This is a genomic window from Enterococcus cecorum (assembly GCF_052119425.1).
GTDB lineage: Bacteria > Bacillota > Bacilli > Lactobacillales > Enterococcaceae > Enterococcus_E > Enterococcus_E cecorum_C.
Window position 1 is genome coordinate 1 of the sequence record NZ_JBQKFH010000010.1, and the last position, 57,671, is coordinate 57,671.

Here is a 57,671-nt window from a genome sequence, read left to right on the forward strand (position 1 = left end):
GAATATTGCCAATCATAAATACAATCGTGGAGAATATATGACGCATGTATATATGTATGGTAACAATGGAAAAGTAAAAGCTAAATCATTAGGTTATACAAACTTACCAGACGTCAATACGAAATTAGAAGCTGAAATTAAAAATATAAATGAGCAAAAGGGAACATACGATGTAGTCATTAATGGTCATATTGATTCAGGAATCAAAGAAATCTATGTGCCAATTTGGTCAGATAAGAAACAAAAAGACATTAAGTGGTATAAAGCAAGTAAACAAGCCGATGGTAGCTATATTGTTCATATGAATATTGCCAATCATAAATACAATCGTGGAGAATATATGACACACGTATATATGTATGGCAATAATGGAAAGGTAAAAGCAAAATCACTTGGTTATACAAATCTGCCTGACAAATATACTAAATTAACAGCCGAAATAGTGCATGTAAATGGTTTACATGGAACCTATGATGTTGTAGTAAAGGGTCAAATTGATTCAGGAATCAAAGAAATCTATGTACCAATTTGGTCAGATAAAAATCAAAAAGATATTAAGTGGTATAAAGCAAGTAAACAATCTGATGGTAGCTACGTTGTACACATGAATATAGCTAACCATAAGTTTAATACAGGAAATTATACTACTCATGTATACATGTATGCGAATAATGGAAAGGTTAAAGCAAAGGCATTACCAACGGTTAATGTAACTGCAACGAATTTAACAGAAGCTGTTAGTGCTGAAATAACAAATATTAATCAGTCCAAAGGTACTTTTGATGTGATTGTCTATACCAAGTCAACAAGTGGTGTGAAATCAGTTTCTGTCCCTGTTTGGCATCAACAAAATCAAAGTGATATTAAATGGTATACTGCTTCGAAAGTTGCGGCAAATACTTATAGAGCTTCAATTAATGTGAAAAATCATCATTTCAGCAATGGGCGATACACAGCTCATGTTTATATGACTAATAATAAAAATCAAAAAATAGGTTATGTTGCTGGAAATGTTCAATTGAATGGTGTATATAATCGAATTGAGATGACAAATGTTCCTTGGATTAGTCAATATAAACCAGTATTTGCTCCTTGGGGTTGTGCTTCTGCTGCAATGGCGATGTTAATTGAGTCTCGTGGTATCCATGTTGACTTAAAATATGCTCAAGACACACTTCCAATGTATCCAGCTAATAAAGATGGACAATTAGGTAATGTTTATACTGGTGAAGGATTCGGTTTTGTAATTAAACCTTCTGGACTAGTTCGTCATGCACATAAATGGACAAATGCTGTATATAATATTTCTGGTTCTTCTACCCAACAAATTATTGATACGGTATTAAACGGACAACCAGTCTTATATTATGGATTCTCAGGATATCAAGTTGATAACGTTCGTAATCACTGTAAAGTAATTGTAGGTTATAAAGATGGTAAATTTAAAGTACATGATCCACTTTATATGAGAGCTTCTGATGGACCTGGTTCACGCGGAACAAATAAAACTTATTCTCGTGGGGCAATTCATTGGATTACAATCGCACAATTCAATCAAGAATATCAAGGAAATGCAATTACAATCAAATAGGGATTTGCTCAAAAAGTTAAAGGGTATAAAGAGAATTAGAATAAAAGTTCTCTTTATACTTTTTTTTCGATTTATTATGATATAATCTTAAAGAGAAAATATCGTGGAGGTTTATTTTGAAACTGATATCTATAGTTGTTCCTTGTTACAACGAAGAAGAAACCGTTGAAATATTTTATAATGAGACTGAAAAGATTAATCATAAACTACAAGATTATCAATTTGAGTATATCTTTGTTAATGATGGATCAAAAGACAGAACTCTTAACAGGTTAAGAGCGTTATCGCAAAATAAAGATGTACACTATATTTCATTTTCGCGAAATTTTGGGAAAGAAGCTGCTTTGTATGCGGGATTAAAAGAAGCAAAGGGAGATTATGTGACAGTCATGGATGCCGATTTACAAGATCCCCCTGAGCTATTGATTGAAATGGTTCGAATTTTAGATCAAGGCGTGTATGATTGTGTAGGTACAAGAAGAATTGATCGAAGAGGTGAACCATCAATCCGAAGCTGGTTTGCAAGAAAATTTTATCAACTTATTAATCATATCGGTGAAGTAGAAATGGTGGATGGAGCGCGTGACTTTAGATTAATGACTAGACAGATGGTAGATTCTGTACTAGAATTATCCGAGTACAATCGATTTTCTAAAGGATTATTTGCCTGGGTTGGCTATAACACTAAGTATCTTGAATATGAAAATCGTGAACGTGTTGCAGGTCAGACATCTTGGTCATTTTGGAGCCTGTTTAAGTATTCAATTGATGGTATTGTAAATTTTTCGGAAGTACCTTTAAATCTTGCCTCATTTGTTGGCGCGTTTTCATGTTTTGTTTCGATTATTGCGATGATTTTTATTGTAGTGAAAACATTAATTTTCAATGATCCAACATCTGGATGGCCTTCATTGGTTTGTATTATCCTTTTCATTGGAGGTATACAATTGTTATGCCTAGGTATTGTTGGAAAATATATTAGTAAAATTTTCTTAGAAACGAAAAAAAGACCTATTTATATTGTTAAAGAACGAGATAAAAAATAAATGGAGATGGTTTAATGATACTTTTTCCTATATTATTGATAGCAGTGCTATTTATCGTAAATGTTTCAAAACAAGAAAATGTGTTTTCTAGATTTTTCTTTTCGTTATATTGGGGAATGGGCAGTTTGGTTACTTCTGTCTACCTTATTTTGCTTAAAGTTGATGATTTTCAGTTAATTAATTTATTTCGCTTGAAAAACTTTTCTCAAAATATATATTGCTATTTTATATATATAATGGTTTCGGTAGCTATATTTCTAATCGTATATATTCTTAATAAAAAAGAGTTATATACACAACATCAAACATTAAAAACTATAGATAAAATCTTTGTAGGGATATTTACATTTTGTTCTTGGATTGCATTACTTTGCATATTGAGTGCAAATTGGGCGATGTATCATTTCCAAGGAATTTCTATTAATCAAATTATTTTCACGCTTACCCAGCCAGTTGAAGGTACTGATCAGTCACAAATTGATTCGTATATTTTTGGGCCCTTAATGCAAAGCTTATTCTTTATTTTTATCTTAATTTTCATTTTTTACGGTATTAATCGTTTAACAAAACTAAAAAAAGGGATTACTGTTTTTGAATTTATAAGGTTCAAAAAACTATTGATGAGTGTATTATCGGTAGTAATTTTGATTTTTGGCTTCTTTATAAGTATTAATGAAATTGGATATGCTGAAGTTAAATCTTACTTTTTCGAAAAAAGTGGGTTGTATGAAAAAGCATATATCAATCCGGAAAAGGTAAACTTAACATTTCCAGAGAAGAAACGTAATTTAATCTATATTTTCATGGAATCTATGGAAACTACCTATATTTCAAAAGATTTAGGTGGTGCACAGAAAGAAAATCTTTTACCTAATTTGACCAATCGTATTCAGAGTGGAGAAGCAATTAACTTTTCTAATACTGATACCATTGGTGGTGCGCTTCCTATTCGTTTAACGGGATTTACAGTTGGTGGAATGGTAGCCCAATCTGCAGGTGTTCCTGTTCGTACTTCTTTAGATAATAATACGTTGGACAACAATTCCAATTATCAAAATTTGAAGCAATTCTTGCCAGGTGCCTATTCCATTGGAGATATTTTAGAAAAGAATGGATACCAAAACTTATTGTTGTTAGGTTCAGATGCGAATTTTGGTGGACGAAAAACTTATTTCCAACAACATGGAAACTATCAAATTCTAGATTATAATTATGCGATAGAGAATAAATGGATTCCAAGTGATTATCATGTATGGTGGGGGTATGAGGATAAAAAGCTGTTTGAGAATGCTAAAAATGTAGTGACTCAAGCCGCTTCATCCGATAAACCATTTAATTTAACCATGCTTACGGCTGATACGCATTTTGAAGATGGGTATATGTCAGCTGAAACACCCAAACTATATGATACTCAATATTCGAATGTTATTCATTACTCTGATCAATTGGTAAATGAGTTTATCAATTGGGTACAGCAACAACCTTTCTATGAAAATACAACAATCGTGATTTCTGGAGACCATTTAAGTATGGACAAAGATTACTTCAATGATATTTCTGATAAGTATCAAAGAACAGTCTTTAATGAAATCATTAATTCACCTATTCAGGCTGAAAATGCTAAAAATCGTCAATTTACGACCTTTGATTTGTATCCGACTACTTTAGCTGCTTTAGGAGTTGAAATTGAGGGTAATCGCTTAGGTTTAGGTACAAACTTATTCTCTGGGACTAAGACGGTTCCAGAACGTTTGGGCTATCAAAACTTTGAAGATGAAGTTACCAAAAAGTCGGATTATTATGATCAGAAAATAGCCAAAGATAATTAATTATTGCTATTAATTGTAATAATATAGTTTCGAGAAGAGAATGTGTTGTCTCTTCTCTTTTTTTTCAATTAATTATTATTTCAGTTAATAGCGTGAAAATATAAACCATTTATTATACAGCGTTGAATTTATATTGTATTCATAATATAATACTTTTGTTTTAATTTATGTACATTAAAAAATATATTGAGGGAGTAGGGTAATGAACAATTTTCATATAGTTACGTTTGTTTGGAAATACTTATCAAGTAAAAAAAGTAGAGATAGTTTTCTTCTTAATCTAAAAAGTAACTGGCTTTTTTCGATATCTGCTGCAGGTTTTTTTTATCTAAATATGAAGTATAGTATTGGAGATTTTATAGGGTTTCTAATTGCTTTTGGTATGATTTTGCTTCTTTCGTCTTTGATTCCAAATATATTTCAGAAGATGATGAAAAAAAATATTTATATATTATTTTTTTCGATTTTAAGCTCGATAGGTGTGTGTATTGAAAATGGATCGATGTTTTACAAATACTGGAATAGGACTGAAGTGATTAATCTTATTAGTAATTTTCATTCGTTCCAACATAATCCTATAAAGATAGTTACAGTAATATTAATAGTTGTTTCAATATATTTTGTAGCTATTATAATAGATGTAATATTGAATTATATTATTGAGTCATTAGAAAAATCGAAAATATTATCTAATACTTCAATCATTGAACTGATATCATATATTTTGATATTTGCCATTTTTGTCATTACAATGTTTTATATTTTTAATTTAACTCAGGCATTTTATGGAACAGATAATATGTATAATGTGATTTATACAAGTGATTCCCCTGCATTGGTAAAAGAAAAAGTTTATGCATATTTAAAGCATACTGAAAATGATTTACGTCAGCCATTATTTGCAATATTTTCTGCACCATTTACAGGATTTGTTTATTTAATTAATCGTATTTTCCATACATCAGCTACAATTAATGCTTTTTTAATAAATGTTTGTCAGCTAGCACTAATGTTTTTGGCGAATATTTTACTTGCAAATTTATTACAGCTTAATAGAATAAAAAGAATTATTTTTGTGTTTTTTGTTTCATGCACATATACTAGTCTATTATTCTCAGTGATGATGGAACAATATATATTTGCATATTTCTGGTTAATATTTGTAATATTCGAAATTATGGTATATTCGCGTCCTTCTTTTATTTCTATGAATGCAGCAATAGGTACTTTAATTACTAGTGCTTCAATTTTTGTTTCAAGTAAGCAAAAGAAAGAAAGTGTATTTCATTTTATTAAAGAGCTAATTTTAACTGGAGTCGATTTTTTAATATTGCTTCTTTTATTTGATCGATTTGATATTATTTATAATATTAAAGAAAAAATTATTCAATTAAGTGGTTTTTCTGGAGAGCATATTACTTTTCAAAATAAACTTGCTCAATTCACATATTTTATCCATGATTTATTTATCGGACCGAATACGGCTACAAGAATTACTACAGAAAATAATTGGCATCTTGCACCAATAGGAGATTATAGTATTATTGGTATTGGAATTTTAGTAATTGTTTTAATAAGTGTGTTAATAAACTACAGAGATAAAATGAGCTTAATTGCAGGCTTCTGGGTATTCTTTTCTGTTGTTATGCTGTTAATATTAGGATGGGGAACACAAGAAAATGGTTTAATATTATATGCTCTTTACTTTGGATGGGCATATTTTATTCTAATATATCGATTTGTAGAAAAGTTCGCAAAAATATTTAGAATATCATTTATAGTTCCATTAGTTTTTTGTATAGCTATCCTTGTATTACTATATAAAAATGTACCTGCTATGATGGATATGATAAAATTTGCAGTACAAGCTTACTCTGTCTAAGGAGCTAATTATGAAGTATTACATAAAGTTAATGAGGGTTCATCATTATATTAAAAATTTTTTAGTATTCGCAGCAGTTGTTGGCAGTGGTGAACTTTTTACTAGTAAAAAATTTGGCCAAAATCTACTTGCATTTGTTGCCTTTTGCGCTGTATCATCGATTGTGTATATCATTAATGATATTCAAGATTGTGAAAAAGACCGTCAACATCCAACGAAACGTAATAGACCGATTGCTTCTGGCAAAGTTTCAATTCAAAATGCTTATTTGCTATTAGCGATGTTACTTGTCATTGTTGCGATAATTTCATGGCTTAATTTTAACTTGCTTGCAATTATTATTCTAGCAAGTTATATCTTACTAAATATAGCCTATAGTTATGGTCTAAAAAATATGCCGATTGTTGATATCTTTATCTTGGTTTCTGGTTTTTTATTGAGAGTTCTCTATGGTGCTGTTATTACGAATATTAGTGTTTCGGATTGGCTATATCTTACAGTAATTTCAATCTCTTTTTTCTTTGCATTAGGTAAGAGAAGAAATGAGTTAAAAAGAATTTCAAGTGGAAAAACAAGAGCGGTACTTAAGTATTATACTGAAGGATTTTTAGATAAAGTCATGTATATGTTTCTAGGCCTAGCGAATGTCTTTTATGCATTATGGACAATGGATAAGCAACAATCAATGTCTGGAAATCATTTATTGGTTTGGACAGTTCCGATTGTATTATTAATTTCTTTAACATATAGTATGAATGTTGAAGGGAATTCAGATGGTGATCCTGTTGAAGTATTATTGCATGATAAAATGTTAATTCTGCTATGCTTGATTTATTGTTTAGTTATGGTTATCTTTTTATACGTCTTATGATAAAACGAGGATTGAAAAAATGAATTCTAAATTAATAAATGTATTTGATTTCGATGGAACAATTTATGATGGAGATAGTACGTTGGATTTTTATAAATACTGTTTAAGAAAAAATCCAAAACTTATATTTTATTTACCTAGACAAATATTAGGAGCTGTAAAATATAAAATGAAGATAATTGATAAAACTACTTTCAAGGAGGAATTCTATTCATTTTTGCTTGGAATAGACGATATTGATTATTTGGTAAATCAATTTTGGAACGAGAATCAGCATAAAGTATTTTCTTGGTATAAAGATATTTCAAGTCCTGAAGATGTAATTATCTCTGCCTCACCTGAATTTTTATTAGCAACTATTTGTAAAAGGTTAGATGTAAAACTCATCTGTTCGCTAGTTGATAAGAACACTGGAAAGTATGATGGAGTCAATTGTTATGGAAAAGAAAAAGTGAAAAGATTTACACAAGCTTTTGGCGAAGGCGTCAAAATTAATCATTTTTATTCTGATTCTTATTCTGATCAACCAATGGCGAATATTGCTAGGAAGGCATTTTTCGTAAAAGATAAAAAGCCAAGTGAATGGAAAAAATAGGAGATTGTCAGTGAGCACTAGGTCTGTCCTGGTGTTCACTTTTTAATTATCCCTATATTTCGTGAAAAAGGTGGGTAATTGCGTGAGGTTTTGTGGTATAATAGCCTAGATAGATACATTTTGATAGGAGGCGAACTAGGTGTTTCGTTTTTTTCCTGAGAAGAAAAAATCAAGTCAAATAGAAGAATTTACATTTCAGCCTGAATTAGGTGTACCTCAGCATATCGCTATTATTATGGATGGTAATGGACGATGGGCAACAAATCGTCGCTTGCCACGTTTTGCAGGACATAAGGCAGGAATGGACAATGTTAAAAAAATTACGAAGCATGCGGCAAAATTAGGGGTAAAGGCCTTAACCTTATATACTTTTTCGACTGAGAATTGGAAACGTCCAGAAGATGAAGTCAATTATTTGATGAAATTGCCGATAGATTTTTTTGATACTTTTGTGCCAGAGTTAATTGAAGATAACATTCGTGTGCATGCGATGGGTTATTTAGATGCCTTGCCTAAACATACTTTTGATGCAATTCAGCGAGCAATGGCACAAACGGCTCATTGTACAGGAATGGTGCTTAACTTTGCCTTTAATTATGGTTCACGAGCAGAAATAATAACAGCGGTTCGTCATATCGCTAAAGAAGTTCAAGAGGAAAAAATAGCACCTGAAGAAATTGATGATGTGCTATTTGCCGATCACTTGATGACTAGTTTCTTACCAAGTGAATATCGTGATCCTGAACTAATGATTCGAACCAGTGGCGAAGAACGAATTAGTAATTTTCTATTATGGCAATTTGCTTATAGTGAATTTTATTTTACTGATACGTATTGGCCTGATTTTGATGAAAAAGCATTAGAGCAGGCTTTAGCGAGTTACCAAATGCGAGATCGTCGGTTTGGTGGCTTAAATAATAAGGAGGATAAGAAATAAATGCGTACACGTGTAATTACTGCCGTGGTAGCTTTAGCGATTTTCTTACCAATTTTATTTATTGGTGGTACGATTTTGCAATTAACGGCAGCATTATTAGCAGTGATTGGCGTTTATGAATTATTTAGAATGCGTCAAATCCAGTTATTAAGCTATGAAGGAGTATTGGCGGCCCTCGGTGCAATCGTGCTCGTCTTGCCAAAAAATCCATGGTTTAGCTTTTTACCAGTAAATACGGAAAAATGGATGCTTTATTATTTTGTGGTGATGCTGATTTTGGGATTAAGTGTGATTTCCAAAAATACTTATACTTTTGATGAAGCTTGTTTTCCGGTTTTAGTCAGTCTATATGTTGGGATTGGCTTTGGTAATTTTGTATCCGCACGTATGGATAAGGATGGGCTTATCGTTTTAATGTTTGCCTTTCTAGTTGTCTGGTCTACTGATATTGGTGCTTATATGTTTGGACGTAAATATGGTAAAAACAAATTATGGCCTGAGATTTCGCCAAACAAAACGGTTGAAGGGGCTTTAGGCGGGATTTTATCTGCGGTCGTTGTAGCAGTGATTTACTTAATCATTTTCCCTGCTAAACAGTATTTTGACCATTCTTTATTTACTGTAGCCTTGATGACAATTGTTTTATCAGTGGTTGGTCAATTTGGTGATTTAGTAGAGTCAGCCTTTAAGCGTCACTATGGTGTGAAAGATTCAGGTAAGATTTTGCCGGGACATGGTGGCATTTTAGACCGCTTCGATAGCATGTTGTTTGTATTTCCAATCATGCATTTATTAGGTTTAATTTAAATATTGAGATAGTTAATTTTCAGCGATGGGGATTAACTATCTTTTTTTGGACTATCAAATAAGTAGAACATAATTTAGTAGTTTACGATTTAGTAGTTTATGATATACTAAATATCCCTCAACTAACTAGCTTGATTTCCAGAGAGGTCAGTGAGCAAACCTATCGATATATTGAGTCACACCTTGATCAATATATGGGTTCTATTTTTGAAAAAATCTGTACCGAATATTTATGGGAAAGACTGCTTCAAAATGACTTGAGTTTTTCCTTTTTAGACTTAGCCAGTTGGTGGGGCAAGAATCCACAAACGAAAAAACAAGAAGAAATCGATATTATGGGAACTTCCGGGCACACGTCAGTATTTGGTGAATGTAAGTGGAAAAATGAACTGGTTGATACACCGGTGTTAGATCAATTAATCCACCGTAGTCAAATGTTTCCCTATGTGGATAATCATTATTTCTTGTTTAGCAAAACAGGTTTTACGCCAGCGTGTCAAAAACGGGCCAAGCAATTAAGTGATGTCGAGTTGGTGACTTTTGCGGATATTTATACGTATCTGTCTGAAATTTAACTTTGCAAAATCATGTCTACTCTGTTAAATCTTCGCAATATTTAGCTAAAAAACTTTAAAAATAAGATAAGAAACTGTAAAATAGTTCATAAGTGAGAAAAGGTGTTTATCAAAGAATTTGTTTAGATTAAAAATAATTTTTGAGAAAGCGAGTGATGAGATGAAATCGATTCTAGTATTTTTGATTATCTTTTCAGTTATCGTCATTGTTCATGAGTTTGGACATTTTTATTTTGCACGTAAATCTGGTATTTTAGTGCGTGAATTTTCTATCGGGATGGGTCCGAAAGTCTTTGCAAAACAAGGAAAAGACGGGGTCGCCTATACGATTCGCTTGCTTCCTTTAGGCGGCTATGTGCGAATGGCCGGTGCGGATGAAGGTGGCGATTTAACACCAGGGATGTTTATTTCATTAGTAGTAGATGAAAATAATGTCGTGCACAAGATGAATTGCTGCGAAAAAGTGGAATTGGAAAATAGTATTCCGTTTGAGGTTGCTGATAGTGATTTAGAAGATGAGCTCTACGTTGAAGGCTATGTCAATGGAGACGATAGCAAGCTTGTACGTTTTGCTGTCGATCATGATGCGACGGTGATTGAATCTGATGGTACGGAAATTCGCATCGCACCACGAGATGTACAATTCCAGTCAGCTAAATTATGGCAACGTATGCTTACCAATTTTGCTGGTCCGTTAAATAATTTCATCTTAACTTTTGTCTTGTGTGTGATTTTGGTCTTTATGCAAGGTGGGATGAGTGATCCTAATACTTCAAAATTAGGTGAGATTATGCCTGATTCACCTGCTAGTCAAGCTGGATTGAAACAAGGCGATGAAATCAAAACGATTGCTGACAAGAAAATCAGCAATTGGAATGATTTGGTAGATGAAATTCAAAAAAATCCAGGGAAATCGCTTGAAGTCAAATATACACGTGATGGTCAAACCAAAACAACAACCTTAACACCTAAAACTGTGACGGTCAATGATGAAAAAGTGGGTCAAATTGGGATCACCATGTATAAGAAAACTGGTGTGATGACAATGATTACAGGTGGTTTTGAAGTGTCGATAAATATGGCCACTCAGATTTTCCAAGCTTTGAAATCAATTATTGTCCAGCCTGATATTAATAAGTTAGGTGGTCCAGTAGCGATTTTCCAACAATCTGCGCAGGTAGCCAATGAAGGTCTCATTACGATTATTGCGTATATGGCGTTGATTTCAGTGAATATTGGGATTTTTAATTTACTTCCAATTCCAGCCCTAGATGGTGGGAAGCTCGTATTAAATATTTTAGAAGCGATTCGTCGGAAACCATTAAAGCCAGAACACGAAGGTATTATTACCATGATTGGTGTAGGGATGATTTTATTGCTCTTTGTTTTAGTCACTTGGAATGATATTCAAAGGATGTTTTTTAGATAATTTTTAGGGGTTAATAATGAAACAGTCAAATTTATTTATTCCAACTATGAAAGATTCGTCTACAGAAGGGGCAGAGTATATTCAGTTACTTTTAAAAGGTGGCTATATTCGTCAAGTAGGTAGTCATGATTTTGCTTACCTGCCCTTAGCCAATCGAATTATTCAAAAGCTAGAATTATTATTGCGTGCTGAATTACGTGCTTTAGATGCTAATGAGTTACGTTTTAGTGTGACCAATCAAGTGGCACAACAGGAAAGTGTCTTAACCGATAATCAGTTGCAGCTGGTGACTGATTTAGCTTTAACTGATTTTTCGGTGATTCAGTTATTAAGTCGCGAAATTCAGTCTTATCGTCAACTACCACTTACTTTTTATCAAGTACAAACCATTGCGGTAGATGAAGTGAAGCGAATGCACTCTTTATTAAAAGAAACGCATGAACTTTTTGTCGATGGCTTCTTTCTTCATCCAACAAAAGAAGGGCGTGAAGCAATTTATCAGCAGCTACTAAAGGCAATCAGCCAGTTTTTAAGTAAATGTGAGATTGACTTTGCGATGTTAACTGGCGATGGGATTCATGCCTTACAATCAAAAGTCTTTACCGGAGATACCGAAAATGGCTATGAGACAGTGTTGAAGGCTTCTTTAGGTTCGTATGCAGCTTTACAGACTTTAGCAATTAGTCAAGGTAGTAACAAGGTGAGTGCGAAAAATTATCTACCATTGGAACATCTTCAAACTATTGAAAAGGATGCGCCAAGGTTACAAATTCAGCTATTCAAACAAGCAGAGAAAATGATTGCCGTCTTTATGCGTCAAGCGGATGAATTAAGTATAGTAAAATTGCATAAAGTTTTAGCAACCGAAGAGATAGTAGACTTTGAAGGTGAGAAGGTTTTTGCCAGTTTGGATGATTTGTTGGCTGAATGTGAGATTTATGCGGATGAGACCATCTTAACGCAAGCAAATTATCTTTTAGCAGATTGTGTATTTCTTGCTGAGAACTATCAAAATGTCAATCTAGCAAATTTTGAACAAGTTCAATTTGTTGATTTGCGTTTGGTGCACTCTGGTGAAACAGCGATTGAAAGTCAAGGGATACTAGAGGCAAGTTCGGCTGTTAGAATTGCTCGTGTGGAAAATATGCGTGCGATTGATTCTTCTGTTTTTCACGTGACCAATGATGAAAATGAGCGTGTTCAGATCGAATTAGGCCATTTTGCGATGAATTTATCAGAAATCTTTGCTTTAATTGTCGATCAAAAGCGTGTGGGTCAAAAAATGAGTTGGCCTCGTGCTATTGCGCCCTTTGATGTGCATCTGATTGCTGTGGAAATTCAAGATTATTATCAAAATCAATTGATGCAATTTGTTGAGGAAAAATTAATCCAGGCCAATTATGAAGTACTTGTCGATGATCGTGAGGAACGTATTGGCGTGAAATTTGCTGAGGCGGATTTGATTGGTTGTCCGATTCGCATCGTTGTCGGTAAAAAAGCAGCCGATCAAGTCGTGGAATTAGAAATTATGTCTAGTCAATCTAAGGTAGAAGTGCGTTTAGATGACTTACTCGGGACATTAGAAATTCTATTAGCTCAAAATGCAGAATAAGAAGTGGTAGCCGTGAATTTTCTTTCGCGGACTATCGCTTTTTTTGCTATAATAGATTGTACGTTTATTTATTGTTAAAAAAAAGAGGTGTCTGTTTTGTCTATCCAACAAGAAAAATATCATATCTTACTTGAACAAATGAAATTATCACCTGAAATTTTGCAACATCCTTTAATCAAGCAAGGTCAGATGAAACAAGTCAAAGTCTTAAAAGCTGAACGTAAATGGCTGTTTTATCTACAGTTTGCGGAGATTTTACCTTTTGAACTTTATCATTCATTTGTGAGTCATTTAGAAGCGGCTTTTAAGAATATTGCAGAAGTTCAGTTATTTATTGAAGCTGAGAATACGCAATTTAATCAACAGTTATTGCAAGATTATTATTCCTTGGCACTTGTGAAGGCGCAATGTGATACCCCAATGTTACAACAAGCTTTAAAGGGACAAAAACCAATTCTAAATGGGAATAAGATTTATTTATCGGTTAGTTCTGAATCCATTATGCCGTTATTAAATCAGCAATATTTGCCAAGAATTGAGAAAAACTATCAGCAGTTTGGTTTCCCTAGAATCCGTTTAAATTTACAATTGGATGCTGAATTAGCAAGTTTAGAACAACAAGCTTACGAAGAACATCAACAAGCTCAAGCGCAAATCATGATGGAAAATGCAGCTAAAGCCATCGCCAATCAAGAAAAACGCAAACAAGAAAAGGCTGAAGAGGGAGCAAGTTTTTCGGGACCTATTCAATTGGGACGTGAAATTAATCCGAGTGATGAAATTACGCCAATGGTTGAGATTGTTGAAGAAGAAAACCGTGTGCTCTTTGAAGGCTATATTTTTGATATTGAGATTCGCGAGTTGCGGTCAAAACGTTCCTTATTACAAATAAAAATTACTGACTATACTTCTTCTTTCATTGTTAAACGTTTTTCAAATAATGATAAAGATGTAGAAATGTTTAATGCCCTGAAAAAAGGTATGTGGGTGAAAGCGCGCGGAAGTATTCAAGAAGATAGTTTTTCTCATGAGTTAACGATGATGGCTCAAGATATATCTGAAGTGTCGCATGAAAGTAGAAAAGATTATGCGCCAGATGACCAAAAACGAGTAGAATTACATCTACATTCGAATATGTCAACCATGGATGCGACCAATTCGATTACCGATTTAGTTACCCAAGCTGGAAAATGGGGACATAAAGCGATTGCCATTACCGATCATGGAGGTGCCCAGGCTTTTCCTGAAGCCCACCAAGCAGGTAAAAAAGCTGGCGTAAAGATTATTTACGGAGTTGAAGCTAATATAGTTGATGACCGCGTCGAAGTGGCTTATAATCCTGCACCAATCGAGTTAGAAGATGCTACTTATGTCGTGTTTGACGTGGAAACAACCGGACTTTCGGCTGTATATGATACGATTATTGAATTAGCGGCTGTTAAAATGCATAAGGGGAATATTATTGATACCTTTGATGAATTTATTGATCCAGGTCATCCGTTATCCAATACGACAATTCAATTAACCGGGATTACTGACGATATGGTTCGCGGCTCTAAATCAGAAGCAGAAGTCCTACAGATGTTTAAAGAGTTTACCGGTGATGCGATTTTAGTAGCCCACAATGCTTCTTTTGATATTGGCTTTTTAAATACGAGCTATGATAAAAAAGGTATGCCGATTTCAACGAATCCAGTTATTGATACATTGGAACTTGCGCGTTACTTGTATCCAGATTTCAAACGTTTTGGCTTAGGGGTTTTGACTAAGAAATTTAATGTTGGCTTAGAACATCATCACCGTGCTATCTATGACTCTGAAGCAACGGCCCATCTTGCTTGGATTTTTATTAAAGAAGCGATGGAAAAGCATGATATGAAGTTACACCAAGATTTAAATCGTGGTGTTGGTGGCGAAAATGCTTATAAACTGGCGCGTCCTTTTCATGCGACAATCTTAGTGACGACCCAGGCTGGTTTGAAAAATTTATTCAAACTGATTTCTTTATCTAATGTGAAATATTTCCATGATAAGGTGCCGCGAATTCCTCGTACGGAACTCACGCGATTAAGAGAAGGGTTGATTGTAGGGACTGGCTGTGATAAAGGGGAAGTCTTTGTCGCGATGATGCAAAAAGGTCGGGCTGCGGCAAAAGAACTGGCGCAATTCTATGATTTTATCGAAGTTATGCCTAAAGCTGTGTACGCCCCTTTGATTGAGCAAGAATTAGTCAAAAACGAAAAAGACCTTGAAGAAATTATCAAAAATCTGGTCGCTATTGGTGAAGAATTAGGTAAGCCTGTCGTAGCAACTGGGAATGTCCATTATTTAAATAAAGAAGATGCCATTTACCGCAAGATTTTGATTAACTCAATGGGACCAGGTAATCCATTAAATCGTCATACTTTACCAGATGTTCATTTTAGAACGACTGATGAAATGTTAACTGAGTTTCAATTTTTAGGAGCGGAAAAAGCCCAAGAGATTGTTGTGACGAATCCTAATTTGATTAATGAGCAGTGTGAAGTCGTCATTCCGGTCAAAGATGATTTATATACGCCAAAAATTCCTGGTTCAGAAGAAGAAATTACGGAGTTAAGTTATAAACGGGCCAAAGAATTATACGGGGATCCACTACCTGAAATTGTTGAAAAGCGTTTAGAAAAAGAATTAAATTCGATTATCGGGAATGGATTTTCAGTGATTTATTTGATTGCTCAAAAATTAGTGCATAAGAGTAATGAGGATGGCTATTTGGTTGGTTCCCGTGGTTCGGTGGGTTCGAGCTTTGTTGCGACGATGACGGGAATTACTGAGGTGAATCCCTTAGCACCTCATTATCATTGTCCAAATTGTCAGTATTCGGAGTTCTATGTTAATGGTGAATTTGGTTCTGGTTTTGATATGCCGGAAAAAGCCTGCCCAAAATGTGGTACTCGTTTGAAAAAAGATGGGCATGATATTCCGTTTGAGACTTTCTTAGGTTTCCACGGAGATAAGGTTCCCGATATTGATTTGAACTTCTCGGGTGAATATCAACCCCAAGCGCATAACTATACTAAAGTCTTGTTTGGTGAAGACTATGTGTATCGCGCAGGAACGATTGGTACGGTAGCCGATAAGACAGCGTACGGATTTGTGAAAGGCTATGAGCGTGATAATGATCTTCACTATCGTAGTGCGGAAGTGGATCGTTTGGCTAAAGGAGCTACTGGTGTAAAACGTACGACTGGTCAGCACCCTGGTGGGATTATCGTTATTCCAGATTATATGGATGTGTATGATTTTACCCCTATTCAATATCCAGCTGACGATATCAATGCGGAATGGCGTACCACACACTTTGATTTCCACTCGATTCATGATAATATTTTAAAACTTGATATTCTAGGTCACGATGATCCTACCGTGATTCGGATGTTACAAGATTTATCCGGTATTGAGCCGAAAACCATTCCGACAGATGACCCTGAAGTGATGAAGATTTTCCAAGGTCCGGAAGTATTAGGCGTTACCGAAGAGCAGATTGGTTCAAAAACAGGGACATTAGGGATTCCAGAATTTGGGACGCGTTTTGTTCGAGGCATGTTAGAACAAACCAAACCAAGTACATTTGCTGAGTTGCTGCAAATTTCGGGGCTATCACATGGTACCGATGTATGGTTAGGAAATGCTGAAGAACTGATTCGAAATGGTACCACAACGCTAGCCGATGTTATCGGTTGTCGTGATGATATCATGGTTTATTTGATGCATGCGGGTCTAGATAATGGTCTGGCCTTTAAGATTATGGAAAGTGTGCGTAAAGGTAAGGGGATTCCAGATGATTGGCAAGAGGAAATGCGTAAACAAGAAGTGCCAGAGTGGTATATTGAGTCTTGTTTGAAGATTAAATATATGTTCCCGAAAGCCCATGCTGCAGCTTATGTCTTAATGGCGTTACGGGTGGCTTACTTTAAGGTTTACTTCCCGATTCTTTATTATTGTGCTTATTTTTCTGTACGGGCCGATGATTTTGATTTGGTGGCGATGTCGCGAGGAAAAGCAGCAGTAAAAGCACGTATGGATGAAATTAATGAAAAAGGAATGGAAGCTTCAACCAAAGAAAAGAACTTGTTAACGGTCTTAGAATTGGCCAATGAAATGCTAGAACGCGGTTTTGAATTTGGGATGATTGATCTTTATAAATCAGATGCCGTGAACTTTGTCATTGACGGGAATAAGTTAATTGCGCCATTTCGAGCAGTGCCAAGTTTGGGAATTAACGTGGCCAAACAAATCGTCCAAGCACGTGAAGAAGGCGCGTTTTTATCCAAAGAAGACTTAGCCACTCGTGGTAAGGTTTCAAAAACTTTGATTGAATATATGTCTGAACATGGGGTACTTGATGGCCTACCTGAAGAAAATCAACTTTCTTTATTTGATAATCTCTTTTAGGAGGAATCTTTATGTTGCAAAAAATTGACTTAGCTACTTGGCCTCGACGCGAAGTTTTTACCTTTTTTTCTCAAATGTCCAATCCTTTTTACATGGTGAGCTTTAAGCAAGAGGTGACAAACTTAGTAAAATATTGTAAAGAGTCGCAACTATCTTTTTACTATGCTTTGATTTATCTTACTTGCCAAGCGATGAATGAGATAGAAAATTTTCGCTATTTCTTAAAAGAGGAAGAGGTCTATCTATTTTCTGAACGGATTCCTAGTTTTGCCGATTTGAAAAAAGGTAGTGAGCAATTTCATATTGTAACGATGGACTTAAAAGCAGATTTACGCGATTTTTGTCAGCAAGCTAAGGTCCAATCAAGTCAGCAAGCAACTTTTATTGAACCTTATGCTGAAGAAAACTTGATTTACTATTCATGTTTGCCATGGCTTGATTTGACAGCCTTAACCAATGAGCGTGATTTAGCGAATCCTAAGGCAAAAGATGACAATATCCCACGAATTAGCTGGGGAAAATATACCAAAAATCAGGACAAAATTGAATTAGTGATCTCATTGGAAGTCAACCATCGCTTTGTAGACGGCTTACATGTTGGTCGTTTTGCTGAAAAATTGACACAAATGATTGAAAACTTATAATATAAAAGGATGAGAGCTGCACAATGGCGGTTCTCATCCTTTTCTTCTTATTTTAAGGTTAATTTGCAGACGACTTCACATCTTGCCGTATGGGGAAACATGTCCACGGATTGCAGATATTCGACGCGGTATTTCTGACTGAGTGTGACTAAATTTTTCGCTAAGGTCGATACATTACAAGAGACATAAACGAGCTGTTGACTAGGATATTTTAAAAGTGCAGCTAATAATTGATCATCTAATCCTGTTCTTGGCGGATCGACAATAATGACATCTGCACGAAATCCTTCAGCTAACCATTTAGGGAGTAAATCTTCAGCTGTTCCGACTTCATAATGGGTATTTGCTACTCCGAGGCGTTGGGCGTTTTTCTTAGCATCTTCAATTGCGCTTGGGATAATATCCATGCCACGAACTTCTTTGGCTTGTTTGGCTATACTTAGACCAATTGTACCTACCCCACAGTAAGCATCTACTACGCTTTCGTTTCCTGTAAGCGTGCAGGCTTTGATTGCTTCATCATACAAAATTTTTGTTTGTGTAGGATTTAATTGGAAAAAGGCTCTAGCAGATAAATCAAAGACCACTTCATTGATTTGCTCGGTAATCGCTTCTTTTCCTGCTAAATGAATCGTTTCATCGCCCATGACAAGTGATGTTTGCTTGGCTTGGATATTTTGCATGATAGACACCACTTCAGGACATTGACTTTGAATCAGACGCAAAAGACTATTTAAGTTAGGAATTTGGCGTTTGACTGAAATTAAGACTAATTGGACTTCACCAGTTTCAATCCCCACGCGTACCATCAAGGTTTTCAATATACCTGTCTTTTTCTTTTCGTTATAGATAGGAATTTGATAACGATTCAACAGACGTACAACGGTATTTAATACTTTTTGCGTTGTTTCTTCTTGTACTAGGCAATTTTCGATAGCAACTAACTGATGTGAATTTTCTTTATAGAGACCGGCTTCGATTTTTTTCAATTTTGGATTAAAACCTAACTGAAACTGGGCTTTATTGCGGTAGTGCCAAGGATTTTGCATGCCAATCGTTGGACGTAATTCATAATTTTGATAGCCCGTGGGTTTGAATTTTTCTAGTGCTTGTTTGAGTAAATCGCGTTTGAAATCAAGTTGGGCCTGATAATTTAAATGCATCAACTGACAGCCACCGCATGCATCATAATAGGCACAGGCTGGCTGTACGCGGTCTTTGCTAGGCTTTAATATTTTGATGATTTTCGCATAGGCATACTTAGGTGTTGCTTTTGTCACTTGTACGAGTACTTCTTCGTCAGGTAGCGCGTTGGCAACAAATATAATCATTTTTTGGTGATAGCCGATTCCTTCTCCGTTAATGCCGAGACGTTTGATTTTGATTTGAAATTTTTGCTTTTCTCTAAGTTGAACCATGTCCTTTTCCTTTCACATTTGCTAGTAACATCATAACGCATATGCTAAGTTTTTTTCAACAGTTCAGATAGATTATTATTTTAGTGAGATATGTTACAATAATAAAAGTACGCGAAAGGACTGATAGGAATGATTATTCAAAAAATGACGCAAAAAAAGGCGAAAAGTTATGAAATTACGCTTGATGATCAACGGACTTTTATCGTATCTGAAGACGTCTTGGTGAAATTTCGCTTATTAAAGGGAAAAGAAGTCGATGAGTCATTGTTAGCCGAAATCAAAAAGGCAAGTGCATATGATATCGGTTTGCATCAGGCTTTAAATTATTTAAGTTATCAATTACGTACTGAAAATGAAATCGCAACCTATCTGAAAGAGAAAGAAATTGGCGCTGAAGATATCCAAAAAATTTGTCAGTATCTAAAAAATCAGCGTTTGATTGATGATGTGCAATATGCGAAAAGTTATTTGCAAACGGCTTTACGCTTAAATGATAAGGGACCTACAGTGATTGCGAATAAATTAAAGGCAAAAGGAATTGCGGATAATATTATTGAGGAAGTCTTGCCTCTTTATACGAAAGAGCAGCAAATAGAGATTGCCAAAAAAGCGGCCGAAAAAATGTTAAAACGCCAAAGCAATCAAAGCCACTATCAAATCCTACAAAAGTGTAAATTATCTTTGGTGCAAAAAGGGTTTAGCTATGCAGTGGTGGATGAGGCGATGCAACAAATTGAATTAGAAGTCGATGAAGAAGCAGAGTACGCCAAATTAGTGAAAGAGGCAGAAAAAATCATTCATCGTATCAAAGGGAAAAATGATTATGAGAAAAAGCAAAAATTTAAACAAAAACTTTATCAAAAAGGTTTTGACCTAAGTTTGATTCAACAATATATCGATGAGGAATGGCTAGATGAATAATACTTTTGAACAACTTTCGACAAATGAAGTCGCACAATTACAAAAAAATTTTTTAGACTGGTATTTTATGCATGCTCGAAATTTGCCTTGGCGTGAAAATACTGATCCGTATCGCATTTGGATTTCTGAAATTATGTTACAACAGACTCGGGTGGATACGGTCATTGATTATTTTCATCGTTTTATGCAAACTTTCCCAACAATAAAAGATTTAGCTCATGCAGATGATGAAAAACTTTTAAAAGTCTGGGAAGGATTAGGCTATTATTCCAGAGCTCGTAATTTAAAAGTAGCCGCCAATCAAATTATGGATGAATATGATGGAAAATTTCCCCAAACGCCTACTGAGATTAGTAAGTTAAAGGGGATAGGACCGTATACTACCGGGGCGATTAGTAGTATTGCCTTTCATCTACCTGAACCAGCCATTGATGGAAATGTGATGCGGGTGGTGAGTCGACTCTTTTTAATCAAGGAAGATATTGCTAAAGCGAGTAGTCGGAAAGTTTTTGATCAAGCAGTGAGAAAAATAATCCCAGAAAGATATCCCGGTGAATTTAACCAAGCCTTTATGGACCTGGGTTCTAGTATCTGTACACCGACAAGTCCGAAGTGTACTGAATGTCCTTTAAGCAGTTTTTGTCTTTCTAAGCAAGAAGGTCTTCAAGAACAGTTTCCAGTGAAAAGCAAAAAAGCCAAGCCTAAGGATCAATATTTTGTAGCCTTTGCCCTTGAAAACACGAAAGACGCCTATTTATTAGAGAAAAGAGCAGCAGGCAGACTTTTAAAAGATATGCTTCATTTTCCAATTGTCGAAATAGCGCAAGAAGAATACAAAAATCTTTTAAAAAACTTTTCAGAAGAACCGTTTGATTTCAAGCAACCTTTTGTACAACCTACGCTCTTTGATGAGGATACACTTGTTGCTGAGCATCAAACTAGCTTTAAGCTACTTCCACGTTCACAAACGATACAAACCCTGTTTTCTAAATCCAAATTACCCTTTAATCAAGCAAAAATTTTGTGGAATCCAGCTCATTTAGGAGAGATTACACACATATTTACGCATTTAAAGTGGCATATTCTATTATTTGAAGGTAAGCTCATGGAAACTACTGCAAATGATGATTTTTATACGATGCAGCAAATGAAAGAATTGCCACTGCCCAAAATGCAGCATAAATTATTAAATAAAATGTACAAACTTAAAAAAGATTTCTAGCCATTTACGCAAATTATTGCTATAATGATTTTGACGTAGGTGGATAACACCCGAACAAATGCACAAAAAGCTGCTGAGGGAAGGGTTAAGATGCGAATACCAAAAGAAGGTGAGTTTGTCAGCATTCAAAGCTACAAACATGACGGCAAATTGCATCGAACGTGGCGTGATACAATGGTATTGAAGACTAGTGAGCATTCAATTATCGGCGTAAATGACCATACCCTTGTGACTGAATCAGATGGCCGGCGTTGGGTAACCAGAGAGCCAGCCATTGTGTATTTTCATAAGAAGTATTGGTTCAATATAATAGCAATGATTAGAGAAAAGGGAGTGTCATATTATTGCAATTTGGCTTCACCATTCCTTTTAGATGAGGAAGCGTTGAAGTATATTGATTATGATTTGGATATTAAAGTTTTTCCTGATGGAGAGAAACGCTTGTTAGATGTGGATGAATATGAATTACATAGTAAGATTATGCATTATCCACAAGACATTGATTTTATCTTAAAGGAAAATGTCAAAATTTTAGTTGATTGGATTAATAATGGTAAAGGTCCCTTCTCAGATAGCTACGTCGATATTTGGTATAACCGCTACAAGCAATTGTCGCAAAAATGATGAAAAAAAGATGGGTAATTATTTTACTCATCTTTTTTTTGCCGACAAAATCAGTTATAATATTGAAAAAAAGGGAGGTAAACCATGTTTGAAAAATTAAGGCAATCTAAGCTATTTTTTTGGTCCGTCGAATTATTAGTATTAGCCACACTTGTTTTTGTATTGACCAAAGTTGATTTCCTATTAAAACCATTAGGCGTATTTTTTTCAACTTTATTTGCGCCAATCTTAATTTCGGGATTTCTGTATTATATGCTAAATCCTCTAGTGGAATTTTTAACTGAAAAATTAAAAATAAAACGGATTTTCGCGATTATTGTTGTTTTCTTATTGCTGATTGGTGTGCTTGCTTTGGTCGTGATGGCTGTCATTCCAAACTTAATTAAACAATTAACGCAATTAGCCGCAAATATTCCGGATCTGATTCAGCAAATCGAGTTGGCAATTAAAGGCCTAGCTAAAAATGAAACTTTAAAACATTTAGATATCAATCAAGAGCTCGCAAAACTCAACTTATCCTATGGCACAATTATTCAGAAGTTTATGAGTGGGGTGGCCATTAGTCTAGGTTCTGTCTTTTCAACGATTGCTTCTGCGGCCATGTTGATTATTACCGTTCCATTTATTTTGTTTTATATGCTTAAAGATGGTCATCGTGCGGTGCCTAATATTTTGCGCTTTGTGTCAGAAAAACGTAAAGAATCAGTGGCAAATTTGTTAAAAGAAATGAATCAGACCTTAGCCAATTATATTAGCGGACAGATGATAGAGTGTCTTTTTGTCGGAACTTTTACTTTTTTAGGTTATATGATTTTTGGCATTAAATATGCATTCTTATTAGGCGTGATTGCTGGTATCACGAATTTAGTGCCTTACTTGGGTCCTTATCTAGGCTTATTACCGGCTATAGTGGTCACTATTTTTAATAATCCACTTCAAGCCATTATTTGTTGTGGTGTCGTATTAGTTGTCCAACAAATTGATTCTAACGTCATTTATCCAAACGTTATCGGAAAATCTTTATCTATCCATCCATTAACGATTATTATCATTTTATTAGTCGCAGGCAATCTAGCTGGTTTATTAGGTATCTTTTTAGGCGTGCCTTTATATGCGATTGGGCGTACAGTTTTAGCTTTTGGATATCGTATGCTGAAAGAATAAGCTTGCATTAAAAGGAATGTTTAAAGTTTACTGAATGAAAATAATGCCACGAATCTTGCAATTTGTATAAATTATGTTTTTCTAGATTGCAAATTGAGCAAGTTTATGGTACGATTTTAGCGTGGTTTATTCCACGCTTTTTTTCTATATTATATTATTTTTAAGGAGAGCGATAATACTATGAATGCTGACCCCGAGAGTCAGTCGCTTTTAGCGCAAATTTTACTATTAGTTGTTTTAACATTAATAAATGCCTTCTTGGCAGCTTCAGAGATTGCTGTTGTTTCAGTGAACCGTAATCGTCTCGAGCAAAAAGCTGATGAAGGTGATGTCAAAGCAAAAAAATTATTAAAAATTATTGCTGAACCTACGAATTTTCTATCAACGATTCAAGTAGGTATCACTTTGGTTAACATCTTGTCAGGGGCTTCTTTGGCAGATAATTTAGCCAATCGTTTAGCACCTTTATTAGGTGGTGGTGCAGCAGCTAAAAATATTGCTAGTGTGATTGTTTTAGCGATATTAACTTTTGTCTCTATCGTTTTTGGTGAGTTATATCCAAAACGAATTGCGATGAATAAGTCAGAAGAAGTGGCCAACTTAACTTCTGGTACAATCCGTTTATTAGGAATTGTAGCGAAACCTTTTGTGTGGTTGCTTTCTGCTTCAACTTCACTTTTAGCTAAACTTACACCTATGGATTTTGATGATGAAGATTCTAAGATGACGCGTGATGAAATGCGTTATATGTTAGAAAATGAAGGTGTCTTAGAAGATGACGAGCTCGAAATGGTACAAGGGGTATTCTCGCTTGATACAAAAGTGGCTCGTGAAGTCATGGTTCCACGGACCGATGCCTTTATGGTGGATATTAACCGTCCAATCGATGAAATTGTAAGTGAAATATTATCTGAAAACTTTTCAAGAATTCCGGTTTATGATGATGATAAAGATAAAATTATCGGAATCTTACATACAAAAAACCTATTAAAAGGTGCCTTTAAGTCTGGATTTGAAAATTTAAATCTTAAAAAGCTATTGCAGGAGCCTTTATTTGTACCGGAAACCATTTTCATTGATGACTTGCTTTATGAATTGAAGAAGACCCAAAATCAAATGTCTATTTTACTTGATGAATATGGTGGTGTGGTTGGTATTGTCACATTAGAAGATTTATTAGAGGAAATCGTTGGTGAAATCGATGATGAATCGGATGAAGTCGAAACCCTATATGAAAAAGTAAATGATAATGAATATATTATCCAAGGACGTATGCTTATTGAAGAGTTTAATGAACTTTTTGAAACAGATTTGCACATGTCTGATGTGGATACAATGGCTGGCTATTTAATTACAGCGCTAGGTACGATTCCTGATCAAGGAGAGCAATTATCCTTTGATGTTGATAATGTGACTTTGATAGCTGAAGAGATGGAAGGTACACGTTTACTAAAATTACGGGCCATCTTCCATGAAGAAAAATCAGTCGAGCCAGAAGAAGAACGTCGCTTATTCCGCAAAGAATTTGAAGAAGATGAACCAAGACGTTAATCATTTCGAGAAATCATGCAATTTTGTGTGGTTTCTCTTTTTGTTTGTCTAAAGCTATGCTAAAATAGCAAGGTATGTATATTTATTTGAAAGGAACGAAGACAAAGATGCATAATCCAAAACAAAAGGAACAAATGAACAGCCGCCGTACTTTTGCGATTATTTCTCACCCGGATGCTGGTAAAACAACCATCACCGAGCAGCTTTTACTTTTTGGTGGCGCAATTCGTCAAGCAGGTACGGTTAAAGGGAAAAAGACTGGGAACTTTGCAAAATCTGACTGGATGGAAATTGAGAAACAACGTGGGATTTCAGTAACGAGTTCAGTCATGCAGTTTGATTATGATGGTAAACGTGTGAATATTTTGGATACACCTGGACACGAAGATTTTTCTGAAGATACTTATCGAACATTAATGGCTGTAGATAGTGCAGTCATGGTGATTGATAGTGCGAAGGGGATCGAAGCACAAACTAAAAAACTATTCCAAGTTGTTAAAAAACGTGGGATTCCAATTTTTACTTTTATTAATAAATTAGACCGTGATGGCCGTGAACCATTAGATTTATTAGAAGAACTGGAAGAATTGCTAAATATCGAATCTTATCCAATGAATTGGCCAATCGGGATGGGAAAAGGATTGGAAGGGTTATATGACCGTTTCAACCATCGTATTGAATTGTATCGTCCAGAAAGCTATGATAATGAACGTTTTATCCCGCTTGATGAAAATGGTGAAATCGACGCCAATCATCCATTAACGCAAAATAGCATTTACCAACAAGTGTTAGAAGAGGTTGAGTTACTAAAAGAAGCTGGAGATGCCTTTGATGAAGAAAAGATTGCTAGAGGTGATCAGACGCCGGTATTCTTCGGCTCTGCTTTAACAAACTTTGGTGTACAAACATTTTTAGAAACTTTCTTACAGTTTGCACCAGCTCCACATGCACATAAGACGGTTGATGGCGAATTATTAGATCCAATGACCGAAGAATTTTCAGGATTTGTCTTTAAGATTCAAGCCAATATGAATCCAGCCCATCGTGACCGAATTGCTTTTGTGCGAATTTGTTCCGGAACATTTGAACGTGGGATGGATGTCACTTTACAGCGTACTGGTAAAAAGATGAAATTAAGTAACGTTACCCAATTTATGGCAGATACTCGCGAAAACATTGAAGAAGCGGTGGCCGGTGATATTATTGGGGTTTATGATACTGGAAATTACCAAATTGGGGATACTTTAACTGAGGGTAAGTTAAAAGTGCAGTTTGAAGAGTTACCATCTTTTACGCCAGAAATCTTTATGCGTGTGACAGCTAAAAATGTCATGAAGCAAAAATCATTCCATAAAGGCATCTATCAGTTAGTTCAAGAAGGGGCCATTCAATTATATAAAACATATCTGACTGATGAATACATTATTGGAGCAGTGGGTCAATTACAATTTGAAGTATTCCAATATCGTATGAAAAATGAGTATAATGCTGAAGTCGTCATGACGCAAATGGGGAATAAAATTGCGCGTTGGATTAAGCCGGAAGATTTAGACGAAAAGATGAGTTCTAGTCGAAATATTTTGGCTAAGGATCGTTTTGATCAACCATTATTCTTGTTTGAAAATGAGTTTGCGATGCGTTGGTTTGCGGATAAATATCCAAATGTTGAACTAAAAAGTCTACTATAAAATAAAAAGAGTCGCCCGGGATTAAGGCGGCTCTTTTTGGTAAATGAGTCTAAATTAAGATGCTTTTTTAGGGATAGAAATTTCGATTAATCCTTCTGAATCCAATACTTTGATTTCATTTTCGTTAAAACTATTTTCAGGTAATTTTTGGATAAAATAATTGCGGATTTCTTCAATTTCACTATGTCTAATTTTACGTTTATTATTATAAAGTAAAATTTCAACATGGGTGGGTGCTAAGGTGTAAATTACAAGTGTATCGCCAGCTGTGTATACTTTCACTAATTCAGCATCAGTGCTTTCCAATTGACTCATTACCAATCGTGAATGACTATTTGTGACATTGATAAGTTTCATGGTACTCACCTCTGATCTACTTTTCCCTAAGTCCATTATAAATGAATTTTGAAGAAAATTAAACTATTTAAAACGTAAATTCAAAAATATTTTACAACTATGAAAAAACTATGAAATCATTCACAAAAGATTTATATCATAATTATGTAATGTTAGTTATAAAAATAAATTAATAAATGCAGCTATCAAATAGAATAACTAAAGATAGCTGCAATATTAATAATATTATTCAACCGTTTTTACAATAATCTCGTCATTATCATTTAAGATGGCTTGCATATGTTTTTTATTTGGATTATCAAGGTAACATTCAGCAACTTGATCTTCAATTTTATCTTGAATGACGCGGCGTAGTGGACGGGCTCCCATCGCTGGGTTATAGCCGAATTCCACTAATTTTTCCTTCACGGCATTATCTACGTCTACATGAATTTCTTGACGTGCTAATTGTTCATTGACTTCTGAAAGCATTAAATCAAGAATCAATAATAGATTTTCTTTTGATAATGCTTTAAATTCAACGATGCCATCAAAACGGTTGAGAAATTCCGGAGTAAAGAATTGGTTCAATTGGCCAAGAACTGATTTTGTACGGCCCTCGATAGCTGCACCAAAACCAACACTTGCCTCAATCTTACCAGCACCTGCATTACTTGTCATAATGATAATCGTATCTTTAAAGCTGACTGTGCGACCTTTAGCATCTGTAAGGCGACCATCATCTAGAATTTGTAGGAACATGTGTAATACATCTGGATGCGCCTTTTCGATTTCGTCTAATAAAATTAAGCTATAAGGATTTCGACGAACTTTTTCAGTTAATTGTCCAGCTTCTTCATAGCCAACATATCCTGGTGGGGAACCAATTAATTTAGAAACGCTGTGTTTTTCCATGTATTCAGACATATCAAAACGAATCATTGCATCAGTTGATCCAAATAATTCATAGGCCAATTGTTTGGCTAATTCGGTTTTACCCACACCAGTTGGACCAACAAATAGGAAAGAGCCGATTGGTCGATTCACTTTACCTAAGCCGATGCGATTACGACGGATGGCTTTACTTACTTTTTCGACGGCTTCTTCCTGACCAATAACCCGTTTATTCAAATCATCTGCCAGGTTTTTCAATTGCGTTTGTTCTTTTTCTTTCAAATCACCAACAGGAATACCTGTTTTTTCTTCCACGATTTTTTCCATGTCCTTTTCAGTCACAAAAGGCATTTCTTCATCTTCTACTTGAGTTTTCATCAATTTTTCAAGTTTTGTGATTTGATCGCGGTAATAAGCAGCTTTTTCAAAGTCTTCTTCTTGAGAGGCTTCCCGTTTTTGTTGTTGCGCATAGTCTAATTTCTTTTCAATCGACTTAGGATCGACAAAAGCAATGGTTAAATTCTTTTTAGATCCAGCTTCGTCGAGTAAATCAATTGCTTTATCTGGTAGGAAGCGATCTTGAATATAACGGTTAGAAAGAATAGCCGCTTGTTCGATTGCTTCATCTGTGTATTTTACATGATGATAATCTTCGTAGCGTTTTTGAATCCCTTTTAAGATGGTAATCGTTTCCTCAACACTTGGTTCGTCAACTTGGACTGGTTGCATCCGACGCTCAAGTGCAGGATCTTTTTCAATCATACGGTACTCATTTAATGTAGTTGCACCAATTAGCTGTAATTCACCACGCGCAAGGGAAGGTTTTAATATATTACCTGCGTCTAATGCACCTTCACCAGCTGAACCTGCACCGACAATTTCATGTACTTCATCAATGAAAAGAATAATATTATCGGCATTCGTAACTTCTTGAATCAATTGTTGCATGCGTTCTTCAAATTGACCGCGAATGCCTGTACCTTGAACTAAAGAGGCTACATCTAAGCGAATAACTTCTTTTCCTTGTAATTTTTGAGGTACTTCTTCAGCAACGATTTTTAAGGCTAATCCTTCAACAACAGCGGTTTTACCAACACCTGGTTCGCCAATAAGTACTGGATTATTTTTATTTCGACGATTTAAAATTTCAATGACACGATTAATTTCTTGATCACGACCAATGACTGGATCAATTTTTCCATCACGTGCTTGTTGGGTAATATTTACACCAAATTGATCAAGCAAGCCATTTCCTCCGTTTTGTCCTTGTCGTGGAGGTTGACCACCCATAAAACCACTTTGAGTAGGTGGGACTTGTTGATTTTGAGGATTTTGTTGCATTTGTCTTGAAAATTGACTTAATAAATCATCAAAATTACTAAAGCCAAATGGATCTTGATACATATTTTGATTCATGCTTCCTTGATTTGCTTTTAGCTTTTGATAGCAATTTTGACATAAATCAAATTGTCTTTTTTGACCATTGACACTTGTATATAGGTGGATGGTTGCTTCGTTTTTACCACAGTTTTGGCAATTCATGGACATCATCCTTTACTAAAATATGTATTCAGCCATTATTGTTTGACCAATATTGACCTTATGATTTTATTATACTTTTTTTTCTTAATTAAGCAAGAAACATGCTCTCAAAGATATTTTTTCGTTCTTTTCAATTTTTTTAAAGTCGATATAATAAAAGTGGTGATGAATCTATCGTAAACTAGATAAATATAACAACAAGATGTAAGAAAGGAGTGAAAGTTTCATGAAAACAACAGAAGAGTTTGAAGTGCTGTTGAAGCAATTATTAGATGGTACAATTCAAGACTTGGTAGTGGAACAAGCTGAATACTTCAACTTTAGAGAGGCTTGGTTAAAATTATCTAATAGAAATGATGTTGTGGGCGAAGCAGGTCTAAAGGGACGTATCATATATAGAATAAAAAAATAAATGAATCATCACACATTCTAAATAAATTGTTCAAAAACAGTTGTCTAAATGCAAAAAAAATGGTAATCTAGTCAAGGAAAGGGTGTTACGTAATGCAGTAAGTATTTGCTGATAAAAAAGAAAACCCTAACAATAATATTTCTTTCAATAAAGGAGATCGATTCATATGGAAAAAAAATCATTTAACGTAGTTGCTGACACAGGAATTCACGCTCGTCCTGCAACATTATTAGTACAAACTGCAAGCAAGTTTGCTTCAGATATCAACTTAGAATACAAAGGTAAATCTGTTAACCTTAAATCAATCATGGGCGTTATGTCTTTAGGTGTTGGTCAAGGTGCTGATGTTACTATTTCAGCTGAAGGTGCTGATGAAAAAGAAGCAATCGCAGCTATTACCGAAACAATGGTTAAAGAAGGTTTGTCTAACTAATGGTTGAAATGCTAAAAGGAATCGCCGCAAGTGATGGTGTTGCTGTAGCTAAGGCTTATTTATTGGTCGAGCCAAATTTATCATTTACCAAAGCCAATGTTGAGGATATTGATGCAGAATTTGTTCGCTTGGACGATGCTTTAGCACAATCAAGAGCTGAGTTAGAACAAATTCGCGCTAAAGCAGCAAGTACTTTAGGTGAAAAAGAAGCGGCTGTGTTTGACGCACATTTAATGGTTTTATCAGACCCAGAGATGATTTCTCAGATTAAAGAGTCAATAAAATCGAATAAAATTAATGCTGAGGCTGCCTTAAAAGAAGTAACAGATAATTTTATTGCTATTTTTGAAGGTATGGAAGATAACAAATATATGCAGGAACGTGCTGCTGATATTAAAGACGTGACTAAGCGTGTATTAGCTCATTTATTGAATGTAGTACTTCCAAGCCCTGCAATGATTAACGAAGAAGTTATTGTTGTAGCTCACGATTTGACACCAAGTGATACTGCACAATTAGACCGTAAATTCGTTAAAGCGTTCATCACTGATATTGGTGGACGCACATCTCACTCAGCTATTATGGCTCGTTCTTTAGAAATTCCTGCGATTGTAGGAACAAATTCAGTTACTTCGAAAGTAAACGCTGGTGACTTGATTGCCGTAAATGGTATTACTGGAGAAGCAATTGTACATCCAACTGAAGAACAACAAGCGGCCTTTATCAAAGCTGGTGAAGACTACGCTACCCAAAAAGCTGAATGGGAAAAATTAAAAAATGAGAGAACAGAGACGGCTGATGGCAAGCATTTTGAATTAGCTGCAAATATTGGTACACCAAAAGATTTAGCAGGTGTTCATAGTAATGGTGCTGAAGCTGTAGGTTTATACCGTACAGAATTCTTGTATATGGATTCACCTGACTTCCCATCAGAAGAAGATCAGTTTGAAGCATATAAAGCAGTATTAGAAGGTATGGATGGTAAACCTGTTGTTGTTCGTACAATGGATATCGGTGGAGATAAAGAATTACCATATCTTGATTTACCACATGAAATGAATCCATTCTTAGGTTACCGTGCATTACGTATTAGCTTATCTGAACTTGGCGATGCAATGTTTAGAACACAATTACGTGCTTTATTACGTGCAAGCGTGTATGGTACTTTACGTATTATGTTCCCAATGGTTGCAACGCTTAAAGAATTCAGAGCAGCTAAGAAGATGTTTGAAGAAGAAAAAGCAAAATTAGTTGCTGAAGGTGTAGCAGTTTCAGATGCTATCCAAGTAGGTATCATGATTGAAATTCCTGCTGCAGCTGTTTTAGCTGATAAATTTGCTAAAGAAGTTGATTTCTTCAGTATCGGTACAAACGATTTAATTCAATACTCTATGGCTGCTGACCGTATGAGTGAACGTGTATCTTATCTATATCAACCATATAACCCATCTATCTTACGTTTAATTAAGAACGTAATTGATGCAGCACATGCAGAAGGCAAATGGGCTGGTATGTGTGGAGAAATGGCCGGCGACCAAACTGCTGTGCCGTTACTTGTGGGTATGGGCTTAGATGAGTTCTCAATGAGTGCGACTTCAGTTCTTAAGACTCGTAGCTTAATGAAACGTTTAGATTCAGCTAAGATGAAAGAATTAGCTGACCGCGCGTTAAATGACTGCGATACAATGGAAGATGTAGTTGAATTAATCAACGAATATGTAAAATAATATCTGTATATTAAAAGACTAGGTTATTGGCCTAGTCTTTTTTTGTACTGGTTGAATTTTGCGGCAAATTAGCTTTCACCTGTTTAATCAGTTCTTCAAAACGGATGCCTTTACGGTAATTTGCGATAAATTCAAATATCGGTGTTAGAAAGTAGATGAAGATGCCATATTTTGGAATAATTAAGGCGATACCAAGCAAAATGATATCGAATAAAAAGACAAATACCGTTCTTTTCGCTAACCAATGATGGATAAATGTTGATTTTTGCCATTGCCGTGTGCTTAATTCATTTTTGACAATAATCAAAGCAAGCAAATGATAAAGGAGGGCAGCGATTAAATTGATGCTTCCAAAAAATAGAATGCTAATGGTTGGATTTGGATAATTGACTAACATTTTAACCGCAATTGGAAATAAGGATAAACTTAGGTGAAATAAGACATCCACCACAAAAGCTTGATGTGTGGTTTGTTTTGCTAAATTCATCAAATTGGTGCGTTGATACCAAAAGTCGATTAATATAATAAAACTAATGATAAATAAACTAATTTCTTCAAATAAACCAATCAATTCAGTCGTATTGTGTGGAACGGTAATTTCTAGTACTAAAACCGTCATGATGATAGCAATAATCGCATCGCTTAAAGTATCGAAACGTTCTTTTAACTTGCTCATTTCACTTCTCCTTTTGGTAAATAATGTAGTAAAAAGTTTTCGGCATTTTGATAGCTGATTTTCTCAATTTGTCGAGTTGAAAATCCTTTTTGCTTAAGTGCCTGGATAATTTTTGAAAAGCTGTTGACATCGCTTAAGTCTGGATGAACAGGAATACCATCGAAATCCGAGCCAAAACATAAGTGATTTTCGCCAACTAATCGATACATATACCATAAATGTTCGCTAATCGCCGTGGGTAGATCTGCTGGTTGTTTGAGTTTTAGAAATTGATCAAAGAAATTTACCCCAATCAGTCCATTTTTATCGGCAATTTTTCGAATCAGTTCATCGCTTAAATTTCTAGGATGAGGCGTTAATTTTCGCGCGTTTGAGTGGCTAGCGACTATTCCTTGAGCAGATGAAGCCAATACATCATTAGCGACTTGATCACTAGCATGAGATAAATCAATAATCATGTGTAAGACATTCATTTTTTCGATACAAGTAAAGCCAAATTTAGTTAAGCCTGTCTGGTTATCTGCTAAAATTTGCTTTTCTTTGTCCCAATATAGGATATTCGGCGTGCCAATTTCATTCGGATAGTTCCAAGTTAAAGTAATTAAGCGTACACCAAGTTGAAAAAATTCCTCTAAATTTTCGATGTTTCCTTCTAGAATCCCGCCTTCCTCAAGGGTTAATAATGCACTGATTCGCTTCTTTGCTTTATTTTTATAATAGTCAGTCTGAGATTTGATGAGACCAATTGTAGCTGGATATTTTTCTAGCTCTTTGATGAAACGCTGGTACATTTCTAAGGCCGTTTCTTTGCGGTTAGGATAATGCCTTTTATCTAGAAAAATCGCAAAAGTTTGCAACAAGAAATCATTTTGTTGGAGTCGTTTTAGGTCAATTTGAAAATGATTTTCTACAAGATGGCTATTTTTGTTTTCGTAAAGTTTCATGATTGTATCACAGTGCAAGTCAATAATCGGCATATTCATCATTCCTTTTAATTTTTGATTCTAGTATAGCACTTGAAAAATATTTTGAAAAATGGAAATTAAGACTAAAGGACGACAAAAAATTTCAGAAAAATATGGTATAATCGTTTTGAAAGATTTTGAAAAGAGGTGGAATGGTTGAAAATTGGGCTATTTACTGATTCGTATTTTCCACAAGTAAGTGGTGTAGCGACTTCTATTAAGACGTTAAAAGACCAATTAGAACGTTTAGGAAATGAAGTCTATATCTTTACAACTACTGATCCGAATGTCACGGTTGATGATCCACAAATTATTCGTATGCCAAGTGTCCCTTTTATTTCTTTTACAGATCGACGTATTGTGGTTAGGGGAATGATTGATGCTTATCAAATTGCCAAAGAAAAAGGATTAGATTTGATTCATACCCAGACAGAATTTGGGGTTGGTTTGCTTGGACAATTAGTTGCTAGAAAATTAAAAATTCCTGTTATCCATACCTATCACACAATGTATGAGGATTATTTGCATTATATCGCCAAAGGTAAAGTCATTCGCAAAAGTCATGTACGTTATCTAACCCGATTATACGCAAATCATACGGATGCTGTCGTGTGTCCGAGTGAAAGGGTAAGTCAGACTTTGATAGATTACGGTGTGACCCGACCGTTAAAAGTGATTCCGACGGGGATTGAATTAGAAAGATTTGTACGTCCGGATATTACCTCAGAGATGACTGCGCAATTAAGAAAAGACTTAGGTATTCAAGAAGATCAAATCATGTTATTATCTTTAAGTCGTATTTCATATGAAAAAAATATTCAAGCTATTATTCAAGGAATGCCGCAAGTCTTATTAATGATGCCCAATGTTCGTCTTGTTGTGGTTGGTAAGGGACCATATCTTGAAAATCTGCAAAAACAAGTACATGATTTAGGGTTGCAAGATTATGTGCAGTTTACTGGTGAAGTTGAAAATGATAAAGTAGCCTATTATTATCGTGCAGCCGATTATTTCGTGAGTGCCTCGACTTCTGAGACACAAGGATTAACTTATACCGAATCTATGGCAGCAGGTACACCGATTATTGTGGAAGGGAATGCTTATTTAAATGCGTTGATTAATCATCCTAGTTTAGGTGCAACCTTTAAAGAAGATGCTGATTTTGCTGAATGTTTAGTGGAATATATTCACTCAGGTATCCAGCCGGATGAGCAAATTTTGAAAGATAAATTATATAGTATTTCTGCTGATTGCTTTGGTGATACGATGTTTGCTTTTTATCAGCAAGTTTTGGCAGAATATGCACAAAAAGAAATTAAAACCAAATCCTCATCCATCGCAAAAATCAAGGTAAAACTATCCGCAATCAAACCTTCAATTACAAGAGAAAAATAGGAAAGTATCTGAGATGAAGTTTTTGTCTTTGTCTTAGATACTTTCTTTTTGTATAATAAATTTGTGAAAAATAAAATGCAAAGAAGGAATGGACATGAAATTAGGATTTATCGGTACGGGTGTGATGGGTAAAGCGATGGCCGGTCATTTACAAAAAGCAGGTCACGAGTTATTTGTATATAATCGTACCAAATCAAAAACAGATGAATTAGTCGCTAATGGTGCAATTTGGGCAGAAACACCACAAAAGGTAGCCGAATCAGCAGAAGTTATTTTTACTATGGTTGGTTATCCAAAAGATGTAGAAGAAATTTACTATGGTCCTCAAGGTATTTTTCAAGCAGATGTGAAGGGAAAAGTTTTGGTTGATTTTACGACGAGTACCCCTACGCTAGCTGAAAAAATTTATCAAACAGCCAAAGAAAAAGGTGCAGATAGCTTAGATGCTCCGGTTTCTGGTGGAGACTTAGGTGCGAAAAATGCGACCTTAACGATTATGGTTGGTGGGGATCGTGTGGTTTATGATAAGATTTTACCGTTATTTGAAATTGTTGGGAAAACCTTTAACTATCAAGGGACTGCCGGAAAAGGTCAACACACTAAGATGGCCAACCAAATTATGATTGCCGGAACAATGACTGGTATGACGGAAATGTTAGTCTATGCTAATAAAGCCGGCCTTAATTTAGAGCAAGTCTTAGATACTTTAGCTGGTGGCAGTGCATCTAACTGGTCAATGATTAATTACAGTCCACGTATCTTAAAAGAAGACTTTACACCTGGATTTTTCGTAAAGCATTTTATTAAGGATTTAAAAATTGCCTTAGATGAAGCGCAGAAGATGGATTTAAATTTACCTGCAACTCAAAAGGCTTACGAATTGTATGAACAACTGGCAGAGTTAGGCTTTGAAAATGATGGCACACAAAGTTTAATTAAATTATTCTGGCATGAAGGAAAAAAACCTTAAAAAAAGGTAAGGAATTTGCGGAAAATTAATGCAAGTTCCAATGGTTTTTGATACAATATAACAGAAATGATTAAAGGGAGGATTGCCGGATGAAAAGTTCGCAATTAGTCGCCATTATTAGACGTTTAGAAGCGATGATTGAAGCACAAGATAGTGAGGTGCAAGTTCGTCGTTTTGAAAAAGAAGGTGTTGAGAAATGTATCGTGACTTACGATAGCTCAACAGAAACTTTTGAATTAACTGAAGCAGAATCAAATCAACCATACCAATTTGATAACATCGATATCGTGGCGATGGAAATTTATGATTTAATTCAATAATTAAGCCTGAAAAAATTCATGTCTTAGTTTATCCAAAGATGCAAGATAGCTTGATTCGATAGTTATTTTGCATCTTTTCTTTGTTCTTTAAAAACTTTGAATATCAAAATTTTTTAAATAAATTTGCAAAAAAGGCTTGCAAAATGAAAGGAGATTAGATATAGTTTGATTATCAAATCTTTTGAGTATCAAACTATCTAGGTGAAAGCAATATGGAAAATAATTACGAACAAATTAATCAGTTATTAGTCGATGTGTTTAATGATATTTTGATTATTGAAGAATCAGAACTGAAGAAATCCCAGTTCAACGATTTATCAATTACCGAAATGCATACGATTGAAGCGATTAGTATGTATAAGAAAAAGACCACCTCAGAAGTTGCAAAAGAATTGTCCATTACTGTGGGTACCTTGACAATTGCCATTAATAAGTTGGTGAAAAAAGGCTATGTGGAAAGAATTCGCAGTGAAGATGATCGCCGGGTAGTGAAATTAGGTTTGACAAAAAAAGGCCGATTATTATATCGCGTACATCAACATTTTCATCGCGAAATGATTAAGGCTATATTAGTAGGAATGGATGAAGCGGAGTCACAAGCATTGCTCAAGGCTTTGAATAATTTGCATTCATTTTTACAAGATTATAAGTAAGAATAGGATGTATCATTGTGTTGCAAATATTTCAAACTGCACATTATGTTCCCAAAAAAGTTCTGACTAATGAAGATTTATCCAAAATGATGGATACTTCTGATGAATGGATCTATTCGCGAACAGGCATCAAGACTCGCCACATTGTTGAAACAGAAAATACATCTGATCTATGTATCAATGTTGCACGTCAACTATTGGATAAAGCTAACATATCTCCTGAACAAATTGGTTTTATTCTTGTGGCGACGATGACACCTGATTATCAAAGTCCATCGGTTGCTTGTCAAGTTCAAGGAGCCATTAATGCGCATCAGGCCTTCGCTTTTGATCTTACAGCTGCTTGTGCGGGGTTTGTCTATGCCTTGCACACAGCTAAAGGATTGCTTCATGATTTGCCAGCGGGTCAAGTCGGAATGATTATCGGTGGGGAGACCTTAAGCAAAGTAGTGAATTGGCAAGATCGCACAACAAGTGTCTTATTTGGTGATGCTGCCGCGGGAGTACTCGTACGTTCGAGTGAAAAATTTGGGCTTATCAAAAGTCGCTGTTATGCAGATGGCCATTATGCACAGTCATTAACGAGTGGGTTTATTGCCAATCAGAGTCCATTTAGTTTATCCCAAGAAATGATTTCGGATAAGTTAACCATGAACGGCCGTGATATTTTTGATTTTACGACACGAACGGTAGCAAATAGCCTAGATGAATTTTTGGGAGATGAGAAAGAAAACATTGATTATTTTCTTTTGCACCAAGCCAATGTCAGAATTCTTGATATTATGGCGAAAAAATTGAAGGTAGACCGTGATAAATTTTTGCAAAATATGGAATATTATGGCAATACTTCAGCAGCATCGATTCCATTGTTATTATCGGAGTCAGTGGAAAAAGGGACTATTAAGATAGGCTCAAAACAAAAGCTTGTGTTTTCCGGTTTTGGTGGGGGATTAAGTTACGGACATATCTTAACAACCATTTAAAAATCGTAAACAAATAAATTTAGAAAAAACATTTTTGGAGGAATATATAATGACTAAAGAAGAAATTTTTGGAAAAATTCAAGAAATCGTTGCAGAGGAATTAGATAAAGAAGCTGGAGAAATCCTATTAACAACGAATTTACAAGAAGATTTAGATGCAGATAGCTTAGATTTATTCCAAGTAATTAATGAAATTGAGGATGCATTTGATGTCAAAATTGAAACAGAAGAAGGTATTCAAACGGTAGAAGATTTAGTTAACTTTGTGGCAAATAACCAAAATTAATCAAATAAAGACAGGAGAAGCGCAATTTCCTGTCTTTTCACTATTAATAAGTTAACTCAAAATATCACCTTGTAAATGTAAGGAGCTAGAGATGAAAAAAACAGCTTTTCTATTCAGTGGACAAGGCGCACAATATTTTGGAATGGGGCGCGATTTGGCTGAAAAATATCCGATTGTCGATCAAACGTTTAATGAAGCAAGTGAAATCTTGGGTATAGATATGAAGAAGTTATGTTTTGAAAAAAATGAACAATTAAATTTAACGCAATATACCCAACCAGCAATTTTGACGGTTAGTGTGGCCATTTTACGTTTGTTATCTGAATATCAAATACAACCAGATGCAGTCATGGGATTGAGCCTAGGTGAATATAGCGCCTTAGTTGCTAGCGAGGTTTTAGATTTTCCAACTGCACTAAAGATTGTTGCAAAACGTGGTCTGTATATGACACAAGCCGCTCCGACTGGTACAGGTAAAATGGTGGCAATAATGAATGCCCCCATTGAAACCATAGAAGAATGTTGTCAAAAAGCGAGTCATTTAGGAGTGGTTGCCCCAGCTAATTATAATACGCCCAACCAGATTGTTATTGGTGGTGAAGTGGACGCGGTAGATGAAGCGGTGACTTTATTACATCGTGCGGGTGTCAAAAGAATGATCGAGTTAAATGTGAGTGGGCCTTTCCATACTGCTTTACTTCAATCTGCAGGTGATCAACTGCATGAATTATTTCAAACAGTGACTTTTCAAGCGCCTAAGATTCCGGTGATTAGCAATACAACTGCCAAAGTGATGTCTAAAGAAGAAATTGCCCATTTACTAGAATTACAGGTTCAATCACCGGTTAGATTTTATGAAAGTATCGCCACATTACAAAGTATGGGAATTACAGAAATGATTGAAGTTGGCCCTGGAAAGGTGTTATCTGGATTTATAAAGAAAATTGATAAATCAATCCATATGTTTCGAGTTGAAAGTGAAGAGACGTTGCAAGTGTTGTTAGCGGAAAAAGGAAAATAAAGAGGTAAAAATGGAATTAAAAGGACAAACTGCATTTATTACAGGTAGTACTAGAGGAATAGGCTTAGCAATTGCCAAGGCATTCGCTAAACAAGGTGTTCATATTATTTTAAATGGTCGTCGTCCGGTTAGTGAAATACTTATTGCTGAAATAAGAGCTTTTGGTGTTGAGTGTATTGGTATTTCTGGAGATATCTCTAATTCAGAGGAAGTCAAAGAAATGGTTAAACAAGCAAATGAATTTGCGCCTGTGACTATTTTGGTCAATAATGCGGGAATTACTAATGATAAATTATTGTTAAGAATGAATGAACAAGATTTTGAACAAGTTTTGAAAGTGAATTTAACGGGTAGTTTTAACATGACACAGCAATTACTAAAAGGTATGTTAAAGCAACGAAAAGGAACGATTATTAATATTTCAAGCGTTTCGGGATTAATGGGAAATGTCGGTCAAGCGAATTATGCAGCCAGTAAAGCGGGGTTAATCGGATTTACGAAGACAGTCGCTCGGGAAATTGCCCCACGCAAAATTACTTGTAATGCAATTGCTCCGGGGTTTATCGAAACGGATATGACTAGTGAGCTTAGTGACAAAATTCGTGAAGAGATGACAAAAAACATACCATTACAACATTTTGGTCAAGTAGAAGATATTGCAAATACTGCAGTTTTCTTAGCGAAGAGTCCTTATATTACAGGCCAAGTGATTAATGTTGATGGTGGATTAGTGATGAATGGATAGGAGTGTTTCAAGTGACTCGTGTCGTAATTACAGGCTATGGTATTGTTTCTCCAATTGGTAATGATGCGGATAGCTTTTTAGATAGTTTAAAAACTGGTAAAAATGGGATTGGCCCGATTACGAAATTCGATGCTAGCCAGACAGGAATACATGTAGCAGGTGAGGTCAAGGATTTCCCATTAGAAAAATATTTTGTCAAAAAAGATTTAAAACGGATGGATTTGTTTTCGATTTATGGTATCCATGCGGCTTTAGATGCGATGGAAATGGCAAAATTAGATTTAGAAAAAATTGATCAGGATCGTTTTGGGGTGATGGTTGGTTCAGGGATTGGCGGATTGCCTACGATTCAGGAGCAAGTAACACGTATGAATGAAAAAGGCCCTAAACGTGTTTCGCCTCTTTTTGTCCCAATGTCGATTACGAATATGGTTGCAGGAAATATTGCTTTGCGTGTGGGCGCAAAAGGAATTTGTACAACTACGGTAACCGCTTGTGCATCCGGAACGCATTCGATTGGTGAGGCTTTTCGTAATATTAAGCATGGTTATGCAGATGTTATGCTAGCGGGTGGCTCGGAATCAACTATTTGTGAAATCGGGATTGCCGGTTTTGCTTCCCTAACTGCACTATCAACAAGTGAGGATCCTAACCATGCATCGATTCCGTTTGATGTTGATCGCAATGGCTTTGTGATGGGAGAAGGTGCTGGCGTGTTACTTCTTGAATCTTTAGAACATGCTTTAGCTCGAAAGGCGACTATCTTGGGTGAAGTGGTCGGTTATGGGGCGAATTGTGATGCTTATCATATGACGGCGCCTAATCCAGATGGTTCTGGGGCAGGTAAAGCGATGAAGTTAGCCATGAAAGAAGCCAATGTCGCACCTGATGAGATTGGTTATATTAATGCACATGGGACTAGCACACCGGCGAATGATAAGTCTGAGGCAGTGGCGATTCATTATGGCTTGGGCGAAAATTATTTAAATACTTATGTAAGTTCTACAAAATCAATGACAGGTCATTTACTTGGTGCTGCTGGTGGTGTTGAAGCAGTGGCGACTTTATTGGCATTGCAACATCAATTTATTCCACCAACGATTAATGTTACTCATCAAGACCCAGAAATTACGCTTAACGTGGTTAAAAATCAAGCAGTGGATGCTTCTTTTGATTATGCGATGAGTAATTCACTTGGCTTTGGGGGCCATAATGCGGTAATTTTATTGAAACGATGGGAGGATGAAGCATGAATTTAGCAGAGATTAAAGAGTTATTTTTGCTATTTAATGATTCTGATGTTCGCGAATTTGATTTAAAGCAAGCAGATTTTTCGCTTTATCTAAGTAAAAATGAGCAAAATCGTGTTGTGCTTAACTCTAGTCCCATCCAACAAGAATCAGTGGGAGCGACAGAATTACCAAGTTCTCAAAACACTACTCCGTCAGTTCAAGCGTCAGAAAGTACGAACAAAGTGATAGAAGATGTCGTGACCATTCAATCGCCATTAGTAGGAGTGGCTTATTTAAAACCATCTCCAGACAAAGCCCCCTTTAAACAAGTTGGCGATAAGGTCAAAAAAGGGGAAGTTGTCTGCATTATTGAAGCGATGAAAGTCATGAATGAAATTACTAGTGACGTTGATGGTGAGATTGTTGAGATAAATGTTTCCAACGAAGAAATGGTTGAATATAACCAAGTATTATTTACAGTAAAAGAGGGATAAACATGGTATTAATGGATATTGTACAAATCAAAGAAATCATTCCACATCGTTATCCTATGTTGCTTATTGATCGTGTTGAGGAATTAACTGAAGGGCAAAGAATTGTGGCAAAGAAAAATGTGACAATCAATGAACCTTTCTTTCAAGGGCACTTTCCACATGAGCCTGTGATGCCTGGCGTTTTAATTGTAGAAGCTATGGCCCAAGCAGGCGCAGTTGCTTTATTATCATTACCACAATTTAAAGGAAAGACTGCCTATTTTGGTGGAATTGATAAAGCAAAATTTCGTAAAAAAGTAACACCTGGAGATACTTTGATTTTGAAAGTTGAGATTCTAAAAATTAAAGCAAATGCCGGCTTAGGTAAGGGAATTGCGCGTGTAGACGGCAAAAAAGTTGCTGAAGCCGAGCTCACATTTATGATTGGATAGAGGCAAATGTTTTCAAAAGTATTAATTGCAAATCGTGGAGAAATCGCAGTCAGAATCATTCGGGCTTGTCGTGAATTAGGGATAAGAACGGTGGCAGTGTATTCTGAAGCTGACAAAGAAGCCATGCATACTGAATTAGCCGATGAAGCTGTTTGTATTGGCCCAAGTAAAGCAAGCGAATCGTATTTAAATAAACAACAAATATTAAGTGCTGCGGTCTTGACGAAAGCGGAGGCCATCCATCCAGGCTTTGGCTTTTTATCAGAAAATAGTCAGTTTGCTGAAATGTGTGAGGCTTGCCATATCACCTTCATTGGTCCCAAAAGCCAAACCATTGATGAAATGGGGAATAAAATTCATGCGCGCCAATTGATGAAAAAAGCAGGTGTACCAGTCATTCCAGGAAGCGATGGGGCGATTGTCGATGTCAAACAAGCACTAGAAATTGCCAATCAGGTAGGCTATCCTGTCATGCTTAAGGCTGCGGCAGGTGGTGGTGGTAAGGGAATTCGCAAGGTATTGTCTGAAGCTGAGTTACCTAGTGCCTTTGCTTCTGCTCAACAAGAAGCTAAAGCCGCCTTTGGTAATGATGAAATGTATCTAGAAAAAATTATTTATCCAGCTAGACATATCGAAGTTCAAATATTAGGCGATAAATATGGGAATGTCCTTCATTTTGGTGAACGTGATTGTTCCTTACAACGCAATAATCAAAAAGTATTAGAAGAATCACCATCTGTTGTGATTTCTGAAACGAATCGTGAAAAACTAGGTAAAATTGCGGTCAAAGCAGCAAAAGCGGTGTCTTATGAAAATGCTGGGACTATTGAGTTTTTGATGGATTTGTCTGGTCAGTTTTATTTTATGGAAATGAATACCCGTATCCAAGTAGAGCATCCTATTACTGAGATGGTGACGGGGGTTGATTTGGTGAAAAAACAAATTGAAGTAGCTGCTGGTGAAAAATTAACCATTAAACAAGAAGATATTAAGTTGCGTGGTCATGCGATTGAATGTCGGATTAATGCTGAAAATCCTGCCTTTCATTTTGCTCCCTCACCTGGGAAAATTGAAAATCTACTATTACCAAGTGGAGGTATGGGGCTAAGAGTGGATAGCGCGATGTATTCGGGTTATGCCATTCCACCATTTTATGATTCGATGATTGCCAAGATTATTGTGCATGGTCAAACGCGTTTTGAAGCACTGATGAAGATGCAACGTGCGCTTGGTGAATTAGTAACAGACGGGGTTGCGACCAATGCTGAGTTTCAGATGGATTTAATCAGCCATCCCAATGTAATTGCTGGGGATTATGATACTTCATTTTTACAAGAAACATTTTTACCTGCTTGGCAAGAAAGTTTGAACTAGGAAGTGAGTAAATGGCTTTATTTAGGAAGAAAAAAGATTATATTCGTATTTCACCCAATCGTGAAGAACACCCACAAAATCAGCCTAGTGTACCAGATAATTTGTGGGCTAAATGTCCCAACTGTAAAAAGACCATTTATACTAAAGAGATTGGCCAAGAAAAAAGTTGTCCTAATTGTGGCTATCATTTTAGACTAAATGCCTGGCAAAGACTAGCGATTACTGTTGATAAAAAAAGTTTTACTGAATTTGATACTGAGTTAGTAACTAAAGATCCTTTACAGTTTCCCGGTTATCAAGAAAAAATTAGCCAAATGCAAAGCAAAACTCACTTAAATGAAGCAGTTTTAACGGGAATTGCTAGAATTGATGAACAAACCATTGCGATTGGTATCATGGATGCAAACTTTATTATGGGTAGTATGGGGACTGTTGTTGGTGAGAAGATTACACGTCTTTTTGAATATGCCACGCAAAAGTCCTTGCCGGTAGTCTTGTTTACCGCTTCTGGTGGGGCTAGGATGCAAGAAGGAATCTTTTCATTGATGCAAATGGCTAAAATTTCTGCTGCAGTAAAGGCACATAGCAATGCAGGTTTATGTTATATTACGGTTTTAACCGACCCTACGACTGGTGGTGTTACTGCTAGTTTTGCTATGCAAGGCGATGTCATTTTAGCTGAACCTCGGGTGTTGATAGGTTTTGCTGGGCGACGTGTGATTGAACAAACTTTAAAACAAGATTTACCTGATGATTTTCAAAAAGCTGAATTTTTATTAGCGCATGGTTTTATTGATCAAATTGTTCCAAGAAACGAGTTACGCACACGTTTAAGCAATATTATCAAACTTCATACGCAGAAAGGATGGTTGCCAAATGAGTAAATCAGCTGCTGAGATTGTCAAGTTAGCTCGTAAACAAGATCGTTTGACTGCTCTGGATTTTTTTGAACAAGTATTTACTGATTTTCAAGAGTTTCATGGGGATCGTCTATTTTCTGATGATGAAGCTGTCGTTGGTGGAATTGCTTTATTAGATCAAAAACCGGTGACTGTTATAGGTATCCAAAAAGGTAAAAATCTACCAGAAAATCTCCGACGCAACTTTGGACAGGCACATCCTGAAGGTTACCGAAAAGCGCTCAGATTAATGAAACAAGCTGAAAAATTTCATCGTCCAGTGATTACCTTTATTAATACCGCTGGAGCCTACTGTGGGATTGGTGCTGAAGAACGTGGTGAAGGAGAAGCCATTGCTAGGAATCTTCTTGAAATGTCTGACTTAAAAGTGCCGATTATTGCTATTATTATTGGCGAAGGTGGTAGTGGTGGTGCTTTGGCTTTAGCTTTAGGAGATGAGGTCTGGATGATGGAGCACGCCATATATGCGATACTTTCACCAGAAGGATTTGCTTCTATATTATGGAAAGATGCTTCAAGAGCAAATGAAGCTAGTGAATTAATGAAAATCACAGCAAAAGAATTAAATGAATTAGGCATTATTGATAAGGTGCTCCCTGAAGTCATGCAGGAAAGAGCGTTGACCCATCAAGAAATTATTGATCAAGTGCGTATCGAATTAGTCTATACTTTGAAGCAATTATGTCAGTTATCTGTGGAAGAATTACTTGAAAGACGCTACCAAAGATTTAGAAAATATTAAGCAAAAGTGAAGAAACCTTATATTAGGATTCTTCGCTTTTTTGCATATTGTTTTTGCATAAATATTAATTGCCGATTGAATAGTATAATTTCTTAGTATTATACGGATGATTTAGTTATTAATAGAAAACGTTACCAAAAAATGATGAAAAAATATTCAATTTTTTTGCATTTTTTAGTTTCTTTTTTCATGATTATGTGTTAATATGCATAATATAGTTGAAATATTAAATAAAAATGCATAAAAATAAGGAGTGTCTCATATGAAAAAAGTATTTGGTTTAGTAGGAGTAGCAGCTTTAACATTCGCTCTAGCTGCTTGTGGTTCTTCAGACAAAAAAGAAAGTAGTAATCAATTAAAACAAATTCAAGATGCAAAAGTATTGAAAGTAGCGACTTCTGCAGATTTTGCACCATTTGAATTCCATACGAAAGTGAATGGCAAAGATAAAATTGTTGGTGCTGATGTGGATTTAGCAAATGAAATCGGTAAAGAATTAGGCGTTAAGGTTGAATTTATGGATATGGAATTTAACGCTGTATTGACCGCTCTTGATCAAGGAAAAGCTGATGTGGCGATTTCAGGAATTTCTGCTACAGACAAACGTAAGAAAACTTTTGCCTTCTCTGAAAACTATTTTGTTCCAGAACAATTAGTTGTTGTGAAGAAAGAAAATGCTGAAAAATATGCCGATGTGAAAGCATTAGCAGATAAAAAAGTCGGGGCCCAAAAAGGTTCTGTTCAAGAATCTGTCGTAACTAGTCAATTACCAAAAGCACAATTAGTTTCATTAGCCAAAGTGCCAAACTTAATTGTTGAAGTAAAACAAGGTTCACTGGATGCTTTAGTTTTAGAAAGTGCTGTTGCCAAATCTTATGTAGAACAAAACCCTGAATTAGCAATCGCGGATGCAAAATTAACATCAAGTGATAACGAATCATATGCCATTGCTTTGAAAAAAGATAGCAAAGAATTAAAAGCAAAAATTGATAAAGTAATCAATAAGTTAAAAGATGAAGGCAAGATTAATGAATTCATCGAAAAGAATACAGAACTTGCTGATAAACAAGCAAGCAAATAGATTGGAGTTTTAACAATGGATTTTTCTTTCTTAAAGGAATTTTATCCGTATTTTATATCGGGTACAATCATCACTTTAATTATCTCAGTGATTACTGTCATTTTAGGGACCATCATTGGTGTGGTGATCGCTTTGATGAAATTATCAAAAATCAAGCCATTACGTTGGTTTGCGAATATTTACATTGAAGTGTTGCGTGGTACACCGATGCTTGTGCAAATTTTAATCGCGTTTGGCTTGCTTCAAGGATTATTTAAACTGCCTACTGTTGATTTAGGTATTTTGAGTCTTGATTTTGGCCGACTATTTCCAGGGATTATCGCCATTTCATTGAACTCTGGGGCGTATGTAGCGGAAATCGTTCGTGGGGGAATTAACGCGGTTGATTTTGGTCAACAAGAAGCCGCGGCCTCACTAGGTTTACGTCCAGCTCAAGCCATGCGATATGTTATTTTGCCACAAGCTTTACGGAATATTTTACCGCCTTTAGGAAATGAGTTCATTGTGTTGATTAAAGACTCATCACTATTATCAACAATTGGTATCTATGAATTAATGAATAGTGCTCAAATCGTGATTAGTTCTTCTTATATTCCTTTGACTCCTTTATATGTCGCTGCAGCCATTTACTTTATTTTGACTTTCACGACTTCAAGAATTTTGAATGCTTGGGAGAAAAAACTAGGTAAAGGTTATCGTAAATAGGGGGATTTCAGATGGAAACAATTATTAAAGTTGAACATTTAAGCAAAAAATTTGGTGAGAATGAAGTTTTAAAAGATATTAATTATGAGATTAAACAAGGTGAAGTGGTCGTCATTATTGGTCCGTCTGGTTCAGGTAAGAGTACCTTTTTACGTTGTATGAATTTACTTGAAACACCAACTTCTGGACAGATTTTATTTGAAGGCCAAGATATTACCGATCCAAAAAATGATATCTTTAAGATGCGTGAAAAAATGGGGATGGTTTTCCAAAACTTTAATCTATTCCCTAATATGTCCGTATTAGACAATATTACCTTGTCACCAGTAAAGGTCAAAAAAGAAAATAAACAAGCGGCTGAAACTTATGCCAAAGAGTTATTGCAAACAGTAGGGCTACCGGATAAAGCCAATGCCTATCCGCAGTCATTATCTGGTGGGCAACAACAAAGAATTGCGATTGCCAGAGCCTTGGCAATGAAACCAGATGTGATGCTATTTGATGAACCAACTTCAGCCCTAGACCCTGAGATGGTGGGGGAAGTACTTGGTGTCATGCAACGACTTGCTAAAGAAGGGATGACCATGGTAATCGTAACGCATGAAATGGGATTTGCCAAAGAAGTCGGGGATAAAATCGTCTTTATGGATGGTGGATACATTGTTGAAGAAGGGACGCCAGAAGAAGTTTTTGGCAATCCACAGCATAATCGTACCAAAGATTTTTTAAGTAAAGTTTTATAGATTATAGTTTAAGAATCTTAAGCAATATTTTTAGGGCTTAAGGTTCTTTTTTTTGCTAAAATTAGGCTTGGATATTATACATTTCATTTATTTTTTTGTATAATCATTTGTGACAATGATTATTTTATAGAGAGTTTGGTGAGTTTTATGGGAGAGCGTAAATTTTGTCGAGAGTCTAAGGTGATTCAAACCCATCGCATTTTTCCTTTTGACCTTAATCCATTTGGCTTTTTATATGGCGGTAAATTAACAGCGTGGATTGATGATGCTTCGTCGATTTCTATTTCAAGACATTGTAGGCGTGGTGCAGTTACGGCGTCAATTGATTCTTTAAATTTTCTAAAGCCCTTACATGCGAATCATTCTGCATGTATTGAAACTTTTGTTAGTGGCGCCCATCATAAATCAATGGAAGTCTTTGTAAAAGTTGTGGGCGAAGATTTAGTTACAGGTGAGCGTTATCTAGCTGCTACTTGTTTTACTACTTTTGTCGCAGTGCCATCTTTTATGAATGAAGAAACAGAATTCCAGGTGCCAGCTGTTATTCCAGAAACTGAAGAGGAAAAAATGGTTTGTGCGGGTTATGAAAAGCGCAGGCAAGCAAGATTAGCCGAACGAAATCAATATAAAGATTTTGCGGCTAAGTTATCAACAGAAATTCCATGGTAGGTGATTTTTATGCAAGATGCTACAGCGATGGCCGAATTATTACGTGCGCAAAAGATTAGTTTTGAGGAATTGCTTACAGATATTGAAACGAAATCCAATCAATTACAGCCAAAACTAAATGCTTGGACCTATCTTGATTTAGAGGGAGCAAAAAAATATTATCGAAAAAATCAGGATAAATTGAGTAGAACTGTTTTTGCAGGATTACCCATTGCTTTAAAGGCTTTGGGGCAATCGAAAAAAGGTTGGCCAAGTACTGCCGGATCGTTACTCTTAGCTGAAAATAAAGCGAAAGTGACTGATTATTTTGTACAAGAGATTGAAAATTTAGGCTTTGTTCCAATTGGTCAGAGTAATGTGCCAGAATACGGTTTTAAAAATATTACAGATTCAAAGCTTTACGGAAATTGCTTAAATCCTTTTGATACGACACGATTTGCTGGCGGTTCCAGTGGTGGCGCTGCAGCATTAGTGGCCAGTGGAATTTTACCGATAGCCACAGCAAGTGATGGCGGCGGCTCCATTCGTATTCCAGCAAGTTTTTGTGGCTTGGTTGGTTTAAAACCGACCCGTGGAAGTATGCCAGTGGGGCCAGGAAATTGGCGTTCATGGCAAGGCGCTTCGATAGCATTTGCCTTGACGAAATCTATTCGTGATACAGAAAACGTATTTTATAATTTGCGAACGAGCCAACCAGAAGCACCCTATCAAGCACCAAAACGTGAATGGATGCATTATGAAAAGGCGGTTCGTTATCCACTTCGCATTGCTTATTGTTTGAATAATAAAGTAAGTGATTTAGATTATCGTGTAAGAGCTGAGACGCTTAAAATAGTTGATTTCTTGAAAAAAGAGGGCTTTGATGTGGAGGAAATCTCTTATCCAGTAAATATGGTCACTTTGATGAAGCAATATTATCGGATGAATGCGGCAGATACAGCGGCGATGTTTCAAGAAATGCAGGCAAAATTAAAGCGACCATTAACGAATCAAGATATGGAAGAGATGACCTGGGCGATGTATCAATTCGGACTTGATTTAAAAGCAAGTGATTATGTATTAAGTCTGCAGTATTGGGATGAAATAGCAGCGAAAACAGAAAGCCTATTTAAAGCGTATGATTTATTCTTAACTCCTAGTACAGCGCAAGTAGCTCCGAGTGTCGATACTGAATTTTATTCTCCTAAGATTGGGGAAAAATTACGATTTGCACATGAATTATCCTCGAAAGAAAAAGAAAAACTAGTCTATGATATGTTTGTTAAAAGCCTTTCTATTACGCCATATACGCAATTAGCTAATTTAACTGGACAACCTGCAATCAGTTTGCCAACAGGTCGAGTGAATGATTTGCCGGTGGGTGTTCAATTTATGGCTTCTAAAGGACGTGAAGATCTTCTGTTGATGGTGGGGGCTTTACTGGAACAAGCAAAATTATTTACAATTGAATAAAGTAAAAAAGTGGAAAAAGATAGGCAACACGGCAGTCAAGGGTATGCTGTAAATAAGGTTATAGAGATGATGAGAGAAACGATTAAGAATACATCTCGTGAAGAGTCAAAGTAATTATTATGTTTACCAAGGTGGAAAACTATTTGCTTTTTTTCCCATACATCATTTTATACGTATCACTGGCTGCTCATCCTTTTTTGCTAGTAATTCACAAGTAAATAGTGTATAATTTTTATTTAGCAAGGAGTGTCCGCATGAGATGCTCCTAAATTTTTGTAGATAGGAGTTTTTATGTTTTTAAAATATAAACCGACTTGGATGGTGTCGTCGATTTATCAAATTACCCCTGAACAATTGAAAAAATTAGGGATAAAGGCTGTTTTAACAGATTTAGATAATACATTGATTGCTTGGAATAATCCGGATGGTACGCCTGAATTACGGGCATGGTTAGAGGAAATGAAAGAGGCGAATATTCCGGTGATTGTTGTTTCAAACAATAAAGCAAGCCGAGTTGCACGGGCGGTAAAACCATTTGGCCTTGATTTTATTTCTAGAGCGATGAAACCATTTGGCTTAGGCATTCGTCGCGCAATCAGACAGTTGAATTTGCAGCCTGAACAAGTCATTATGGTAGGCGATCAATTGATGACGGATATACGTGCTTCCCATGCAGCAAAGGTACGCAGTGTCTTGGTAAAACCGATTGTCAAAACCGATGCTTGGAATACGAGAATTAATCGAATGCGTGAAAAAGTAGTGATGAATCATTTATTGAAAAGACATCAAGATATGATTTGGAAAGGAGCAATTGAAAATGAGTGAAGCCTTACATTGTATTGGTTGTGGTGCACAAATCCAAACAGATAATCCCAGTGAGTTAGGATATACACCTAAGTCCGCACTAGAAAAAGGAATTGCTAATGATGAAGTCTATTGTCAGCGTTGTTTTAGATTGCGTCATTATAACGAAATTCAAGATGTCTCCCTTACCGATGATGATTTTTTGCGTTTATTAAATGAAATTGGGGAGCATGACGCCTTAATTGTCAATGTCGTGGATATTTTTGATTTTAATGGTTCGATTATCCCTGGTTTGCATCGTTTTGTTGGTAAAAATCCAGTATTAATGATTGGCAATAAAGTGGACGTCTTACCAAAATCATTAAAACGTGGGAAATTAACCCAATGGATGCGAGAACGTGCCCATGAATTAGGCTTGCGTCCAGTGGATATCTTACTGACAAGTGCGAAAAAAGCCCATGAAATGGATGAAGTACTAGAAAAAATAGAAGCATACCGCGAGGGCCGTGATGTGTATGTTGTAGGTGTAACCAATGTTGGAAAATCAACTTTAATCAATCAAATTATCGCTAAAGTTGCCAATGTGAAAGATGTGATTACGACTTCACGTTTTCCAGGAACGACTTTAGATAAGATTGAAATTCCGCTTGATGATGGACATTTTTTAATTGACACACCGGGGATTATCCACCGTCATCAAATGGCGCATTACTTAGGGAAAAAAGATTTGAAACTAACTGCACCACAAAAAGAAATTAAGCCAAAAGTTTATCAGCTAAATGAAGGTCAAACGCTCTTTTTAGGCGGTTTGGCACGATTTGACTATGTGAGCGGAGAGAAAGGTTCATTTGTCGCTTATGTTTCGAATGATTTAAATATTCATCGTACCAAAATGCAAGGAGCAGATGAATTTTACCAAAAACATGTGGGGAGTTTATTAACCCCGCCGCAAAAAGATGAAGTCGCTGATTTTCCAGAATTGGTGCGCTTTGAATTTGCAATTAAAGAAAAAACAGATGTCGTCTTTGCCGGGCTTGGTTGGATTACAGTTCGCCAACCAGGAATTGTAGCTGGATATGCACCTAAGGGAGTCGACGTTATTGTTCGTAAAGCATTAATATAAAGAAAGTGAGAAAGATATGTTAACGGGAAAACAAAAGAGATTTTTAAGAAGTCAAGCCCATCATTTACAACCGATTTTTCAAATTGGTAAAGGTGGCGTAAACGAAGCGATGAATACCCAAATTGCTGAAGCGCTAGAAAAACGCGAATTAATCAAAGTTTCATTGTTACAAAATACCGATGAAGTAGCAGATAAAGCCGCATTAGAGATTGCACAAGCGACAAACAGTGAAGTCGTACAAGTTATCGGGCGGGTCATTGTTTTATACAAAACTTCAAGTAAAGAAAAATACCAACGCCTGACGCAACAATTGAAATTATTGTAAGATTAGATGAGGGATGAATTGTTTGAAATCAAAGTATATCACTGAAGTTGAACCATTAATTCAAGTACAAACGACGCAGTCAAGAAAGCAAGTAGGTATATTAGGCGGTAATTTCAATCCGGTTCACAATCAACACCTATTAATTGCCGATCAAGTGGGGACGGCTTTGAATTTAGAAAAGGTCTATCTGATGCCTGAATATTTACCACCCCATGTTGATGAAAAGGACACGATTGAGGCTGAACACCGATTAAATATGTTAAAATTAGCCATCGCGGACAATCCTTTATTTGATATCGAACAAGCTGAGTTACAACGTAAGGGAAAAAGCTATACTTATGACACCATGAAAGCATTGATTGCCCAAAATCCTGATACGGACTATTATTTCATCATTGGCGGCGATATGGTAGAATATTTACCAAAGTGGTATAAAATTGATGAATTAGTCGAAATGGTGCAATTTGTGGGTGTTAAAAGGCCAGGATATACAATTGATACCCCGTATCCCATTATTTGGTTAGATGCACCGATGATGGATTTGTCTTCTAGTTTAATCCGTAAAAAGATTACGCAAGGATGTTCGATACGTTATCTAGTGCCTGAGACTGTGCGAAATTATATTTTAGAAAAGGGGCTTTATCTTGAAAGTTGATGTAGCAAAATATAATCCAGCGATGCGTGAAGAATTGATGCAACAAGTACAGATGCAGATGAGCGAGAAGCGTTTTGTGCATGTATTGGGCGTAGAGGAGATGGCAGTGGCTTTAGCGAAAAAATACGGTGCAGATCCCAATAAAGCCAGTATCGCAGCTCTATGTCATGATTATGCCAAAGAACGAAGCGATGATGATTTTATCTTTGAGATTGAACGCAAACAGCTTACTCCAGCCTTATTAAAATGGAATAATGCAATCTGGCATGGCGTTGTCGGAGCAGAATTTGTACGCGATGAATTAGGTGTAGAAGATGAAGAAATTCTACAAGCTATTCGCGTGCATACGACCGGTTCACGAGAAATGAGTCTTTTAGATAAAGTCATATTTGTAGCGGATTATGTGGAAAAAAATCGCCAATTTCCAGGAGTTGAAGAAGCTCGCGAATTAGCCATTACGGATTTGGAGGCAGCCGTGCGCTATGAATTAACGCATACTTTACAATTTTTAATTTCAAAAGGACAAGCGATTCATCCAAAAACGATAGAAACGTATAATTATTATGTAGCCAAACATTAGGAGGAGATTACCATAGATAGCAAACAAATTTTAGAAGTAGCTGTAAAAGCAGTAGATGACAAACACGCCCAAGATATCATTGCTTTAGATGTCCGCGAAGTTTCTTTATTAGCTGATTATTTTGTGATTTGTTCGGGAAATACAGACCGTCGTATTAATGCGATTGTCGATGAAGTGGTTGAACAGGCTTATAAAAATCAGATGGATGTCAAACGCGTCGAAGGAAAAGAGGCAAGCAAGTGGGTCTTGATTGACTTAGGTGATGTGATTGTTCATGTTTTTAATCAAAATGAACGTGAATTTTATCAATTAGAAAAACTTTGGTCAGATGCACCTTTAGTAGATTTAAGTGAAATGGTTGTGAATGATAGTGGCTTATGAGACCTTTGCCTTTGTCTATGATGAAGTCATGGATACCTCGTTATATCAACGTTGGTTAGATTTTTCGTTGCGTTTTTTAGGTGACCGCAAGAAAATTTTAGAGCTTGCTTGCGGGACCGGGGCACTTGCTTTAGATTTTGCCAAAAGCGGTTTTGATGTGACAGCTTTAGACTTATCTGAAGAAATGCTAATGATTGCCAGTTCACGCGCGCAAGAAGCCGATGTGGATATTCAGTTTGTTGAAGGGGATATGTTGGATTTAACCGATATTGATACGTATGAAGCGGTGACTTGTTTTTCTGATTCGATTTGTTATATGGAGGATGAACAAGCCGTCCAACAAGTCTTTGATGGCGTGTATCAAATCTTAGAAGAAAATGGCGTCTTTATTTTCGATGTGCATTCTACTTATCAAATTGATGAAGTCTTCCCGGATTATAGCTATCATTATCAAACAGAGGATTTTGCCTTTTTATGGGATAGTTATGCTGTAGACGTGCCACATAGTATCGAGCATTTCTTAACATTCTTTGTGCAAAATGAAGAAGGATTGTTTGAACGCCGTGACGAAATTCACCGTGAAAGAACTTATCCATTAAATCAGTATTTGATGATGTTAGAAAATGCTGGCTTTGCAAAAGTGGAAGCCTATGCCGATTTTATCGATAGCGAACCAAATGAAAAAAGTCGCCGTTGGTTCTTTGTCTGCGAAAAATAAAACAGTAGAAAGAAAAGATGGTTGGCACGTTCAATCATCTTTTTTATTTGCGAAGGAGGATGTAAATGAAAGCCTGTGGCGTTATTGTTGAGTATAATCCGTTTCATAATGGACATCGCTATCATTTGGAGCAAGCACGTTGTAAATCCCAAGCTGATGTCATTATCTGTGCGATGAGTGGAAATTTTTTACAGCGTGGGGAAGCGGCAATTATTGATAAGTGGCAACGAGCAAATAGTGCCTTACAAAATGGGGCGGATATTGTTTTAGAGTTACCGTTTGAATGGGCAGTTCAGTCTGCGGATTATTTCGCACAAGGCGGTGTCAATATGTTAGCAGCGATTGGTTGTGAGAGTCTTTGTTTCGGAACAGATAGCCAGGAGAAAATGGATTATCAGCATATTGGTCAATTTTTACATCAAAATCATCAACAGTTAAACCAACTTTTTCATCAAATGGCTGACGAAAAGCTTTCCTATGCTGAAAATATGATTCGCGTTTTTCAAGCTTTAGAAATAGACGTTCCTTTTGATCATAAGCAACCAAACCATATTCTAGGATTGAGCTATGCAAAAGCGAATAGTCAACTACTCAAACCAATGACTTTATTAGCTATTCCTCGGATCGAGAGTGGTTATCATGAACAAAAATTAGGAGAGTCTAGGATTGCAAGTGCTACGGCTATTCGTCGCGGAATCTTTCGTGGAGAAGAAATTACCCCTTATGTGCCGTCTAGTTCTTTGGCTTATTTAACCGAACGGAAAGTTTGTTTAGAAGATTTCTTTCCATATTTAAAATTTCGTCTATTAACGATGGATTTAGCAGAATTACAGCAAATTTATCAAATGGAAGAAGGTCTAGCTTTCAGAATGAAGAAGCTTATTCGAAGCTGTTTTTCTTATGAATCTTTAATCAATCAGCTTAAAAGCAAACGATATAGTCAAACGCGTATTCAGCGCTTATTGTTATATTGCTTGTTAAATGTGCGCAAGGAAGAGATTCGAAATGCTTGGCAAACTCCAAGTATAAGAATATTAGGCTTTACTGAAAAAGGACAAGGATATTTAAATAAAGTGAAAAAACAAGTGCCTTACCCGTTGATTACTAGAGTGGGTAAAGTAGAGGCTACTCGTCTTTCGTTGACGATTCGATCAGATGAGGTCTATCGATTGGCGAATTCACACATTCAAGAACAAAATTTTAGAACAATGATTAAAATGTTGAAGGATGAATGCAATTGAAAAAAATGGTACTTTTTGTGTATGGATTATTTTTAAGTTCGCTGATTAGTTTAATGTCATACACATTTATTATGCTTGAAGGGAATTTTTCTCATGCAATTTGGCATGTTTCGTTTTCAAATCCTTTCTTACGTGTTTTTTATACGTTTTTGGTTGTATTTGGCTGTACAGCTGTTGTATATAGATTGAAAAAGCGTTGGGGAAATTTACCCATTACGACACATGATGCGATGAAGGAAATGAAAACAAGCCAAAAAGTAATTTATCATAAATTTTGGCGAAGTTTAATTGTAGCATTACTTGTTCTGATGAGTGGAGCAGGGGTAGGTCCAGAAGCACCTTTACTAGGGGCGGTCATTGCATGTTCAGTTTGGCAAGCGGATAAAATGCGTTTTATCAATGCGAATTATGAGCAAATTTTTTCACAAAATTGGAAACATCGATTGAAGTATTTTTTACATCCTACACGTTTTTTATTATCTTATTCTGAAAATACGTTTAAAATGGATTTAAAGAAGAAAAAAATATTAAATATCTTGTATATTATCAATGGTGTGGGATTGTTTTTCATACTCATGCGCTTGAGCGATCAACCTTCATTTATTACAAAGATGGGCACGGTTCATTTTAAAATGCAACAATTGGTATTTTACCCATACTTATTGCATATGGATATGTATTTTCGTTTATATATCAAAAAGTAAAAAACATCATAAAAACTTATCTAAATGCATTTACTTTATCCCTTCGAACAAGATTGTTACTTGGCGGTCTTGCTATTTTTATTGTAGTATTATTCATCCCTCAGTTGATGTTTTCAGGACAATATGAAATGACTAATTTGGCAATCAGTGCTACACAATTAACTGCATTGAGCTTATTACTCTTATCTGTAGGAAAATTAGTGTTTTTGGATATCTGTTTGTACACGACCTGGACTGGAGGAGACATTTTTCCAATCACTTTAGCCAGTATTTTGCAGGGTTTTTTTGTGGCGAAATTATTTCCACAAGTAGATACGGTTTTTATTGTCGCAATAGTTAGTTATGTTATATGTGGACTACTGATTGAAAATACATGGTTAGGGTGTATATTTGTAGCTTTCTTTTTCCCTAGAGAATTATTTGTTTTTGCTGTAATCATTGCTTTGTTGTTACAAACACCAAAATATATTCGAAAAATTAATCAAAGAAGGACAGTAAATAAATGAAACGTTTAAAGATTCTTTGGAAAATCATCCGTGTTACAGGTTTTAGCAAGTTTGTCCTATCATTTATTTTGTATCTCTTTTTCTCTGCTTTCTTATTCAATTGGCTTGAACCATCTATTAGATCTTTTGGTGATGGTTTATGGTACGCTTTTGTTTCAGCAACGACGCTTTGATATGGGGATATTGTTGTAACGACTTTTTTAGGTCGAATGATTAGTGTAATTCTCACTATTTATGGTTTGATTTTTTTCGGTTGTCTTTCGGGTGTATTGGTTAATTATTATACAGAGATGAATCATCTACATCGTGAAGAAGAAAAATCAAATCTAAAAAAATGAAAAAACTGATGAAAAAAACTTCACAGATACTTACAATATCGGTATAATATGGAGTGGACCTTAAGTATTTATGAAATGAAACTATTAGAAAGCGAAGTGAAATTATGGGTCGTAAATGGGCAAATATCGTCGCTAAGAAAACGGCGAAAGATGCAAATAATAGCCGAATTTATGCGAAATTTGGTATTGAAATCTATGCAGCTGCAAAATCGGGTGAACCTGACCCACATTCTAACCAAAAATTACGTTTCG

General features: G+C 35.8%; 57 protein-coding genes and 1 pseudogene (1 of these 58 running past the window's edge). 53 read left to right on the forward strand and 5 right to left on the reverse strand.

The window, feature by feature from the left end; genetic code table 11:
- From ACTQZM_RS03690 to ACTQZM_RS03750, 13 genes are all read left to right on the forward strand, one after another.
- Positions 1–1,591: GBS Bsp-like repeat-containing protein (locus tag ACTQZM_RS03690; RefSeq protein WP_441652926.1), on the forward strand; the 1,591-nt coding region annotated here is incomplete at its 5' end.
- A gap of 122 nt (positions 1,592–1,713) precedes the next feature.
- Positions 1,714–2,637: a glycosyltransferase family 2 protein gene (locus tag ACTQZM_RS03695; protein ID WP_441652969.1), complete on the forward strand. Its 924-nt coding sequence runs from the start codon at positions 1,714–1,716 to the stop codon at positions 2,635–2,637.
- A gap of 395 nt (positions 2,638–3,032) precedes the next feature.
- Entirely contained in the window at positions 3,033–4,466 is a 1,434-nt protein-coding gene (locus ACTQZM_RS03700) for a sulfatase-like hydrolase/transferase (RefSeq protein ID WP_441652927.1), read from the forward strand.
- A gap of 202 nt (positions 4,467–4,668) precedes the next feature.
- Positions 4,669–6,348: a hypothetical protein gene (locus tag ACTQZM_RS03705; RefSeq protein ID WP_441652928.1), complete on the forward strand. Its 1,680-nt coding sequence runs from the start codon at positions 4,669–4,671 to the stop codon at positions 6,346–6,348.
- A 10-nt stretch (positions 6,349–6,358) separates the two neighbouring features.
- Entirely contained in the window at positions 6,359–7,219 is an 861-nt protein-coding gene (locus ACTQZM_RS03710; RefSeq protein ID WP_441652929.1) for a decaprenyl-phosphate phosphoribosyltransferase, read from the forward strand.
- A gap of 19 nt (positions 7,220–7,238) precedes the next feature.
- On the forward strand, positions 7,239–7,814 hold the full coding sequence (locus ACTQZM_RS03715; protein ID WP_441652930.1) for an HAD-IB family phosphatase: 576 nt from the start codon (positions 7,239–7,241) through the stop codon (positions 7,812–7,814).
- A gap of 139 nt (positions 7,815–7,953) precedes the next feature.
- Positions 7,954–8,751 carry an isoprenyl transferase gene (locus tag ACTQZM_RS03720; RefSeq protein ID WP_441652931.1) on the forward strand — a complete coding sequence of 266 codons (798 nt, stop codon included), beginning with the start codon at positions 7,954–7,956 and terminating at the stop codon, positions 8,749–8,751.
- A complete protein-coding gene (locus tag ACTQZM_RS03725; protein ID WP_016252406.1) occupies positions 8,752–9,558 on the forward strand; it encodes a phosphatidate cytidylyltransferase in 807 nt (268 codons plus the stop codon).
- Positions 9,559–9,689: 131 nt separating this feature from the next.
- Positions 9,690–10,133, forward strand: a complete 444-nt coding sequence (locus tag ACTQZM_RS03730) for a DUF234 domain-containing protein (protein ID WP_441652932.1) — start codon at positions 9,690–9,692, stop codon at positions 10,131–10,133.
- Positions 10,134–10,293: 160 nt separating this feature from the next.
- Positions 10,294–11,562 carry an RIP metalloprotease RseP gene (rseP, locus tag ACTQZM_RS03735; RefSeq protein ID WP_441652933.1) on the forward strand — a complete coding sequence of 423 codons (1,269 nt, stop codon included), beginning with the start codon at positions 10,294–10,296 and terminating at the stop codon, positions 11,560–11,562.
- A 16-nt stretch (positions 11,563–11,578) separates the two neighbouring features.
- Positions 11,579–13,174, forward strand: a complete 1,596-nt coding sequence (locus ACTQZM_RS03740; protein ID WP_441652934.1) for a His/Gly/Thr/Pro-type tRNA ligase C-terminal domain-containing protein — start codon at positions 11,579–11,581, stop codon at positions 13,172–13,174.
- A 96-nt stretch (positions 13,175–13,270) separates the two neighbouring features.
- The gene (locus tag ACTQZM_RS03745) at positions 13,271–17,611 is read left to right on the forward strand and encodes a PolC-type DNA polymerase III (protein WP_441652935.1); all 4,341 of its coding nucleotides are present in this window, start codon (positions 13,271–13,273) and stop codon (positions 17,609–17,611) included.
- Between the two features lie 11 nt (positions 17,612–17,622).
- Positions 17,623–18,255, forward strand: coding sequence for a CatA-like O-acetyltransferase (locus ACTQZM_RS03750; protein ID WP_441652936.1), 633 nt, complete (start codon positions 17,623–17,625; stop codon positions 18,253–18,255).
- A gap of 47 nt (positions 18,256–18,302) precedes the next feature.
- Here ACTQZM_RS03750 and rlmD read toward each other — a convergent pair whose 3' ends face one another.
- On the reverse strand, positions 18,303–19,673 hold the full coding sequence (rlmD, locus tag ACTQZM_RS03755) for a 23S rRNA (uracil(1939)-C(5))-methyltransferase RlmD (RefSeq protein WP_441652937.1): 1,371 nt from the start codon (positions 19,671–19,673) through the stop codon (positions 18,303–18,305).
- 129 nt (positions 19,674–19,802) lie between these two features.
- On the opposite strand from rlmD, the gene recX reads away from it, so the two are divergent.
- The 6 genes from recX to ACTQZM_RS03785 all read left to right on the forward strand — a co-directional run bounded on the left by recX (position 19,803) and on the right by ACTQZM_RS03785 (position 26,843).
- Positions 19,803–20,594: a recombination regulator RecX gene (gene recX, locus ACTQZM_RS03760; RefSeq protein WP_441652938.1), complete on the forward strand. Its 792-nt coding sequence runs from the start codon at positions 19,803–19,805 to the stop codon at positions 20,592–20,594.
- On the forward strand, positions 20,587–21,816 hold the full coding sequence (mutY, locus tag ACTQZM_RS03765; protein WP_441652939.1) for an A/G-specific adenine glycosylase: 1,230 nt from the start codon (positions 20,587–20,589) through the stop codon (positions 21,814–21,816). Before recX ends, mutY begins: the two co-directional genes overlap by 8 nt.
- 90 nt (positions 21,817–21,906) lie before the next feature.
- On the forward strand, positions 21,907–22,440 hold the full coding sequence (ntdP, locus tag ACTQZM_RS03770; RefSeq protein ID WP_016252396.1) for a nucleoside tri-diphosphate phosphatase: 534 nt from the start codon (positions 21,907–21,909) through the stop codon (positions 22,438–22,440).
- An 84-nt stretch (positions 22,441–22,524) separates the two neighbouring features.
- Positions 22,525–23,604 (forward strand): AI-2E family transporter, encoded by a 1,080-nt coding sequence (locus ACTQZM_RS03775; protein ID WP_441652940.1) that lies wholly within the window; start codon positions 22,525–22,527, stop codon positions 23,602–23,604.
- Between the two features lie 180 nt (positions 23,605–23,784).
- Positions 23,785–25,155: a hemolysin family protein gene (locus ACTQZM_RS03780; protein WP_441652941.1), complete on the forward strand. Its 1,371-nt coding sequence runs from the start codon at positions 23,785–23,787 to the stop codon at positions 25,153–25,155.
- 107 nt (positions 25,156–25,262) lie between these two features.
- Positions 25,263–26,843: a peptide chain release factor 3 gene (locus ACTQZM_RS03785; protein ID WP_441652942.1), complete on the forward strand. Its 1,581-nt coding sequence runs from the start codon at positions 25,263–25,265 to the stop codon at positions 26,841–26,843.
- Positions 26,844–26,897: 54 nt separating this feature from the next.
- Here ACTQZM_RS03785 and ACTQZM_RS03790 read toward each other — a convergent pair whose 3' ends face one another.
- The gene (locus ACTQZM_RS03790) at positions 26,898–27,200 is read right to left on the reverse strand and encodes a DUF1827 family protein (RefSeq protein ID WP_113784004.1); all 303 of its coding nucleotides are present in this window, start codon (positions 27,198–27,200) and stop codon (positions 26,898–26,900) included.
- Between the two features lie 225 nt (positions 27,201–27,425).
- A complete protein-coding gene (locus tag ACTQZM_RS03795; protein ID WP_441652943.1) occupies positions 27,426–29,615 on the reverse strand; it encodes an ATP-dependent Clp protease ATP-binding subunit in 2,190 nt (729 codons plus the stop codon).
- Between the two features lie 226 nt (positions 29,616–29,841).
- On the opposite strand from ACTQZM_RS03795, the gene ACTQZM_RS03800 reads away from it, so the two are divergent.
- The 3 genes from ACTQZM_RS03800 to ptsP all read left to right on the forward strand — a co-directional run bounded on the left by ACTQZM_RS03800 (position 29,842) and on the right by ptsP (position 32,187).
- A complete protein-coding gene (locus ACTQZM_RS03800; RefSeq protein WP_248625773.1) occupies positions 29,842–30,027 on the forward strand; it encodes a hypothetical protein in 186 nt (61 codons plus the stop codon).
- A 166-nt stretch (positions 30,028–30,193) separates the two neighbouring features.
- Positions 30,194–30,460 carry a phosphocarrier protein HPr gene (locus ACTQZM_RS03805; protein ID WP_016252389.1) on the forward strand — a complete coding sequence of 89 codons (267 nt, stop codon included), beginning with the start codon at positions 30,194–30,196 and terminating at the stop codon, positions 30,458–30,460.
- Positions 30,460–32,187 (forward strand): phosphoenolpyruvate--protein phosphotransferase, encoded by a 1,728-nt coding sequence (ptsP, locus tag ACTQZM_RS03810; RefSeq protein ID WP_248625775.1) that lies wholly within the window; start codon positions 30,460–30,462, stop codon positions 32,185–32,187. Before ACTQZM_RS03805 ends, ptsP begins: the two co-directional genes overlap by 1 nt.
- Before the next feature lie 31 nt (positions 32,188–32,218).
- Here ptsP and ACTQZM_RS03815 read toward each other — a convergent pair whose 3' ends face one another.
- Positions 32,219–32,863, reverse strand: a complete 645-nt coding sequence (locus ACTQZM_RS03815) for a TMEM175 family protein (protein WP_441652944.1) — start codon at positions 32,861–32,863, stop codon at positions 32,219–32,221.
- The gene (locus ACTQZM_RS03820) at positions 32,860–33,840 is read right to left on the reverse strand and encodes a dipeptidase (protein WP_441652945.1); all 981 of its coding nucleotides are present in this window, start codon (positions 33,838–33,840) and stop codon (positions 32,860–32,862) included. Before ACTQZM_RS03820 ends, ACTQZM_RS03815 begins: the two co-directional genes overlap by 4 nt.
- 144 nt (positions 33,841–33,984) lie before the next feature.
- Between ACTQZM_RS03820 and ACTQZM_RS03825 the strand changes: the two genes are divergently transcribed.
- The 31 genes and pseudogenes from ACTQZM_RS03825 to ACTQZM_RS03975 form a co-directional block, all read left to right on the forward strand.
- Entirely contained in the window at positions 33,985–35,223 is a 1,239-nt protein-coding gene (locus ACTQZM_RS03825) for a glycosyltransferase family 4 protein (RefSeq protein WP_441652946.1), read from the forward strand.
- An 88-nt stretch (positions 35,224–35,311) separates the two neighbouring features.
- Complete coding sequence (locus ACTQZM_RS03830; RefSeq protein WP_441652947.1) at positions 35,312–36,193, forward strand: NAD(P)-dependent oxidoreductase; 882 nt, start codon at positions 35,312–35,314, stop codon at positions 36,191–36,193.
- 89 nt (positions 36,194–36,282) lie between these two features.
- Entirely contained in the window at positions 36,283–36,513 is a 231-nt protein-coding gene (locus ACTQZM_RS03835; protein WP_016252382.1) for a YkuJ family protein, read from the forward strand.
- Positions 36,514–36,725: 212 nt separating this feature from the next.
- The gene (fabT, locus tag ACTQZM_RS03840) at positions 36,726–37,166 is read left to right on the forward strand and encodes a fatty acid biosynthesis transcriptional regulator FabT (protein ID WP_441652948.1); all 441 of its coding nucleotides are present in this window, start codon (positions 36,726–36,728) and stop codon (positions 37,164–37,166) included.
- A 17-nt stretch (positions 37,167–37,183) separates the two neighbouring features.
- Positions 37,184–38,149: a beta-ketoacyl-ACP synthase III gene (locus ACTQZM_RS03845; RefSeq protein ID WP_441652949.1), complete on the forward strand. Its 966-nt coding sequence runs from the start codon at positions 37,184–37,186 to the stop codon at positions 38,147–38,149.
- 49 nt (positions 38,150–38,198) lie between these two features.
- A complete protein-coding gene (locus ACTQZM_RS03850; RefSeq protein WP_441652950.1) occupies positions 38,199–38,435 on the forward strand; it encodes an acyl carrier protein in 237 nt (78 codons plus the stop codon).
- A 91-nt stretch (positions 38,436–38,526) separates the two neighbouring features.
- A complete protein-coding gene (gene fabD / locus ACTQZM_RS03855; protein ID WP_441652951.1) occupies positions 38,527–39,456 on the forward strand; it encodes an ACP S-malonyltransferase in 930 nt (309 codons plus the stop codon).
- Positions 39,457–39,466: 10 nt separating this feature from the next.
- Positions 39,467–40,201, forward strand: coding sequence for a 3-oxoacyl-[acyl-carrier-protein] reductase (gene fabG, locus ACTQZM_RS03860; protein ID WP_441652952.1), 735 nt, complete (start codon positions 39,467–39,469; stop codon positions 40,199–40,201).
- A gap of 11 nt (positions 40,202–40,212) precedes the next feature.
- Positions 40,213–41,454 carry a beta-ketoacyl-[acyl-carrier-protein] synthase II gene (gene fabF / locus ACTQZM_RS03865; protein ID WP_441652953.1) on the forward strand — a complete coding sequence of 414 codons (1,242 nt, stop codon included), beginning with the start codon at positions 40,213–40,215 and terminating at the stop codon, positions 41,452–41,454.
- Positions 41,451–41,927 (forward strand): acetyl-CoA carboxylase biotin carboxyl carrier protein, encoded by a 477-nt coding sequence (gene accB / locus ACTQZM_RS03870; protein WP_441652954.1) that lies wholly within the window; start codon positions 41,451–41,453, stop codon positions 41,925–41,927. Before fabF ends, accB begins: the two co-directional genes overlap by 4 nt.
- An 11-nt stretch (positions 41,928–41,938) precedes the next feature.
- Positions 41,939–42,358: a 3-hydroxyacyl-ACP dehydratase FabZ gene (gene fabZ / locus ACTQZM_RS03875; RefSeq protein WP_441652970.1), complete on the forward strand. Its 420-nt coding sequence runs from the start codon at positions 41,939–41,941 to the stop codon at positions 42,356–42,358.
- Between the two features lie 6 nt (positions 42,359–42,364).
- Positions 42,365–43,732 carry an acetyl-CoA carboxylase biotin carboxylase subunit gene (locus tag ACTQZM_RS03880; RefSeq protein WP_441652955.1) on the forward strand — a complete coding sequence of 456 codons (1,368 nt, stop codon included), beginning with the start codon at positions 42,365–42,367 and terminating at the stop codon, positions 43,730–43,732.
- 11 nt (positions 43,733–43,743) lie between these two features.
- Complete coding sequence (gene accD / locus ACTQZM_RS03885) at positions 43,744–44,616, forward strand: acetyl-CoA carboxylase, carboxyltransferase subunit beta (RefSeq protein WP_441652956.1); 873 nt, start codon at positions 43,744–43,746, stop codon at positions 44,614–44,616.
- Positions 44,609–45,394 (forward strand): acetyl-CoA carboxylase carboxyl transferase subunit alpha, encoded by a 786-nt coding sequence (locus ACTQZM_RS03890; protein ID WP_441652957.1) that lies wholly within the window; start codon positions 44,609–44,611, stop codon positions 45,392–45,394. The genes accD and ACTQZM_RS03890 overlap by 8 nt, the downstream gene beginning before the upstream one ends.
- Before the next feature lie 262 nt (positions 45,395–45,656).
- Positions 45,657–46,475, forward strand: a complete 819-nt coding sequence (locus ACTQZM_RS03895) for a transporter substrate-binding domain-containing protein (protein ID WP_113784020.1) — start codon at positions 45,657–45,659, stop codon at positions 46,473–46,475.
- A 15-nt stretch (positions 46,476–46,490) separates the two neighbouring features.
- Positions 46,491–47,180 carry an amino acid ABC transporter permease gene (locus ACTQZM_RS03900; protein ID WP_016252369.1) on the forward strand — a complete coding sequence of 230 codons (690 nt, stop codon included), beginning with the start codon at positions 46,491–46,493 and terminating at the stop codon, positions 47,178–47,180.
- 11 nt (positions 47,181–47,191) lie between these two features.
- Positions 47,192–47,923: an amino acid ABC transporter ATP-binding protein gene (locus ACTQZM_RS03905; protein WP_047242505.1), complete on the forward strand. Its 732-nt coding sequence runs from the start codon at positions 47,192–47,194 to the stop codon at positions 47,921–47,923.
- A gap of 147 nt (positions 47,924–48,070) precedes the next feature.
- Positions 48,071–48,592 (forward strand): acyl-CoA thioesterase, encoded by a 522-nt coding sequence (locus tag ACTQZM_RS03910; RefSeq protein ID WP_047334432.1) that lies wholly within the window; start codon positions 48,071–48,073, stop codon positions 48,590–48,592.
- 9 nt (positions 48,593–48,601) lie between these two features.
- Positions 48,602–50,044 carry an amidase gene (locus ACTQZM_RS03915; RefSeq protein ID WP_441652958.1) on the forward strand — a complete coding sequence of 481 codons (1,443 nt, stop codon included), beginning with the start codon at positions 48,602–48,604 and terminating at the stop codon, positions 50,042–50,044.
- Positions 50,045–50,335: 291 nt separating this feature from the next.
- Positions 50,336–50,869, forward strand: coding sequence for a YqeG family HAD IIIA-type phosphatase (locus ACTQZM_RS03920; protein WP_441652959.1), 534 nt, complete (start codon positions 50,336–50,338; stop codon positions 50,867–50,869).
- Complete coding sequence (gene yqeH / locus ACTQZM_RS03925; protein ID WP_441652960.1) at positions 50,862–51,971, forward strand: ribosome biogenesis GTPase YqeH; 1,110 nt, start codon at positions 50,862–50,864, stop codon at positions 51,969–51,971. The genes ACTQZM_RS03920 and yqeH overlap by 8 nt, the downstream gene beginning before the upstream one ends.
- Positions 51,972–51,987: 16 nt before the next feature.
- Entirely contained in the window at positions 51,988–52,296 is a 309-nt protein-coding gene (gene yhbY / locus ACTQZM_RS03930) for a ribosome assembly RNA-binding protein YhbY (RefSeq protein ID WP_441652961.1), read from the forward strand.
- Positions 52,297–52,309: 13 nt separating this feature from the next.
- Positions 52,310–52,951: a nicotinate-nucleotide adenylyltransferase gene (locus ACTQZM_RS03935; RefSeq protein WP_441652962.1), complete on the forward strand. Its 642-nt coding sequence runs from the start codon at positions 52,310–52,312 to the stop codon at positions 52,949–52,951.
- 22 nt (positions 52,952–52,973) lie between these two features.
- Positions 52,974–53,531 (forward strand): bis(5'-nucleosyl)-tetraphosphatase (symmetrical) YqeK, encoded by a 558-nt coding sequence (yqeK, locus tag ACTQZM_RS03940; protein WP_441652971.1) that lies wholly within the window; start codon positions 52,974–52,976, stop codon positions 53,529–53,531.
- Between the two features lie 27 nt (positions 53,532–53,558).
- Positions 53,559–53,912: a ribosome silencing factor gene (gene rsfS, locus ACTQZM_RS03945; protein ID WP_248625811.1), complete on the forward strand. Its 354-nt coding sequence runs from the start codon at positions 53,559–53,561 to the stop codon at positions 53,910–53,912.
- On the forward strand, positions 53,902–54,630 hold the full coding sequence (locus ACTQZM_RS03950; protein ID WP_113826960.1) for a class I SAM-dependent DNA methyltransferase: 729 nt from the start codon (positions 53,902–53,904) through the stop codon (positions 54,628–54,630). The genes rsfS and ACTQZM_RS03950 overlap by 11 nt, the downstream gene beginning before the upstream one ends.
- 65 nt (positions 54,631–54,695) lie before the next feature.
- Positions 54,696–55,871: a nucleotidyltransferase gene (locus ACTQZM_RS03955; RefSeq protein ID WP_441652963.1), complete on the forward strand. Its 1,176-nt coding sequence runs from the start codon at positions 54,696–54,698 to the stop codon at positions 55,869–55,871.
- The gene (locus ACTQZM_RS03960; RefSeq protein WP_441652964.1) at positions 55,868–56,575 is read left to right on the forward strand and encodes a hypothetical protein; all 708 of its coding nucleotides are present in this window, start codon (positions 55,868–55,870) and stop codon (positions 56,573–56,575) included. The genes ACTQZM_RS03955 and ACTQZM_RS03960 overlap by 4 nt, the downstream gene beginning before the upstream one ends.
- An 8-nt stretch (positions 56,576–56,583) precedes the next feature.
- Positions 56,584–57,081, forward strand: coding sequence for a hypothetical protein (locus ACTQZM_RS03965; protein ID WP_441652972.1), 498 nt, complete (start codon positions 56,584–56,586; stop codon positions 57,079–57,081).
- Positions 57,078–57,419: pseudogene (locus ACTQZM_RS03970) on the forward strand (potassium channel family protein). Before ACTQZM_RS03965 ends, ACTQZM_RS03970 begins: the two are co-directional and overlap by 4 nt.
- Before the next feature lie 104 nt (positions 57,420–57,523).
- Positions 57,524–57,671: the 5' portion of a YebC/PmpR family DNA-binding transcriptional regulator gene (locus tag ACTQZM_RS03975; RefSeq protein WP_248625805.1), read on the forward strand. It continues 575 nt past the right edge of the window; 148 of the gene's 723 nt are visible here — the first part of the coding sequence; the start codon lies at positions 57,524–57,526; its stop codon lies beyond the right edge, outside the window.

Bases quoted from the DNA above. Each gene is read 5' to 3' on its own strand.
- ACTQZM_RS03700 (WP_441652927.1), top strand. From the start codon at position 3,033: ATGTATCATTTCCAAGGAATTTCTATTAATCAAATTATTTTCACGCTT.
- ACTQZM_RS03705 (WP_441652928.1), top strand. From the start codon at position 4,669: ATGAACAATTTTCATATAGTTACGTTTGTTTGGAAATACTTATCAAGT.
- ACTQZM_RS03710 (WP_441652929.1), top strand. From the start codon at position 6,359: ATGAAGTATTACATAAAGTTAATGAGGGTTCATCATTATATTAAAAAT.
- ACTQZM_RS03715 (WP_441652930.1), top strand. From the start codon at position 7,239: ATGAATTCTAAATTAATAAATGTATTTGATTTCGATGGAACAATTTAT.
- ACTQZM_RS03725 (WP_016252406.1), top strand. From the start codon at position 8,752: ATGCGTACACGTGTAATTACTGCCGTGGTAGCTTTAGCGATTTTCTTA.
- rseP (WP_441652933.1), top strand. From the start codon at position 10,294: ATGAAATCGATTCTAGTATTTTTGATTATCTTTTCAGTTATCGTCATT.
- ACTQZM_RS03740 (WP_441652934.1), top strand. From the start codon at position 11,579: ATGAAACAGTCAAATTTATTTATTCCAACTATGAAAGATTCGTCTACA.
- ACTQZM_RS03750 (WP_441652936.1), top strand. From the start codon at position 17,623: ATGTTGCAAAAAATTGACTTAGCTACTTGGCCTCGACGCGAAGTTTTT.
- rlmD (WP_441652937.1), bottom strand. From the start codon at position 19,673: ATGGTTCAACTTAGAGAAAAGCAAAAATTTCAAATCAAAATCAAACGT.
- recX (WP_441652938.1), top strand. From the start codon at position 19,803: ATGATTATTCAAAAAATGACGCAAAAAAAGGCGAAAAGTTATGAAATT.
- mutY (WP_441652939.1), top strand. From the start codon at position 20,587: ATGAATAATACTTTTGAACAACTTTCGACAAATGAAGTCGCACAATTA.
- ntdP (WP_016252396.1), top strand. From the start codon at position 21,907: ATGCGAATACCAAAAGAAGGTGAGTTTGTCAGCATTCAAAGCTACAAA.
- ACTQZM_RS03775 (WP_441652940.1), top strand. From the start codon at position 22,525: ATGTTTGAAAAATTAAGGCAATCTAAGCTATTTTTTTGGTCCGTCGAA.
- ACTQZM_RS03780 (WP_441652941.1), top strand. From the start codon at position 23,785: ATGAATGCTGACCCCGAGAGTCAGTCGCTTTTAGCGCAAATTTTACTA.
- ACTQZM_RS03785 (WP_441652942.1), top strand. From the start codon at position 25,263: ATGCATAATCCAAAACAAAAGGAACAAATGAACAGCCGCCGTACTTTT.
- ACTQZM_RS03790 (WP_113784004.1), bottom strand. From the start codon at position 27,200: ATGAAACTTATCAATGTCACAAATAGTCATTCACGATTGGTAATGAGT.
- ACTQZM_RS03795 (WP_441652943.1), bottom strand. From the start codon at position 29,615: ATGAATTGCCAAAACTGTGGTAAAAACGAAGCAACCATCCACCTATAT.
- ACTQZM_RS03800 (WP_248625773.1), top strand. From the start codon at position 29,842: ATGAAAACAACAGAAGAGTTTGAAGTGCTGTTGAAGCAATTATTAGAT.
- ACTQZM_RS03805 (WP_016252389.1), top strand. From the start codon at position 30,194: ATGGAAAAAAAATCATTTAACGTAGTTGCTGACACAGGAATTCACGCT.
- ptsP (WP_248625775.1), top strand. From the start codon at position 30,460: ATGGTTGAAATGCTAAAAGGAATCGCCGCAAGTGATGGTGTTGCTGTA.
- ACTQZM_RS03815 (WP_441652944.1), bottom strand. From the start codon at position 32,863: ATGAGCAAGTTAAAAGAACGTTTCGATACTTTAAGCGATGCGATTATT.
- ACTQZM_RS03820 (WP_441652945.1), bottom strand. From the start codon at position 33,840: ATGCCGATTATTGACTTGCACTGTGATACAATCATGAAACTTTACGAA.
- ACTQZM_RS03830 (WP_441652947.1), top strand. From the start codon at position 35,312: ATGGACATGAAATTAGGATTTATCGGTACGGGTGTGATGGGTAAAGCG.
- ACTQZM_RS03835 (WP_016252382.1), top strand. From the start codon at position 36,283: ATGAAAAGTTCGCAATTAGTCGCCATTATTAGACGTTTAGAAGCGATG.
- fabT (WP_441652948.1), top strand. From the start codon at position 36,726: ATGGAAAATAATTACGAACAAATTAATCAGTTATTAGTCGATGTGTTT.
- ACTQZM_RS03850 (WP_441652950.1), top strand. From the start codon at position 38,199: ATGACTAAAGAAGAAATTTTTGGAAAAATTCAAGAAATCGTTGCAGAG.
- fabD (WP_441652951.1), top strand. From the start codon at position 38,527: ATGAAAAAAACAGCTTTTCTATTCAGTGGACAAGGCGCACAATATTTT.
- fabG (WP_441652952.1), top strand. From the start codon at position 39,467: ATGGAATTAAAAGGACAAACTGCATTTATTACAGGTAGTACTAGAGGA.
- accB (WP_441652954.1), top strand. From the start codon at position 41,451: ATGAATTTAGCAGAGATTAAAGAGTTATTTTTGCTATTTAATGATTCT.
- fabZ (WP_441652970.1), top strand. From the start codon at position 41,939: ATGGATATTGTACAAATCAAAGAAATCATTCCACATCGTTATCCTATG.
- ACTQZM_RS03880 (WP_441652955.1), top strand. From the start codon at position 42,365: ATGTTTTCAAAAGTATTAATTGCAAATCGTGGAGAAATCGCAGTCAGA.
- accD (WP_441652956.1), top strand. From the start codon at position 43,744: ATGGCTTTATTTAGGAAGAAAAAAGATTATATTCGTATTTCACCCAAT.
- ACTQZM_RS03890 (WP_441652957.1), top strand. From the start codon at position 44,609: ATGAGTAAATCAGCTGCTGAGATTGTCAAGTTAGCTCGTAAACAAGAT.
- ACTQZM_RS03895 (WP_113784020.1), top strand. From the start codon at position 45,657: ATGAAAAAAGTATTTGGTTTAGTAGGAGTAGCAGCTTTAACATTCGCT.
- ACTQZM_RS03900 (WP_016252369.1), top strand. From the start codon at position 46,491: ATGGATTTTTCTTTCTTAAAGGAATTTTATCCGTATTTTATATCGGGT.
- ACTQZM_RS03905 (WP_047242505.1), top strand. From the start codon at position 47,192: ATGGAAACAATTATTAAAGTTGAACATTTAAGCAAAAAATTTGGTGAG.
- ACTQZM_RS03910 (WP_047334432.1), top strand. From the start codon at position 48,071: ATGGGAGAGCGTAAATTTTGTCGAGAGTCTAAGGTGATTCAAACCCAT.
- ACTQZM_RS03915 (WP_441652958.1), top strand. From the start codon at position 48,602: ATGCAAGATGCTACAGCGATGGCCGAATTATTACGTGCGCAAAAGATT.
- ACTQZM_RS03920 (WP_441652959.1), top strand. From the start codon at position 50,336: ATGTTTTTAAAATATAAACCGACTTGGATGGTGTCGTCGATTTATCAA.
- yqeH (WP_441652960.1), top strand. From the start codon at position 50,862: ATGAGTGAAGCCTTACATTGTATTGGTTGTGGTGCACAAATCCAAACA.
- yhbY (WP_441652961.1), top strand. From the start codon at position 51,988: ATGTTAACGGGAAAACAAAAGAGATTTTTAAGAAGTCAAGCCCATCAT.
- ACTQZM_RS03935 (WP_441652962.1), top strand. From the start codon at position 52,310: ATGAATTGTTTGAAATCAAAGTATATCACTGAAGTTGAACCATTAATT.
- yqeK (WP_441652971.1), top strand. From the start codon at position 52,974: ATGCGTGAAGAATTGATGCAACAAGTACAGATGCAGATGAGCGAGAAG.
- ACTQZM_RS03955 (WP_441652963.1), top strand. From the start codon at position 54,696: ATGAAAGCCTGTGGCGTTATTGTTGAGTATAATCCGTTTCATAATGGA.